The following is a 57,202-nucleotide window of genomic DNA, read 5'->3' on the forward strand; positions in this document are numbered from 1 at the left end:
GTGAGTTCCTGGCCGGAGTGTCAGCGTGCACGCGCGGAGCAGACGATGCAGCTCGAGGAGCTGGTCCCACGGCGCAACCGAGAACCGAATGGCACTGCGCGAACCCGACAGCGGGCCGACGCACAGATCGAACGGCTCGACGCTGGAGAGTTTTTCTCGTGTAATACCGATGATCTCAGCGAGATCATCGGTCGAGACTTCGTCCGTACTTCCGATTCCCATCAGTGTGATGTGCAGTCCATCTGGCGGCACTAGGTCGATATCGTCTGTCGGCAACGCGGATTGGCACGCTCGCGCTAGTGCGGATAGTGCCGGATCATCGAACGTTAGATACCAGTAGAACCCAGCCCGGCCCGGTGGCCACGCCTTGAGTGTCCAGTGGTCCTCGAGCTGAACGAGTTGCTGGAACGCCGACCAGTCGTTACCTCGAATCGCTGGGGCTTCGGAAGTGGACCCCGGGGGCAGTAGAGGAAACGGACGTTTCGACGTGGCGTTCATTGTTGGCGAGTGTACGGCTCATCGTGGACCGGCGCGCCCGGTAACGATCCGCCGAACTCGACGCCGTTCGCGCGGCTTTGAGGGGCGTCCGAGACAGAAACCGACGAGAGCCCAATCCGGAAGGGACCGGATCGGGCTCTCAGCTGAAGTTACGCACTCAGTCCGGGATCAATGTCCACGTCCCGCAGCGCCATCGCCAGCATCCTCGACCTCGTGCCCGTAAGACGTTGATGCGGAACTTGAATACACGTGGGTGAAGTTGTTCGTACCGGGCGCCAGATACCTATTGCGCATGGAGAACATTTTCCAGCCGCCGCCGGAACTGAAATCCATCAGGTGCCTGCGTCCGAAAAGGGGGGCTAGCCACAGACTGTCGTCGGTCCAGTAGTCGATGCTGGTGGTACCGGGTTCCAATATGTACAGGTTCCGATAAGCCCCGGAGGCGTACCGGAGGATAGCGATGCTGAAGAGGTAATCGTTGTAGATCCTGGCCGACGTCCCACGGGCACCGTCTGGTCGATCGGGCTCCTCCCCACCCATCTCCGAGAACGGAATGAACAGGTCCTCACCTTCCATGTCGATCTCAGCCACTTGCGCCTCCCACGGTTGTGTGTGCTCGAACAAGGAATCAGCGGCGCGATGAACCGTCACGGGTAAGGGACCGGCTTCGGTTTCAGACCAGCGCAGGTCGGCGTGGTGATTGTTGAGAGTAGTACGCGGCTTCGTATTCGGCCGGGGTCAGGTAGTCCAGCCGGGAGTGTAGACGGGCGTTGTTGTACCAGTCGGCCCATCCATGAGCGCGAATTCGACCTCGGTGAGGGCCTTGAACGGGCCGTGCCGGTTGACGACCTCGGTCTTGAACAAGTGGGCCGTCCCCGATGAATAAGACCACTCGGTATTAGAGTCCTGTTTGGCCTGGTGAGGGCCCGAGAAGGGACACTGAGGGACATGGCAGGACGCAAGCGGCACTCCGCGGAGGACATCGTGCGGAAGCTGCGCCGTGCTGACGAGTTGACCGCCGCCGGTAAGACCGGCGAGGAGGTTGCCGCGGAGATCGGGGTGTCGACGGCGACGTTGTACAACTGGCGCCGCCAGTACGGCGGTGTGGACACCGACGCGGCGAAAGAGCTCAAGGAGCTGCGAGAGCAGAATGCCCGCCTGAAGCGGCTGCTCGCGGATGCCGAGCTGGAGAAGGACGCGCTGCGGGAGATCGCTCGGGGAAAATTCTGAGCCCAGCAGCCAAGCGCCGCGCTGTGGACATGCTTCGCACTATGAAGAGCGTGTCGGAACGGTTCGCGTGCAAGGTCGTTGGGCTGAATCGGTCGACCTATCGGCGGCTGCCGGTCAAGGACACCCCGACCGATCCGGATGCCGGTTTGCGTGCGTGGCTGCGCTTCGTACGCGGTCAAACATCAGGGGCACGGGTTCCGCCGTGCCTGGGCCGTCCTGCGGTTCGACGAGGGCGCAGGCGTCAACATCAAGAAGGTCCACCGTCTTTGGCGCGAGGAGGGCCTGCAGGTCCGCGAACACCATCCCCGCAAAAGGGCCGGGGTTTCCTCGGTCCCGCTGGTCGAGGCTGATGCACCGAAGGTGGTGTGGGCGTTGGATTTCCAGTTCGACTCGACGGTCGATGGTCGGGCGGTGAAGATCGCTTCGATGATCGACGAGCACACCCGCGAATCCCTGCTTCACGTGGTGGAACGGTCGATCACCGCCGACAGGCTGGTCGCCGAGCTGGAGAAGGTGTTCGCCGAGGCCGGCGGCCCGCCGAGGGTGCTGCGGATGGATAACGATTTCCCATGCCCTGCAACGCTTTTACGCCGACAGGGTCGGGATCTCCTACATTCCTCCGGGCACGCCCTGGAACAACGGCTTCGTCGAATCGTTCAACCGGCGGCTGCGGACCGAGTGCCTCAACCGCAACCACTGGACCACCTTGCTCGAAGCCCGGGTGGTGATAGGCGATTTCAAGGTCGACCACAATCGGCGGCACCGGCATTCGGCGCTGCGCTACCTGACGCCGGCCGAGTACGCTGCGGCCTGCACCCACACCCACCATCCGGTGGCCTGCGGGACCAACTGAACACGGTACGAAATCACCTGGCTCTATTCCCGGGTGGTCTCGTCATCGGGGACCGCTCAGCTGCATCGAATCGAAGCTGCCGTTGTGAGTCGGTGTCAGCTAACCGAACTGTCCAGCTCGTCTGATAGAAGGTGTGTCATCAGACTGGGGTGGGAGCGGAGACGCGATACCTGTCATAGATCGTCGCTACCTTCCTCGGGTTGGGTGGGCTCGATGACCGTCGGACCGTTGAGAGAACGCGTTCGTTCCTTCAAGATCCGAGCGCTGAACTCGCACCAGCTGAGTGTTTCCTGCTCAAAGGCTTTGCCCCGCAAGCCGACGAGATATGGCCCGATCCGCGGTGTACTCGCTAAGTATGTTTCCTCGTCTAGTTCGTCGCGCGCGCGTCGCAGACGTTGGTCGAAACGTTCGATCTTTGCCCTTGCTTCGGCCGCCCGTTCTTCGATCTGCGCGACCAGCGATGTAGTACCCGCGACGTCGGCCGCTTGTACCTTCACGAGTAGGTCGTCGCGGATGTATGACGGCTTGCCGCGAGCGGTGATGAACTCAGTTAACTCAAGAATCCCCGCGCTAGTAGGCGCGTAGACGCGCTTGTTGGGTCTGCCTTGTTGGGGCACCTCACGGCCTGCTACCAGACCTTCGGCTTCCAGCTTGGACAGCTCCGTATACAGCTGAGGTGGCTGGGCGTGCCAATAGTTCGACACCGTGATGTCGAAGAGCTTTGCCAGCTGATACCCCGAGATCTCACCGTCGAGTAACGCCGCCAGCACCGCATGACGCAAAGCCATAGTCCTGCCTCCCTTCGACTGGACCGACCACCCTATTAGTTCTATTGTTACATAGTTCTATCTATACTGGTCACCGTTCCCTGGGAGCCAAATGTCGCCCACCATTGCCCCGCCCCATCCATTCGATACAGCGACTGCCCTCATTGCCAGTGGGACAGGTACGCGTTTGGGTAGAACAACTGCGGAGTACGCCAACATGGTCGGGCCCTTCGGGGGTATCACCGCTGCGACGTTGCTGCGGGCCGCGCTAGAGCATCCCGATCGGATCGGTGAACCGGTCTCCTTCACTGTGAACTTCGCCGGGCCGATCACCGACGGGCAGTTTGAGGTCGAGACCACTCCGGTGCGCACCAGCCGCAGCACGCAACACTGGACTCTGGCTTTGCGGCAAGGCGGCCTGACAAATGCCACGGCGACGGCGGTCTTCGGTGTTCGAAGGCCGAGTTGGGCAGACGATGAACTGGTCGCTCCGGCCGTGCAACCTGCAGAATCCGTGGCCCCGCAGGAGCTTCCGGACGGCATCGGGTGGTTTCGCAGCTACGAGATGAGATTCGTCGAAGGCGGCATAGACGGCATGATGGCCAGCAGCGGTCAGGCGGACTCGAAGACCAGCCATTGGGTGCGTGACCAGCCCCGCCGCCCGCTGGACTATCCGGCCCTCACTGCGCTTGCCGACACATTCCTACCAAGGGTCATGCTGCGGCTGGGGCGGATCGTACCCGCTGGCACAGTCTCGATGACAGTGAACTTTCATGCCGACGCTGATCTGATTGCCAAGCAGGGAGATCGGCCCGTGCTCGGCGTTGCTCGCGGCCACCGGTTCGTCGGGGGATTTTTCGACCAATCTGCCGAACTATGGGGAGTCGGGGGTTCACTCCTGGCAACCAGCCATCAAATGGTGTATTTCAAAGCCTGATCGCTGGATGTGATACGGCCTCCAGGTCGTATCTGCCGCGATAATGAGAATCGATCGGCTCCAACACCGGGCCCGATCGTCTGTCACCGCTGCTGTGGCGACTGTGATCTGGGATGAACACCGGGTCCCGACTAGCAAGCGGCGGGACCTGCTGGGGTTACTGCCGCTACTGCAAGAGTGCGTCGGCGGCGACCTCACCAGCAACCTGACCGGATAGCGTTGAGCCGCGCCAGCTTGGTGGTGAAGACCCGGCCAAACAAGTATGAGCCCGGTTCACAACCTCAGCGCCGTTTCGGTCAAACAGGACACCCGGCCGATCTCAGTGGGGACTACCTGGACTGAGGAAGACAACGACCGCGCGCGTCGACCAACCTCCGCCTACGACGAGGTGCGGTCGTCGGTGGCGTGTTCGGCTGCCATGTTCCCGGGCCCGATTCGTCAAACCGCTTGTCGTGCTGAGGGATTGGATGTAGTGGCCGGTCAGGCGGGGATGGGTGCCGGGAGGCGGGACAGGGCCGCTAATGCGGCGGTGGTTGCTTCGGGAGTGGCGGGGAGGAGGGGGAGGCGGACGGTGGGGGTGGGGATGCGGCCTTGGGCGGCCAGGGCCGACTTGATGACTACTGGGTTGGGTTCGGAGAAGAGGGCTGCGGAAAGGGGAATCAGGCGGTGGGTGAGGGTGCGGGCCTCTTGGGTGGGGCCGTTGCGCCAGAGGTGGATCAGGGAGGCGAAGGCCGAGGTTGCCAGGTGGGCGGTGGCGAGGATGGCGCCGGCAGCGCCGAGGGCCAGGAGTGGTGCGGCGTGCAGGTCGTCACCGGCTAGGACGGTGACGTCGGGTGGGAGGGCGGCCATAAAAGTCGTTGTGGTGTCGTCGATGCCGCCGACGGCGTGTTTGAAGCCGAGGATATTCGGGATGCGGGCGAGTTCGTGGAGAGTGTCGGGGCCGAGGGAGCGACCGGTGCGTTGCGGGATGTTGTAGACGATGAGGGGAAACGGGCTGGTGGCGGCCAGATGGCGGAAGTGGGCGAGCACGCCCGCTTCGGACGGCCGGGTGTAGTAGGGGACAACGGTCAGTGCGGCGGTGACGGTGGGGCCGAGGGCGGAGAGCGCTTCGGCCGAAGCCGCGGTGGAGTTCGTGCCCGCACCGGCGATCAAGGGGGCGTTGCGTTCCCGGCAGACAGTGCCGCAGATATCGAGGACGCGCTGGCGTTCGTCCGGGGTAAGGGTGGCGGTTTCGGCGGTTGTCCCGAGGGCGACGATGCCGGTTGCACCGTCGTCGAGTACCTCATGGGCCAGTGCCGCCAGTGCGTCGGCGGCCAGCTCGCCGTCGGCGGCGAACGGCGTGATCAGGGGGACGAAGAGACCGGTGAGCGTCATGGTTTCAACACTGACCGCTCGCATACTTCAGGTCTAGTTCACATTTCTTCCGTCGAGCATAAGCTGAACTGATGCTCGATGTTCGAAAGTTGCGCCTGCTGCGCGAACTGGCCCATCGCACGACGATCGCGGCGGTCGCGGAGGCAATGAGCTATACGCCGTCGGCGGTCTCCCAGCAGTTGACCGCACTGGAGCGGGAAGCGGGTGTGCCGCTGCTCGAACGAACCGGGCGACGCGTCACTCTGACACCCGCCGCACTCACCCTGGTCGAACACGCCGAGACAATCCTCGCGGCACTCGAACAGGCCACCGCCGACCTCGCCGCCTCCCGTGCCACACTCACCGGAACGCTGCGCATCGGCGCTTTCCCGACCGCGGTCGCCACGATCCTCGCTCCGGCGTCGGTCGCACTGAGCCGCGAGCATCCGCGACTCGAATTGCTTGTGACAGAACTGGATCCGGCCACTGTCCCGGATGCGCTGCGCACGGATACGCTCGACGTCGCGCTCGTCCAGGAGTACGACTACGTGCCCGCCGAACCCGATCCCGCCCTCGACACCGAGCCGCTCCTCGAGGAGACCATCTATCTGGCCGCCCCGACCACCGCACCGCTGGAAGACCACCACGATGCCTCCTGGATCGCCGGCACCCCCGGTACGCTCTGCCACACCATGACAATTCGGGCCTGCCAGGCAGCCGGATTCACCCCGCGGGTCCGTCATCACGTGGATGATTTCAGCACCGTCCTCGCCTTGGTCGCGGCCGGCCAAGGCGTCGCCCTCGTCCCCGAACTCGGCGCACTCACCCCACCGCCGAACGTGGCGCTCACGGCCCTGCCCACCAGACGCAAAACCCACTTGGCCTACCGGCGCGGCACCGGTCGACACCCAGCCGTCGCGGCGGCCCGCGCCGCCCTACGCGCCTCCGCCGCAACGATTTCCGATAAACTCGACAAGTAACCAAGATCAGGTGGACCCATGGCGGCATCGCCCGCGTCGGCCCACCGCCTCTTGATAACTCAGGCGACCGACTTACGCAGCGCCGCCAATTCGTCCCCACGCGGATCACTCACCACACCCGACTCCGGACTGTCGAAGATCTGTACCAGCCGCGATTTCTCCTCGAAGCGTGCCCACCCGGGATCACCGGACTCGGCGAAAGCCACCCACGCCGAATGGATTTCATCGGCGAGTGGTTGCGGTGGGTTGGGGCCGGTCAGGGTGTGCGCGCCCGCGAGTGCGTCGAAGACGAACGGCACCTCCAAGACGTGACAGGCGCCGAGCCCCTCGATGCCGGATGACCACGCGAACTCATAGGCGTAGCTCGGCGCGCCCGCAGCGGCGATGGACTGCGCGATCCGCAGGGTGTCCGAGCGGAAGGCCCGATCGGTAATGATGGCGGCGAAGACATCCGCCGCCGTGGCACCCGGACGATTGGCGCTGTAGGTGTCTCCGAGCGCGGGATCGAGTCCGTACCGGGTGAGCGCGAAAGGCAGTGTCTCCGTGGTGATTCCGGTGGCGAGACCGGTCGGAAACGTGAAGAAACGGAATTCCTCAGCGGTGCATCCGGCAATGAGGGGTACCGCCCGATCAGGTTGTGTGGCAAGCACTTTGACCGGTTGTCCTTCGACCACATCACCATCGATGACCGGAAGCAGACTCATGATCCCCATCCCGTTGGCGATGATGGACGATCCCCACCGCGCCGGGTCCGGATCACTCATCAGCGCGAGCGCGAGGGTATCCTGCGCCGCGCGCAGCTTATCGAGACCGAGCTCGCCGAAATCCGTCGCGGTCGGGCTGATGCCGAGACTCGTGGCCAATTCTCCGGCGAGTTTGCGCGCATCCTCGACAGCCACCGCGGCGGATCCATTGGCGCTCTGCATGATCGCCTGCTGGAACAACCCGCGCGACAGTGGTGAAGCCATCAGGGTCGCCACACTCATTCCGCCTGCCGACTCACCGAATACCGTGACCCGGTTCGGATCTCCGCCGAAGGCCGCGATGTTCTCCTGCACCCAGCGCAGCGCGAAGAGCTGATCGTGCAATCCCCGGTTGAGCGGCGCGTCCGGCACGGCCGCGAAGCCGGAAATTCCGAGTCGGTAATTGATCGAAACCAGCACGACCCCGTCGCGCGCAAACGCGGCACCGTCGTAGATCGCCCTGGCATTGGAGCCTCGGGTGAATGCGCCGCCATGAATCCACACCATGACCGGCAGACCGGAACCACCCGGGTCCCGTGTCCATACGTTGACATTCAGATATTCGTCGCCCGGAATCCCGTCACTGCCGATCAGCGCGTGGATCGGCGGGGGATAGGGGGTCTGTACGCAGGTAGCGCCGTGGGTGAGCGCGTCACGGACCCCTAGCCAGTCCGGCACCCGGGTCGGCAGTTGGAAGCGCGCTGGTCCGATCGGCGCCGCCGCGTACGGCACTCCGAGAAATGCGCTGACCCCGGCGGTCGTCCGGCCGCGGATCTTGCCGCCGGTGACGGAAACAATCGGTTCCATGTGGCCTCCTTCGCTCGACTCGATTCTCTACGCACCGCTAGGTGCCGGACCACAGTTTCGAGCACCTCGCAGAACTCGGGCATAGCCGCGGATTCGCGAATACCGTCATCGGCACGATGCAAGACGTATGCAAGGCGACGCAAGCCCGCCGCAATCACCGATCGGCAGAGTCGAGTTCATGAACGAGACATTCGATGTGGTCGTCGCCGGTGCCGGACCGGTCGGACTGATGCTGGCCTGCGAACTTCGCCTCGGCGGTGCCGAGGTACTGGTGGTCGAGCGGCTGACCGAACCCGATATGACCATCAAGGCCGGTGCGATCAATGTGCCGACCGCGCAGGCGTTCTACCGTCGCGGCATGCTGCCCGAACTGCTCGAACAGCAGAATGCGACCGTACAGCGCATTCGCGCGGCGGGCATGGCACCGAATGCCGCAGGCCAGCGCCTGCCGATCGCCGGTCATTTCGCGGGAATCATGCTCCGTGCGGGCGAGATCGACTTCGACGACCCGGTTTTCGCCGATCTCGGCCCTGGCGCCGAGGCGGTGCTGGTGGTCCAACAGGCCATCGAGGCGATCCTGGCTCGGCGCGCCGCCGAACTCGGGATCGAGGTCCGGCGCGGTGTGGCGTTGACCGAATTCGACGATGACGGAACCGCTGTCACCGTCCACTTCGGCGACCGCACCGTCCGCGCGGATTGGCTCGTCGGCTGTGACGGCGGCCGCAGCACCGTCCGTAAGCTGGCCGGATTCGATTTCCCGGGGCTGGACCCGGAGATCACCGGCCATCAGGCCGTTGTCGAAATGACCGGCGCGGAGGGTTTGCGGCCGGGTTGGAACACCACCGAGACCGGGATCTATGCCAGTGGCCCGACGCCGGGCCGGATCCTGACCGTGGAACTCGACGGCCCGCCCGCCGACCGGACAACGCCGGTCACCGCGGCCGAATTGCAGGCCAGCCTGCGCGCGGTATCGGGTGTGCCGGTCGAGATTACCGCCGTGCATTCGGCAACGCGGTTCACCGATAACACCCGCCAGGTCACCGACTATCGCAAGGGTCGGGTGCTGCTGGCCGGCGACGCGGCCCATGTGCATTCACCGTTCGGCGGTCAGGGCCTCAATCTGGGCATCGGCGATGCGGTCAACCTCGGCTGGAAATTGGCCGCCGTGGTGCGCGGCGATGTGAGCGAAACCCTGCTCGATACCTACACCGCCGAACGTCATCCGGTCGGCGCATGGGTGCTGGACTGGACCCGCGCACAAGTCGCCCTGATGCGACTCGACCAGCGCAGCAAGGCATTACGCGCGGTGATGATCGATCTGCTCGCCACCCGCGATGGCGCCACCGCGATCTCCAAGAGGATTTCCGGTGTGCTGCACCGCTACGACCTCGGTGGTCGTCACGATCTGATCGGCGCGGTCGCACCGGATATCGAGCTGTCCGACGGCAGTCGCGTCGGCATGCACTGCGCCGATGGTCGTGCAATCCTCTTGGATCTGGCCGATTCCGCGGAGCTGCGGACGATCGCGCGGCCGTGGTCGGATCTGGTGCATATCGTTACCGCGAAACCCGTTGCACCACGCGAGCTTTCCGCCATGCTGATCCGGCCGGACGGTTACGTGGCCTGGGCCGCGGATTCCGGTCAGCGTGATGGACTCGACGAGGCGCTGCGACGCTGGTTCGGTCACAAATCCTGAACGGCTGCCGCCAGCCCGGCCGGAATAACCGGGCTGGCACACCTTCAGACCACTTGCCGATGCACCGTGACGACCGGAATTACCCGAGATGTCTTCGCTTGATACTCACCGAATCCCGGCATGATCTCGACCATCCGCGCATACAGTTCATCACGTTCGGCACCGGTCACCACCTCGGCCTTCGCCGGATAGCTCCCGGTACCGAGCTCCACGGTGCATTCCGGATTCGCGCGCAGATTGTGGTACCAGGCCGGATGCTTATCGGCGCCGCCGTTCGAGGCGACGAGCACGATGCGTTCGCCGTCGGGGAGGTAGACCAGCGGGTTGGTGACCTGGCGGCCGGATTTGGCGCCCGTCGTCGTGATCAGCACCATCGGCGCACCCTCGAACATGCCGCCGACCTTGCCCGCATTGGCGCGGAACTCGTTGATTACCTGCGCGTTGAAGTCGTTCACTGCACTCCCATCGCTTGTTTTCCGCACCAACCCGCAGATCGAGCCGGAAATTCCGGCCCGAGCCTTGCCGGACCAGCCGGCAACGGCTGTCGGGGGCGGATCCGGTACTCGAATGGGTCAGCGGAACCGCACTGCCTCCAGTGCGCGACGCACTCGCCGGCGCCGGCTGGCAGGAGTTCACCGCACAGCTGGCGCCGCTCTTACGCGCGGCCTCGGCGCCACCTGGCTGCCGTTGCGAAGGGTCTTCGCTGTGGCACACAAGACCGGCTGAACCTTCAGGCAGTGCCCGGCGCGACGAACATGAAACTCTTCTCCTCGATGCGCTGCTTGATCCGCCAGCGGCCATCGACGCGGGCGAAGATGTCGTGATACCAGAGCCCGCACAGCATCAGACTCTGCTGACCTTCGCCGGTCGAGACCAGCATCGGGTTGTGGCACATGGTGCGCCCGGTGGCGCTGTCCCCGTCGACCGTGATCGACGAATTGCTGATCAGATGTTGGAACGCAGGGAAGTTCGGCATCACGGTGGCGAGGAACTTCTTGGTGGATTCGAGATCACCGGCCGCGCCACCCATGGCCGAATAGTCGATATACGCATCCGCGGTGAAAATCTCGTCGAGCAGATCCCACTGATGGGTGTCGACCGCATGGGAGTACCGGACCATGAGGTCCTCGATCTCCAGGCGGTCGGAAATCTCCTGCAGGGACAGCATGGTGCCTCCGAATTGCCGACACATCGTTCCGGCGGTGCGCGGAACTGTGGTCAGGGTAGCGGTTGGCCGCGCACGGATGCGGCAAACGGTATATCAGTGATGCACGGCATCACGCACCCATCCGTCCGCGTGCTGTAGCAGTGCGCGGGCCTTCGGTGCGTCGACTCCGGCCAGGCGCATGACGATGGCGGTTTTCACGTGGCCGTCCGCCGCGTCCAGCAATGCCGCGGCGGTGGCCGGATCGGCTCCGGTCGCCTCAGCGATGATGCGGCGTGCGCGGTCGACGAGTTTGGCATTGGTGGGCCGCACATCCACCATCAGATTTCCGTAGACCTTGCCCGCCCGCACCATGGCGGCGGTGGAGAGCATATTGCACACCATCTTCTGTGCGGTGCCCGCCTTCAACCGGGTGGAGCCGGTCAAAATCTCAGGGCCCGTATCGATTTCGATGCCGACATCGGCGAATGTGCTGGCTTCCGCATTGCGGTTGCAGGAAATAGCGACCGTCGCGGCACCGATCGAGCGGCCATGTCGCAGCGCACCGATGGCATAGGGGGTTCGGCCACTGGCGGCGAGGGCGACGACCACATCGTCGCTGGTGAGCGCGATGGCGAACAGATCGGCGGCGGCCAGCGCTGGGTCGTCCTCGGCACCTTCGACGGCCCGCAGGAAGGCATCGGGTCCGCCCGCGATTATGCCGAGGACTTCGCCGGGGTCGGTGCCGAAGGTCGGCGGACATTCGACCGCGTCGAGCACACCGAGTCGGCCGCTGGTGCCGGCTCCGACGTAGACCAGTCGACCGCCACGCCGCCGTGCCGCGACGATCAGCTCGACCGCCCGCGATATCTCCGGAATCGCCTGCGCCACAGCGGAAGCCACGCCGGTGTCTTCCGCGTTCATGGTGCGCAGCAGCTCATCGATCGGCATCGAATCCAGCGCGGTGGTGCGTGGATTCGACGCTTCGGTGGTCAGCGAACCGATTTCGGTCACCGCGACACCGGGTACTTCATTCGGCCTCCTTGGTTCGACGATCGGCTACCACCTCATAGGTGCGCCGCAGGGCCCTGGCCGCCGACGGCGTGCGTTGCAGGACGCCGACATATAGTGCATCGACGATGAGGAGCTGACTCATCCGACTCGCCATTGCTGCGGAACGGAATCCGTCCTCGCGTCCCGCCACGAGCACCGTATGCGCGGCGGCATTCGCGAGTCCGGATCGCGCCCCGGCCGTCACGGCGACCGTGGTCACGCCCGCGTCGGCGGCCCGGAGCACGGCTTCGACGACCGCCACGGTTTCACCCGAATGCGAGAACGCGACGGTGACATCACCGGCCTGGAGCAGGCTGGCCTGGACCACCGCGTCATCCTCGGATGTGCATGCGCCGCACCACATTCCGATGCGGGTGAGCTTCTGCGCCATATCCATCGCGACGAGTCCGGAGGCGCCGATGCCGACCAAGTGCACTCGCCGCGCGCCAACCAGTGCGTCCACGACCGCCTCCATGGTCGCCGGATCGGCGAGTTCGGCGGTCGCCATCATGCCCTCGGTTTCGAAGGCGGTGAGTTTGTGCAGCACCTTCGAGAGCGCGTCGTCGGCACCGATATCGGTGGCGAATACCGGCGCGCCATCCTCGCCGCCGACCGCGGCCATGGCGAGTCGCAGCTGCGGATAACCTTCGTAGCCGAGGGTTTTCGCCAGCCGCACTACCGCGGAGGTGCTGGTCGCCGACCGCTCGGCGAGTTGGCTCACCGTGAGCTGTGCGGCGGCGGCTGGATCGTCCCGTATCACCTGTGCGACGCGCAGTGCGGTCGGGGTGAGTCGTGGCAGCGCGGCCAGTAGGCGAGTGCGTACGTCTTCGGACTCGGGCATGGTTCAACCCGCCAGCGTGAGTTGTCGGGGCATAGTGGTCGGCGCATCGGGCAGCGCGAAACCGGCTGCACCCGGGGTGATGGAACCGAGTATCGCCGCGCGACTCGCTCCGGTGCAGGCGGGATGGCTGCCCGCGAGGCCGTGTGCGGTCAGGAAGCCGAGCACGGCGAAAGCGGTCGCCTCTTTCGCTGCCGACGGTAGGCCGAGTTCGTCGGATGTGCGCAATCTCGTGGGGCCCAGATATGCGCCGAGCATTGCCATCAGGGTGGGATTGTGTGTTCCGCCGCCCGATGCGATGACCTCGGTCGGGCGCATCGGTGCGAGGGCGTCGGCGATGGTACGTGCGGTCAGCGCGGTCACAGTGGCGACAATATCGTCGGCGGCGGGTGTCCGGCCGTCCAACACACGCTCGAGGTAGCTGCGATTGAACAGCTCCTTCCCGGTCGTCTTGGGTGCCGGTGCGCGGTAATAGTCCTCCGCGAGAAGGGTTTCCAACATATCGGCGTCGATCTTCCCGCGGGCGGCCCGTTCTCCGGAGCGGTCGAAACGCTCGGCGCCGCCGGTGCACAATTCGACGGCCGCATCGATGAGGGCGTTGCCGGGGCCGGTATCGAAGGCGACCGGCCGGTCGCCGGTGACCGTGACATTCGCGATCCCGCCGATATTCAGCGCTGCCGCGCGTTCGCGATGTCCCGCCAGCCACAACAGGTCGAACAGTCCCACGAGGGGTGCGCCCTGCCCGCCCGCGGCGATATCACGCGAACGAAAGTCGCTGACGACCGGCAATCCGGTGCGTTCGGCGATCCATGCGGGCTGTCCCAACTGCAGCGTGCCTTTCACCGCTCCGTCCTGTACCCAGTGGTAGACGGTCTGTCCGTGTGAGGCAACGAGATCGGCTGCGCCACTGAAGAACTCACGCTGTGCGGCAGCTGCGGCATCGGCGAAGGCTTGGCCGATTGCGGCATCCAGACGGCACACGGTCGCCATATCTATGGCACCGGGCGGCAAGGCGGCGATGAGTTCGGACCGTAGTTCATCGGGATAGGCCCGACTGAGCTGTCCGACGAGTCGCACCTGAATCGTGTCGTCCCGCAATACAATATCCGCGCCGACAGCATCGATCGCATCGTGCGAGGTCCCCGACATCAACCCGATGACGCGCACTATGCCACCGCCGCAACATGTTCCGGCTCATCCGACGCTGGCGCCGGATGGAACAGGCTGGCGATGCCACCGACGATCAGCGTGACAAGCACGCCGATCGGCACCAACCACTGTGCCGCTATACCCTTTTCGACGACCTTCCCCGCCACGGTTACATCGATCTTGATCACTCGCACCACGAATGTCATCACGATCACCGTGACAATGAAGGCAACGATCGCGTCGAACTGGTTGGCGCGCGCGACCAGTCGCCCGAGCAGGAACGCACCGAGCAGTGCACCGTAGGTGTACCCCGCGATGGTGAGCGCCGTCAGGTACACATTGCCCGTCGTCGCGCTGAAACCCATGGCGAACAGCGCCATCAGCACCGCCCACACCAGTGTCATCACCCGCGCCAGCCGCAGCAGCGTGTGATCGGCCAGCGTGCGTCGGGAGAAGCTGCGGATGATGTCGGCGACCGTCGAATTGGCCATAGAATTCAGCGCCGCGGACAGTGAACCCATTGCTGCGCCGAGGATTCCGGCGACCAGTAACCCGGAGATCACTACTGGCAGTCCATGCAGAATGAAGTTGGGGTACAGGCTGTCCGCGCTGGCCAATCCGAGTTCCTTGGCCGACTTGCCGCCGTTGTAGGACCACAGCAGCGCACCGACCAGGGAGAACGCGGCGAATTGGATGGCCACGAAGATACCCGAACCGATTATCGCCTTCTGACTGTCGCGTAGCGACCGCGTCGCCAGAATGCGCTGCACGATCAGCTGATCCGAGCCGTGCGAGGCCATCGCGAAGATCGCGCCACCGATAATCGCGGTCGGGAGGGCAAAGGTGCTGGTGAGAATGTGCGCGAGACCGAAATCGGTATCGAAGACGCGGAACTTGCCCGCATGCAACGCATCCGACCATCCGGCGGCGCCGACATGGCCGGTGAGCACGCAGATCGCGATAAGCGCACCGGTGAGGTAGAGGCCCATCTGCAGCGCGTCGGTCCAGATCACCGCCTTGATGCCGCCCAGGTACGTGTACACGACGGTGATCAGCGTCAGTACCACGATGATCGCGTCGTAGCCGAAGTCGAGCCCGAATTCGCTGAGTAGCAACTTGATCGGAATGGCGGAGGCGAACAATCGCACGCCCTCGGCGAGCAGCCGGGTGAATACGAAGGTCACCGCGGCCACGCCCTGCAGATAGCGACCGAAGCGCAACTCGAGGTACTGATATGCGCTGACGAACCCGCCGCGCTTGTAGAGCGGTATCAGCACGATCGCGACGACCGTGCGTCCGATGATGTAACCGATGGCCAACTCGACATTTCCGAAGGCCTGATCGGTGTACGCTCCGCCCGGAATCGAGATCACGGTGAGCACACTGGTTTCGGTGGCCACCACCGAGAAACATACCGTCCACCAGGGCATTCGGCCCTCACCAACGAAGTAGTCGCTGCTGGACTTCTGTTTTCCGGACAGCCGCAGGCCGATCCACGCGACGGTGACGAGATAGATGACGATGACGGCGAGATTGAGTGCGTTCAACGCAGCTCCCGGGTGACGCGACGGACTGAGAGTGCAACTAAGTGTCACGGGTCATTAAGAGTCTGTCAATAAGTGTCAGAAATTCGGATGACCAGTGCTTCGAGTGCGGTCGCCTGGTCGACGGCGAGCAGCGCCGCACCGTCGATCGGATCGCCGAGCGGATCGCGGCGGTCGATCGCGTGCCCGATCCGACGGTCGAGTGGGTCCAGCAAGGGTGCACCGAGCTTGGCTAGACCGCCGGTGATCGCATAGGGGACCGGTGGGCGGATACCGGATCGTTCGATCGCTGCGAGGACGGTGCGGGCCAGTGCGCGTGCGGCGGCTGTCATGATCGCGGCCGCGGTATCGTCGACGGCTGCGGCAACGACGGGCGCGAAGCCGGCGGCGACCAGGGCCGGGTTATCCTGCTCGCCAAGGTATTTCGGCAGCGCATCCAGGTCGACGCCATAGTGTTCGCGGACCTTATCGACCAGGATGGTGCGTGGACCCCGGCCGTCGTGGGCACGGAGCGCGGCGCGCAGACCTTCCAGGCCGATCCAGCCGCCGCTGCCCTCATCGCCGAGTTGCGGTCCCCAACCGTCGACTCGGGTGAACCGGCCGGCGGCGTCGACCGCGGTCGCGACAGCCCCGGTTCCGATCGCCAGCACGACTCCGGGCGAACCACCCAGTGCGCCGGCGTGTGCGGTGACGGCATCGGACGTCACGGCGACCGCGGTTGCGCCGGGGACCTCGGTCAGCCGCCGGGCGAGTGCAGCGGCCGCGTCCGGTGCCGATGCGGCACCCGCCGCGCCCACGGAGAGCGTGAACGTTGTTGGTAGCGCGGCGATCTGATCGGTCACGACGCGGATCGCACGCTCCGCCGCAGTGACACCCGTGGCGTGCGCGAGCCCCGGTGCACCCGGTGCTTCCGCATAGCCCACCTGGTTTCCATCCATGCGCAGCGAACCGCGACAGCCGGTCTTGCCGAGATCGATCGCGAGGATATGGTTGGTCATGGGAACATCTTTACCGGTCGGTAGACTGGATTCATGGACGTTCCGTCAAAGCTATTGCCATGACCGAGCGTAAACCCCTCGGTGTCACCTTCGAATCGTGGATCGACAAACAGGTCCGCGAAGCCACCGAACGCGGCGAATTCGAGAACCTCCGTGGCGCGGGCAAACCGATCCCGAACTCCGTCGACGACGAGAACTGGTGGTTGACGAGTTACCTGCGCCGCGAGGGCGTGCGTGGTGACGGCCTACTGCCCCCGTCGCTGGTATTGCGCCGCGATATCGAGGAACTTCCGGAAACGGTGCGGGATATGACCTCCGAACGCGAGGTTCGTAAAACGATATCGGAGCTGAACGAGCGCATAGTCGACTGGTTGCGAATGCCGCACGGGCCGTATGTTCCGGTCGGGCCGGTGAATACCGAGGCGATTGTCATACAATGGCACGCCGACCGTGCCGCCACGCGTCGAGTTGGGCAGCCGAAAGCGACTGAGCCCAGCAATCAGCCCGCACCAACCAAACTCCGTTGGTGGCAACGGATTGTCCGTCGAATTCCGGGCTGACGCAATGGGTCCCGGTCCGAGAATCGGTTCCGATGGTAATGCGGAGGTTCGGTGCGACTGAATGCGAAGGTGGCGCGAGAACGGTTCCTGGCAGAACCGGTAGCCCGACTGGCCAGCACATCAACCGACCTGCGTCCGCATATCGTGCCGATCGTTTTCGCGGTCGCCGGCGATACCATCTACACCGCCGTCGATGCCAAGCCGAAGACGACAACCGCCTTGCGCCGCCTGGCGAATATCGCCGCGAACCCCGCTGTGGCCGTGCTCGCCGACCGCTACAGCGACGACTGGACGCACCTGTGGTGGGCCAGGGCCGACGGCAGCGCGCGAATCGCCGACGGCGCCGAAGCTCAGCAGGCCCTGGACCTGCTGACCGCGCGCTTTCCGATATACCGCACCCAGCCGCCGCCGGGGCCCGTGCTCGCTATCGACGTCACCCGCTGGTCGGGATGGTCCGCGAGCTGACCCATGATTACCGAACGCGCGGTGTGGATCTCGCCGAATATCGGCTGCACCGATGGTGTGGATCGTGAAATCATTTGATCACCAGTCGAAAGGGGACACAGATGGGGCAGTTGGCGGGCAGGGTAGCGGTGATCACCGGCGGCGCTCGCGGTCAAGGGCGTTCGCATGCGCTGACTTTGGCCGCCGAGGGTGCCGATATCGTGCTGTGCGATATCACCGAGTCGATCGGCAGCGTGCCGTATCCGCTGAGTTCCGAAGACGATCTCGTCGAGACCGTCGAGCTCGTCGAGGAGACCGGGCGGCGTTGCGTCGCGGTGCAGGCGGATGTGCGCAGCCGCGCAGCGATGGACGGGCTCGCCGAACGGGCCATCGCCGAGTTCGGCCGGATCGACATCCTGCTCGCCAACGCGGGTATCGCCTCCGGCGCGGCCATCGCCGAGATGGACGAGCAGATGTGGCAGGACATGATCGATGTCAACCTCACCGGTGTCTTCCACAGTTTCCGCGCCGTGCTGCCGCATATGATCGAACGCCGGTGGGGCAGAATCGTTGCCACCTCGTCCATCGTCGGACGCTTGGGGGCGGCGAACTCCGGTCACTACGCGGCGGCGAAATGGGGCGTCATCGGTTTGGTCAAATCGCTGGCGCACGAAGTAATTCCGCACGGCGTCACCGTCAATGCGGTGCTACCGGCCGGTGTGCGCACCGATATGATCATGAATCCGGCAATGTATTCGGCCATGGTTCCCGATATCGAAAATCCCACCCTCGAGGATGTGGAGGCGATGTTCGCCGCCGGTCCGCCGAATGGCGATCTCATTGCGCCACACGAGGTTTCCCAAGCCATCCTGCTTCTCGTCGGCGAATCCGGGCGACACTTCAACGGCGAGGCCATCACCATCTCCGGCGGTATGAGCGCGGGCACCACCTGAGGCTGGAACCCGCCCTGAGGGATCGCCAGTACAAACGGTGCGACGACGACGAGCATCCCGATGCCACCACGCTGTTTCCGCACTGCTGCCCCGACTCCGCCGAAGTACTCATCCACCTACTCATCCGGCTCCCGCCACCGGTAAAGGGATGAGCCCCCTCGGCGCAGGATGGGGTCAAAGGGGGGCGTCAGGTCGCGGCACAAACGATGGTTTATGCGTGGGCAGGCCATGCGGCGCGTACGAACATCCGATGAACCGGCACTCGGACTGCGTAGGATCACCGGCATGCGACTATCCACACGTAACCAACTCGATGGAACAGTCGTCTCGGTCACCCGCGGCGAAGCGATGGCCGTCGTCCGCGTCCGGCTGACCGGCGGCGACGAAATCACCTCCTCCATCACCCGCGCCGCGGCCGACGACCTGCAACTCAGCGACGGTTCCCGGGTCACGGTCCTCATCAAATCAACCGAAGTCACCCTCGGCGTCGACTAGGGTCTGTGTCGAAGTGAGCTGAGGGGTGGCACCGTGGTGCCATCCCTGCAACTTGTTGGTGAAACCGATGCTCAATAGGCGCGGTTGGAACCGTTGCTGCCCCGCAACAAGAAGGCGGGCCGCCCGCCCCCGCAATGGACGAAACGCCAGATCATCGACGGGATCCGATGGCGGACCCGGGTCGGTTGCCCGTGGCGCTCGGCCCACTGCATATCTCACCGGACAAGCCCAAGCCGAGCGGCACTACAACCGTGATGTCGACCGTATCGTTGAGATCACCGGTCGGCCCGTCGAGTGGATTGTGTCGCTGGGCGCTGCGGGCTGGTCAGTCGGGGAGAGAGTTGGGGTCGCGTTGGCAGGTGAGGTCGGCATCGGGGAGGGTGCCGTCACGAAAGTAGGTGTTGACGATGTCGTTCGCGCAGTGGCTCAGGTCGGAGCCGAGGACGCCGTGAACGCGGGTGTCCGCCAGTGTGACCATTCGTGACGCTGTCAGGTCCTGGTGCAGCCCGAGGCCTTGCTGGTAGGCGGTGCGGGTGTCGCGGGTTGCCTGCAGGATCAGGGCTGGCGTCGAGTTGTGCACGGCGGTGGGAGGCTCGATCGGGTCCGGCCAAAACGCGCAGGCGGTGACGTTGTTGGCGAACGCGCCGAACACCGGTTGGGCCGCCCGGACGCTTTCGATGTTGCGGCGATACCAGCCCAGATCTCGGGGTGCAGCCTTGTCGCCACACAGGACTGCCGCCAGGCCCGAGGCATCCATCGGAACGGGACCGCTGATCTTGGCTTTCAACTGCTCCATGTCGACGGGCAGCCCGGACACCGCGTCGGCTACGACCCGTACGACCTCGGCGAGGTTGGTGTTCCTCCGCGGAGTCGACAACAGCGCGAGCAGCATCATCGGCACGGTGTGTTCATCGATGAGATAGCCGTTGCCGATCACCGGATGCGTGGCGGAACGTCGGATCATGTCCTCGACAAAGGCTCGGACCTGCGGTCCGCTGCTACCGAAGTGGTATTCGGCGTCGTGGCGGGCGGCCCAGATCGCCCAGTCGTCGAGCCCAGCCTCGTTGACGGCACCCATGTCCTGGTATGTGCCGATCCAGTAGCGGTCCGGGTCGATGGCGCTGTCCAGCACGATCCGGTCACTGCGCTGCGGGAACATCTGCGTATACACGGCGCCGAGGTAGGTGCCGTAGGAGAGGCCGTAATAGTTGAGTTCGCGTTCACCGAATACGCCGCGGATGACATCCATGTCTCGGGCGGTATTGCGGGTGGTGATGGACCGAGCCTTCTCGGGATCGGGTGCTATGCAGGAAGCCGCGAGCGCGGCGGCCAGGGTGGCGTCGCGCGCGTAGCCGAAGGCGTCGAAGCCAGCCGAGAACAACATGGTGGGAAGCGGCAGCGCACAACTCATTCGGTCCGATCGGCCGATACCACGTGGGTCCATGCCGATCTGGTCGTACTGGGCACGGACATCCGGTGTGAACCGATCCCGGAGTCCCGCCATCATGCTCAGGCCCGGACCGCCGGGACCACCGGGGTTGGACAGCATGATCCCGCGCCTTCGGGCCGGGTCGGCGGCCGGGATACGCGAGATCGCTACGGTCAGCGTGCGTGCGTCCGGTCGGTTGTAGTCGAGCGGTACGACAACACCCGCGCACTGGGCTCCCGCATTGTCGAGCACCGCGTCGTTACACGGCTTCCAGTCCAGCTGCTGGTGATAGAACGACTCCAACCCATCCGGGATGTCATCGACCGGATCGGCGCTTGCCGGTCCCAGGGGCAATGTGGCGAATGCGGCTGCCGATATGACCCACAGTACGAGCCATCGAACCCAACGTATCGGCATCGCATCTCCTGCCCGAGACCTCCGTGTCCCTGATTCCGTCGCACTGCCATTTCCGGGGTCTCGACCCAGCACCATACAGACGTTTGCTGAAACCGGCTCGGCGAAGTCCTGATTTACAGAATCGTTACCCATATTTGCCCCGGTCAGATCGGGGTTGCGCCTCCAACATCAGGTTTTGTGGCGCGAGCCGATGTGCACAAATCACAGACTGGCTGCGATAGCTACGTATGCCAATCAATTGCCCGCTATATCGCGAACAGACATCCTCGCATCAGCTCGGTCCAGCGAGCCATTTCCTCCTTGCTGGGCGGCCGCAATAGTTGTTGAAAACTTTACAGCTGTGAATATGAAATCGTTATGCTACCGTGATTCAAACCCTCAGTGGTGTGACCGGTTGATGCAGGCCCGGAGTGCCTGCGCGTCGGATAGTTGGACGCGGGAGGCGTGATGGAATCCGGGCATCTGTTGTCGACGTATCGGAAAAATGCTTGCCGCACAGCGTGTTCGGCGACCGATGCGTCTGGTCTGCCGGTCGACGGCGCGACCTGGCAACCAGAGAGGTGGTGGCGGATCGGCCGACACTGGCTCGTGACCCTCACCCTCGCCATGTTCATGCTGCCGGCAGCATTGACGATGCCGGTCGCGCAAGCCGCAGAGCCGCCCCCTGGTGATGATCCCTTCTATGCCGCACCCGCCGATCTCGCGTCACATCCCAACGGCGCGGTGCTCGGGACGCGGACGATCCCAGTGCTCGGTCTGCCGATACCGGTGGCGGCGTGGCAATTACGGTATCGCACAACCGATTCCGAAGAGCATCCGCAGCTGGACGTGACCACGGTGCTGGTGCCGCCGGTGCCATGGAGCGGGCCGCGGCCGGTGTTGTCGTACCAGGTACCCGAGAACAGTCTCGACACCCGGTGCGCGCCGTCGGTCACGCTGCGCGGCGGATCCGACACCGATATGACGAGAATCATGCAGGATGCGCCGTTCATCGGAGAGGCACTGCGGCGGGGATGGGCCGTCGTGGTCAGCGATTACGAAGGGCCGCAGTCCCGGCTCTTCGACGGTGTGACGTCCGGGCGTGGAGTCCTGGACGGAATTCGGGCCGCACGGTCGTTCCCGCCAGCCGGCATCGATGCCGCGAGCCCGATCGGCGCCTTTGGATACTCGAGCGGAGCCTTCGCCACGCTGTGGGCCACGCAGTTGCGTCGGGAATATGCACCAGACGTGCGATTCGTCGGCACCAGCGCCGGCGGAATCCCCACCGATATCCCGACGATGGCACAACTCGCCGACGGCGCCGAAGGGGCGATACTGATCCTGCTCGGGCTGGCCCGCAATGAACCTGCCTCTCGGCTGGCCGACTTGCTGAACGACGAGGGTCGCCGCGCGCTGCGCGCCGCAGGCACCTCCTCCTGCGGTGCGGATATGGCTCAGAAATACTCCGACATCCACGTCGACGACTTCGCCACGGTCCCGAACCTGCTGGCGCATCCCGCTTTCCGCAACGCCGCCAGGCCCAATGAACTCGGCCGCACCACCCCCGACACCCCGCTGTACCTGTACCACAGCGTCACCGACGAGAAGATCCCCGTCGCCGGCTACACCGCCCTCGTCGATACCTACTGCGCTCAGGGCGCCACCCTCACCGCGATCCACTCGCTGTTCCCGACCCACATCGGAGCCGCCGCAGGCGAGGCCCTCGGCGGCCTGAACTTCCTCGCCGACCGCTTCGCCGGCACCCCACAATCCCCGGGGTGCGTGGTGCGATAAAGCGCCAGCCCACCAGTGCAATGCACCCGCATCTTGTACCAGGCCGGTTTCGTCGCCGGACCGCTGGTCGGAATCACTTTGACAGCGTTCGACTTCAGCGTCACCGGCGGTGCCGCCACGGTGGTGTGCGCGATCGCGACGGTCGCGTACTACGCGGGATTTGAACCTGCGGCCTCTGGGTTTCGAACCGACGAGGCCCCGGCGGGCAGTGCCACGACCTCTCTCCGAGTCGCGCCTTAGCCCGTCAGTTTTGTGGGCGGGCGATATTGAGTGGGCAGTCGGTGGCGTGGAGGACAGTTCGGCTGACCGAGCCGAGCAGGAGATCAGGACCGGTGCGCAAGGTAGTCGCGTTCGGTTTGAGCGAGGTGATCCGCCCAGGCCCGCGCACGCTCCAGTTCGCCCGCGGTGAGCGGACCGAGAATACCGTCGACGAGGAAGTCGGTCGGTGCGTCGATCAGCTCATAGCCCAAGCGCCGCAACCGTTTTCCGGCACCGCGGGCGGCCGATCCGGGAAGCCAGGACGGTTTCGCGGCCTTGGTTGCGAAGGCCGCGGCCCGGGAGCCCGGTGGCACCGGTAGCGCCGCATCCAGCCATTCCCGCATGCCGATATCGACCGAGACCGGCGCCTCCGTCCGGGCCGCCGCGTCGCGGCGCGTGCGTGCTCGGCTCATACCGAGGGCGTGGGTCGGAGCGCCGACCACGAGCAGATCCACGGCCGGCTCGGGACGCTGGGCGGCTGCCGCCACGTCCAACACCTCGACCTCGCCGTATGCACTCAGTTCCGCCGCGACGGCCTTGGCGATCGCGGCGGTGTTGCCGAACATCGACTCGTAGACGATCCGGACCCGCATGGTGGTCTCCTCCGCTGGGAACGTTCTCGACCCCGACGCTACGACCGGACAGTGCCCCCGCACAGTGCCGAACCGACGCTTGCCGAGGGACCTTCGGACACCCGATCTCGGTATCGGTCAGCGATCATTCCGGGGCACCGCGCCTACGCCGCCCAGCGAATACCGTAACGATCGATTCGGGAGCACACCGTGGTCTGTCGTCGTACTGTCTGATTACGGAAGGTGTAGATCAGCGAATATCCGGACATCGCGTCCGAGAGGAGCATGACCGCCACACGTCGAATCGCATGATCGAGCCCGTCTCCACGGTTCGCCGGAGCTGGGCATGCCCATCCACACGACAGCCGCACCGATCGACGTTGGCACGTGTACCAGGCATGAGATCCGGAGTCCGGACAACAGGATGAATGGCAAACGAACGCTTTCGCTACCGGAGGTGGATGATGGCCAGGAAGTTCGAGGGGGAGGTTGCGCTCGATATCCGTGATTCGGTGCCCGACTGGGGGCCTTATGTGGAACCGACAGCGCCGCGCGGCGCGCCGAATGTGCTGTATCTGGTGTGGGACGACATCGGGATCGGAACCTGGGATTGTTACGGCGGTCTGGTCGAGATGCCGAATATGAAGCGCATCGCCGATAGTGGTGTGCAGTTCACGCAGTTCCACACGACCGCCCTGTGTTCACCCACTCGTGCCGCCCTGATGACCGGTCGGAATGCGACCTCGGTCGGCATGGCGACCATCGAGGAGTTCACCGACGGGTTCCCGAGTATGTGTGGTCGCATACCGGCCGAAACCGCCTTGTGCTCGGAGGTACTCGCCGAACGCGGGTGGAATACGTACGCGGTAGGCAAATGGCATATGACACCACTGGAAGAGGAAAATCTGGCGGCGTCCAAGCGGCATTGGCCGCTGGGGCGCGGGTTCGAGCGGTTCTACGGTTTCCTGGGCGGCGAGGCGGACCAGTGGTATCCGAATCTGGTGTACGACAATCACCCGATCTCGCAGCCGTACGCACCGGAAGACGGATATCACCTGTCGAAGGATCTGGCCGACAAGGCGATCGAGTTCATCCGCGACTCGAAGGTGGTCGCTCCCGACAAGCCATGGTTCACCTACTTGTGCCCGGGATGCGGGCATGCGCCGCACCACGTGCCACAGGAATGGGCCGACAAGTATCGCGGCCGGTTCGACATGGGCTATGAGAAGTATCGCGAGATCGTGCTGGAGAACCAGAAGCGCATGGGTCTGATGCCGGAGAACACCGAGCTGTCGCCCATAAACCCGTATGTGAATGTCACCAGTGCCGACGGCAAGCCGTGGCCGATGCTGGACACGGTGCGAGCGTGGGATTCGCTGTCGGAGGACGAGAAGCGGCTGTTCCGGCGGCAGGCGGAGGTGTTCGCCGGATTCCTCTCCTACACCGACGCACAGATCGGCCGACTGCTGGACTATCTCGAAGAAAGCGGCCAACTGGACAACACCATTATCGTCACCTTCTCCGACAACGGTGCCAGCGGCGAGGGTGGTCCGAACGGTACCCCTAACGAGATGAAGTTCTTCAACGGCTACGTCGACACGATCGAGGACAGTCTGGCCAAGATCGACGAGCTGGGTTCACCGACCACCTACAACCACTACAGCGTCGGGTGGGCGATGGCGTTCAATACCCCGTACAAGCTGTACAAACGGTATGCCTCGCACGAAGGCGGTATCGCCGACCCGTGCCTGATGTCGTGGCCCGCCGGGATAGCGGCCCGCGGCGAGGTGCGCCACCAGTACATCAACGTCTGCGATATCACTCCGACCGTCTACGACCTGCTCGGCATCACACCCCCGGAGACGGTGAAGAACGTGGCGCAGCGCCCCTTGGAAGGGGTTAATTTCCGGGCCCTGTTCGATGACGCGAATGCGGAGGTCGGCAAGCACACGCAGTTCTATTCGATGCTCGGCACGCGCGGGATCTGGCATCGCGGGTGGTTCGCCGACACCATTCACGCGGCATGTCCGTCCGGTTGGGGGCATTTCGACCAGGACCGCTGGGAACTGTTCCATATCGAGCAGGACCGCAGCCAGGTGCACGACCTCGCCGAAGTGCACCCCGAGAAACTGGAAGAGCTGAAGGCGCTGTGGTTCTCGGAAGCCGAGAAATACAACGGCTTGCCGCTCAACGATCTCGACTTCATCTCCGCCATGACCCGCTACCGCCCGACGTACGGTGCGAAGCGCGATAATGCTGTCTACTATCCGGGCATCGCCGAAGTGGGACCCGGTGCGGCACTGGAGATTCAGGGACGGTCGTTCGCGCTGCTCGCGGAGACGACGATCGACAGCGCCGATGCCGAGGGTGTGTTGTTCGCCCACGGCGGCCGGCTCGGCGGACACACTCTCTACGTCAAGGACGGCCACCTGTACTACACGTACAACTTCCTCGGCGAGGAAGAGCAGACCATCGTCTCCGATCGCACGGTACCGCTGGGCGACCACATCCTCGGGATCCGGTACGAACGTCGCGGCACCCGCCCCGACAATTTCACACCCACCGGCGAGGCCGTCCTGTACATCGATGAGGACCCGGTCGGCTCACTGGAGGATATGCAGACCCAGCCCACCATATTCTCCGGCGTAGGGGAGGGCATCCGGGTCGGCCGGGACGGCGGTCAGTCGGTTTCCGCGCGCTACCGCGCACCGTTCCCGTTCACCGGGGGATCCGTGCGCCAGGTCATCGCGGATGTGAGCGGCAAGCCCTACCAGGATCTGGAAATGGCGGCGGCTGCGGCATTTTCGCGGGATTGAGGCGGCGATCAGTGGCTACCGCAATCGGTCGCGATATCCGGCGAGGCATGGTCCGGATATCCGGCGGCAGCTTCGCGATGGGATCCGAGGACTTCTTCCCCGAGGAGCGGCCGGTGCACCGGGTGCGGGTCGATTCGTTCTGGATCGACGCGCACCCGGTGACCAATGCCGCCTTCCGACGCTTCGCGAAGCAGACCGGATACGTCACGGTCGCCGAACGCACGCCCACGGCCGAGGACTATCCGGACGCGGAACCGGAAGACCTGATTCCGGGTGCACTCGTGTTCCGGCCCACCAGCGGACCGGTGCCATTGGACAACTGGCGCCGCTGGTGGCGGTATGTGCCCGGCGCGTGCTGGCGCCACCCGCGCGGGCCCGGTAGCGCACTCGACGGGCTCGACCGCCACCCGGTCACCCAGATCGCCTACGAAGACGCGGCGGCGTACGCGGCCTGGGTCGGCAAACAGCTGCCGACCGAGGCCGAATGGGAGTTTGCCGCCCGCGGCGGATTGGATGGAGCCGCCTATGCCTGGGGCGACGTGTTCGAACCGACCGGCCGACGCATGGCCAACATCTGGGTCGGTGCGTTTCCATGGCAATTCCACCCCGGTCGAGGTCAGACCGGGACACCTGGCACCACAGCGGTCGGCACCTATGCACCGAACGGTTACGGTCTGCACGACATGACCGGCAACGTGTGGGAGTGGACCGTCGACCACTTCCGCCCGCAGCACCCGACGCCGACCTGTTGTACCCCGCACAACCCGTACGTAGGAACACCCGAATCAACAGCGCCGCAACGCTTCCCAAGCCATGTCGTCAAGGGCGGCTCATATCTCTGCGCGGCGTGCTACTGCCTTCGGTACCGTCCCGCGGCCCGACAAGGTCAAACCGAGGACACCGCTACCTGCCATCTCGGCTTCCGGTGCGTCGTGCGCGACGCAATTCCGTGAAGTCCGAACCCGACCTGCCTGACAAGCGATTCGCCCCTGCTGTGCGTGCACCTATTCGTCCGCGGTCCAGCTCGCCGGATTGCTGCACAACAGCCTGTTCAGCTGGTCATGGGCCGACCCGCGCGCCGCCGTCGTCATCGCCGCGGTAGCGGTGAAGGAGGGCATCAATGCTCAGCGCGGCGAGACCTGCTGTGCCACAAATCAATTCAGCGCACACGCCGCCGACCACCCCCTCCTTTATGACTGCGGATGCTGCTAGGGCAAGCTTTCGATCGGGGATCGAACCATGACGGTCGCCGGTTCAGCCGCTGTAGGGCACGATAGGATGACCCCGCTGAACTCCTGATGCGCCCGAAAGGCGTGATCCGATCCGGAGTTCGACCTGCACCGCCTCCCGACAGCTGGTATGACTCTTCCCGGAGGTCCGCCAAGTACGGCCCAACAGCAAGTAACCGACGCCGAGCGTTCGCACAGTGTCGGGCTGTTATTCGGTTCACGCCGTTAGGTTTACGGACATCCTCAGCACCCAGTGATATCAGCCAGTGATCTATCGATAGGACCAACGCGTGACACTGACCGAAACCGAGCCGCTCATCGAGCCCAACCAGGTAGCGGACCGGGGCAGCGATTACGCCAGGCTTTCTCGCCGAGTGCGACAAGCGGGACTGCTGAACAGGCGGCTGCGCTACTACGGCTGGCGAATCGCGATCACCGGGGCCGGGCTGGCCGCCGGCTGGACGGCGTTCGCTCTCCTCGGCGACTCGTGGTGGCAGTTGGGCACCGCGGTCTTACTGGCCGTGATGTTCGCTCAGTTCGCGTTCCTGGGCCACGACGCCGGGCATCAGCAGATCTTTCGTACCCGGCAGGCCAACCGTCTGTTCGGCATGATCTGCGGGAATCTTTGTATCGGGGTGAGCATCGGCTGGTGGGTCGGCAATCACAATCGACACCACGCGAACCCCAATACCGAGGGCGCTGACCCCGACATCATGGGAGTGCTGGCACATTCCGGTGTGCGAGCGCGGGCCGGCCGTGGGCTCCGGCGGCTGATATTCCGTTACCAGGCATGGCTGTTCTTCCCGATGCTGTTCCTCGAAGCGGGTAGCCTGCACACCGCCAGTGTTCGAGCCGTGGCACGGCGGGCGACGCCGTACTGGGCCCGGGAGGCCGCGCTGCTCGGCGTCCACGCGGCCTTGTATCTGTCGGCGGTGTTCCTCGTGCTGTCCCCGGTCAAAGCCATTGCCTTTCTCGTGGTGCAGCAAGGTCTGTTCGGGTTCTATATGGGCTGCACCTTCGCACCCAACCACAAGGGGATGGCCGTACTGCCGAACCCCGGTTCCACCGACTTCCTGCGCCGTCAAGTGCTCACATCCCGAAATGTCCACGGCGGCTGGCTGACCGATGCTGCCCTCGGCGGCCTCAACTATCAGATCGAGCATCACTTGTTCCCATCCATGCCCCGGCCCAATCTGCGCCGAGCCCAGCCGCTGGTCGCCGAATTCTGCGCTGAAATCGGTGTTCCCTATTGCCAGACAAGCCTTCTCGGCTCATACACCCAAGCGCTGCGTCACCTGCACACCGTCGGTCGGCTCGCCCATCCGGTTGCGGACTGACCACATGGTCCGGCTTGTAGAGCCATCTACTGGACATCGAAACCGACCCTCGCCCGCTTCGATCAACAGAAACGACGAGCCGTTGCCCGACGCTGCCTGAGGCGAAGGAAGGCTCCGACCGAACATCCGAGAGCTGGCGATATATCAGCACTCGAACGGGTTCAGCGTTTGTGCCATTCGATGACCGCGGCGACGATCTCGTCGGCGGCGTCTTCCTGGATGTAGTGGCCGGCGCCGCTGAGTAGGACGGTTCGATGGTCTGCGAACTGTTGCTCCCAGCGGCGACGTTCCGGGGTGCGGAATGCGACGTCCTCCGTGCCCCACACCAGCAATGCCGGGCGGTCGCGCAATACCGCCAGTCCGCGTTCGACTTCAGCGAGAAACGCTCTGCTGCCGAGGATTTCACGAGGGAATACGTGTACCGGCTGACGCGATTCCGGTGTCGGAAACGGACCGCGGTAGGCATTCATCACTGCTTCGGACAGCTTCTTGCGGCGGACACCCGCGGGGATGATCCGCTCCACGAAGAAGTTGCGACGCAGGATCAGCCAGCCGCCGATCGGGCCGCCCAAGAACCGTGAAAATGCCTGGGTGCCCGGATCAGATTTCGGCCAAGCCCAGGTATTTCCGATGACGAACGCGGCAAATCGGTCGGGGTGCCGCGTGGCGATCGCGAATCCGATCGGGCCACCCCAATCCTGCACCAGCAGTGTCGCAGCACGCAGGTCGAGCCGGACGATCAGTTGCTCGACCACATGGGCATGCTCGGCGGGTGTGAATCCGTACCCGGGAGCCGCCTGTGAGAGCCCGAAGCCGGGATAGTCGACGGCGATACAGCGGAACCGATCTCGCAATCCGATGATCACGTCCCGGTAGAGGAACGACCACGTCGGATTGCCGTGTAGCAGGATCAGCGGCGGACCACTGCCCTCGTCCAGATAATGCACCCGCGAACCGTCGATCTCTTCGAAATGATCTGCGAACGGGTACAGGTCCGTAGGGATCCAGGCCGGCCTGGAAGGTGTACCTGCGTTGTATTCCATCGCGCACCATCTCCTTCCTACAGTGGTTGGCTCAACCAGAATGCGCCCCGGGGTTTGTCTACTTACGGCTAGCGTGACCAGCATCTTCGGCATTGCGACGGTTCCACACACCAAGGTCACCGCGCCGCGGACACACCGAACCGCACTGACGATCGTGTTGGCGATCAATGACGAGTGTCGCTGTCCTGTGCGCTGCCGTCTGATGATCGCACACCGCATGGCCCGCACCCGGCGATGAACCGGTCGGCGAACTGCGGTTCGGCGGGCCGCAACCCATCCACCTCGTGCATGCTCGGGTCGGGCGGCGGCAGACCGGCCGGCCTCGTCATGGCGCTGCACGGCGGCGGTGGCACCGGTCGGGTGGGGCGGCAGTTGTTGCGCCGCTGCCGGATTCGGATCCCGGCATGAGTCATCGGTGTGCCGACCCCGGGCGTATTCAGGTGGCCACGCCGCCGTCGGTATCTGCATTTTTGCAGACCACACCTGCGCATTTCTCTCTTGTCTGAATAGAAGTGCAACAGCAATACTCGCCGGGCGAGCCAGTGCGGTGCGTCACATGCACCGCACAGCTTCGTGCGAGAGAAAGATGAGGAACGCACCAATGACGTCCACCAGTGCGGAGACCGGCGCCGAAAAGGGTGAGGCAACCAGCCCGGAAAAAGGGCTTGCGCGGGTCGCGCAGTCCCTCGCCAGGTGGACGCAGAATTGGTTCCCGGATGCCTACGTCGTTGCGCTGGCAGGCGTATTGATCGTGGCCGTTGCCGCACTGGCCAATGGCTCGTCGCCGCGAATAGTCGTGAACGCGTTCGGCGACGGGTTCTGGGATCTGACCGCCTTCACTCTTCAGATGGCAATGGTGGTTCTCACCGGATACGTCATCGCCACATCGCCGCCTGTCGCTCGGCTGATCGACCGCCTGGCCATCGTGCCGCAAAGCGCCAGCGGTGCGGTGAGTTTCGTTGCGTTCCTTTCCATGTCGATATCGTTTCTGAACTGGGGGCTCAGTCTGGTTTTCGGCGGTCTACTCGCGCGTGCGATCGCCCGTCGGACCGACCTGCGTGTGGACTATCGCGCGCTGGGTGCGGCGGCGTTCATGGGGTTGGGCGCCGTTTGGGCGCTGGGCATTTCCTCATCGGCCGCGCAGCTGCAGGCCACCGCCGCCTCGTTGCCGCCAGCACTGTTGAGAATTACCGGAGTCCTCGACTTCGGGCACACGATCTTCACGTGGCAGTCCCTGCTCATGTGCGCCATCATCATGGCGCTCACCGTGGTGATCGCGCACTTCTCTGCGCCGAAGGACGCGGCGATCAAGACCGCTCACGACTTGGACGTCGATCTGGATGATCAGCCCGCGGAAGTGCCTCCACGCTCCCGTCCAGGAGAATGGCTCGAGTACAGCCGCATCCTGCCGATCCTGGCCATCCTGATGACGGCGGGCTGGTTGATCTCCCAGCTCACCAGCAAACCGGTGCTCACCGTTGTCAGCAGCCTGAATGGCTATCTGCTCGTCTTCCTCATGTTGGGCTTGGTGTTGCACGGGACCCCGCGCAAGTTCTTACAAGCGGTCTCCCTCGCCGTGCCCGCGACGGCCGGCATTCTCGTCCAATTCCCGCTGTATGCCGCCATGGCTGCGATCCTCACCAAGGCAAAGGGGCGGGGCGGTCTCAGCATCTCCGAACACCTCGCGGAGTTCTTCACCAATATCGGCGGCGGTGGAAGTTTCGCCATCGTCATCGCCCTCTACACCGTCGTGCTGGGCGTCTTCGTCCCGTCCGGGGGTGGAAAATGGCTGGTCGAGGCCCCCTACGTCATGCAGGCGTCGACCGAGGTCCACATGAACCTCGGCTGGACGGTCCAGATCTACAACGTGGCCGAGGCACTGCCGAATCTCATCAACCCGTTCTTCATGCTGCCGCTGCTGGCAGTGCTCCGGCTGCGGGCGCGCGACCTCGTCGGATTCACGTTCCTGCAGTTCCTATTCCACTTGCCGGTGGTATTGCTGCTCGTGTGGTTGCTCGGCATGACGTTCGAATACGTCCCCCCGATCTTGCCCGCCACCCCGTGACCGCACCGAGCACGCCCGGCGACCATCGATGCCACAAGTACTTGTGTGCCACAACGTATTTCCGCGTGGTGGCAGAGCATCGTGCGGCCTACCGGTCGCCCATGAGGCGGCTCCGTTCGGCATCGACTCCGGCGGGATCCATCGCGCCCGCTCCGGATCGGCATCCATCCGACGAAACTACCTGTGTTACACCGCGACCGGGGGCGTGTTGGAGGTAGCCGGTGGGTGTACGAAGCCCCTGAAATTTTCGCTGGAGAGGTTGTAGGTGTTCTGGCGTACGGCATCGCCGGAGTTGCCTTCGATGACGGTGATGGTGTTGCCGTTGCGGGCCACTACTACCCCGATGTGGTGGACCGCCGGCAGCTGCTCTGTTAGACGCGCAGCAGGATGTAAGCGGCGGCCCCCGAGCCGATGATGGCGCCGCCGTAACAGGCCGGGATGATCAGCGCACTGAACCGCTCGAGCCGCAAGCCGTGCTGCAGCATGTACCGGAAGCGGTGTGCCCAATGGAACAGAGCCAGCACGCAGAGTCCGAAAAGGACCAGCCGGGTGACCGGATGACGCAATACCGAGAGCAGGTATGCGTGGTCCGGCGCGGGAAGCCAGCCCAGCGGGAAGGCGAGGCCGAACAGGAACAGCAGCACCGGTATGAGCAGCGCGGCGGCCATCCCGCCGACGCTGAACAGCAACCACGCGAACGGTTCCAGCGACTTCCGCTTCGTCATCGCAGCACCACCCACAGCGTGATCGCCGTCAGTAGAGCCCACAGGAGGTAGTTCAGCCCGAGGATCACCGCCGGTGCTATACGACGGTGCCGTACCCGTACCACCATCGCCTTGGGCGCCAGGTCGAACCAGGTGACCGTGTGCAGCAGCACGAAGATTAGGGCGATCGTGTTCAGCGCGAGCACCCCCGGGTTGGCGCTCCAGCTCAGAAACCGCTGGTACTCCTCGTTTCCGGAACCGACCGCATGGACCAGAAGCAGGAGATAGACCACGAACCAGGCGACGAATACGCTGCTGAGTTCGCGCAGGACGAAGATCAGGTACGAGCGGCGGTGCATCCACCAGAATGTGGAAACCGGCCTTCGATACAACCGGGGTGTGGTGGTCATTGTGCCCGCCAAGGCATGAGGAAATCCCGCAGCGATTGCGTGGCCTCGGTCAGCTTGTAGCGTTGGATCGCGCCCGCTGGGTCGACGCCCTTGGGACAGGCGGTGGTGCAGTCGCCGACATAGGTGCAGGACCATACTCCCTCTGCGGAGGCGAGCACGTCTCGCCGATCTGCGGCTCCCTCATCGCGCGAGTCGAGGTTGTAGCGTTGGGCCAGCGCAATCGCCGCCGGACCGAGGAACTCGGGCTCGAGCGCGAATACCGGACACGCCGAGTAGCAGAGCATGCAATTGATGCACATGCTGAACTTCTTGTAGTCATCCATTTCGGCTGGTGTTTGCAGGTACTCGCCGTCATCAAGGGGCCGTTGCTCCGCCCTGATCAGCCATGGCTCGACCGCGGTCAGCTTGTGCATGAAGTCGCTGATCTCGATGACGAGATCCCGGATCACCGGGAAGTTGCGCAATGGCTCGACCCGCACCGGCCCTGGCGTGTAGTCGGTCAGGAAGGTGGCACAGCTCAGTTTCGGCTCGCCATTGACAGTCATGCCGCAGCTACCGCAGATCCCCATTCGGCACGACCACCGGTACGACACTGTTCCGTCGAGGTAGTCCTTGATGTAGTTGAGGCCGTCGAGCACCGTCCATTCCTTGTGCAACGGAACCTCGTACGACTGCAGTGCCGGTTCGTCATCCAGATCCGGTCGGTAGCGCGCGACCTGCAGGGTTATCCGGTCCGCCATCGCCATCACCTCCCATATACGCGTTCGCCCGGAGGCCAGCGAGTAATCGTCACCGGGAGGTACGAGACGCGGCTCGAACCGTCCGGCTGCCGATGGATCACCGAATGGGCCAGGAACCGCTGGTCGTTCCGGGCGGGAAAATCGGTCCGTTGGTGCGCGCCCCGGGATTCCTCCCGGGCCAGCGCGCAGGTGGCGATGCATTCCGCCACATCGAGCATGCACGACAGCTCCAGCATCGCCACCAGTTCGGTGTTGAAAGCCCGACCGTGGTCGTCGAGGCGAGCGCTGCCGAACCGATCACGAAGCTCGCGCAGCTTGTCGGCGCCCTCGGTGAGGGAGTCGCCGTCCCGGTAGATCCCGGCACTGGTTTCCAGCGTCTGTTGCATCTCGGTGCGGATGTTGGCGATGCGTTCGGATCCCTCGGTATGTCGCGTGAGGTCCCGTTCCAGCCGGTCCTGTTCGACGCGTCCGCGCGCCAGGACCGTCGACGGCTGGCCGGGCGTGGCCGAACTCGCGTACTCGGCGGCGGCACGACCGGCTCGTGCACCGAACACCAGCAGCTCCGGCAGGGAATTCGACCCGAGCCGGTTGGCGCCGTTGATACTCACGCAAGCGACCTCTCCGACGGCGTACAAGCCCTCCAGGGGTGTCGCGCCGTCGATGTCGGTGTGGATGCCGCCCATCATGTAATGGACGACGGGGCGTACCGGGATCAGCTCCCGGACCGGGTCGATGTTCTGGTACTTCGAGCACAACTCGCGCACGAATGGCAGTTTCGTGTCGATGAGATCCGCGCCGAGATGGCGTAGGTCGAGGTGGACGACGTGTCCGTACGGTGTGCCGATGGTCCGGCCCTTGTCGAGTTCGTGCACGAAGGCCTGTGACAGCCGGTCGCGTGGTCCGAGCTCCATACTTCGCATCACCGGCACCGGTGCTGGCGTCCCGAGGTCGTAGTCCTGCAAGTAGCGGTAACCGTCTTTGTTGAGCAGCCAGCCGCCTTCCGCGCGCGCTGCCTCGGTGATCAAGATGCCCGTGAACGGAAGGCCGGTCGGGTGGTACTGGACGAACTCCATGTCCTTGAGCGGTGCGCCTGCCCGGTAGGCCAACGCCATCCCGTCGCCGGTGTTGATATTGGCGTTGGTGGTGAACGGGTAAACCCGGCCACAGCCACCGGTGCACACGATGACAGCGCTGGCGAGAATGGTTTCGACGCGTCCGGTGGCCAATTCGATAGCCACGATGCCGCCCACCTTGCCGTCGTCGACAAGCAATGTTGTGGCGAACCACTCGTCGTACCTGACGATGTCTCGGTACGACAGTGCGGTCTGGAACAGGGTGTGCAGCATGTGGAAACCAGTCTTGTCGGCTGCGAACCAGGTGCGATTGTTCGTCATGCCGCCGAAGGCACGTACCGCGATGTGCCCGTCCGGTCGGCGGCTCCATGGGCAGCCCCAATGCTCCAGTTGCAGCAGCTCCCGCGGTGCTTCCGCGACGAAGGCCTCGACGGCGTCTTGGTCACAGAGCCAATCGCTGCCGGAGACCGTGTCGTACGCATGGTCGTCGAGGCTGTCGCCGGCACCGGCGACCGCGGCCGCGCCGCCCTCGGCGGAGACGGTGTGGCTGCGCATCGGATAGACCTTGGAAACGATCGCGATACTCAACCGCGGGTTGTGTTCCGCGATGGCGATGGCCGCGCGCAGGCCCGCGCCGCCTCCGCCGACGATCACGACATCGTGCGAAGCGGTCGCAGTGGCACCAGGCATCGGTCGTCAGGCCTCGAAGTCGGCGCTGTGCTCGTCCATCAGGACCTTGCCGTCATGGCGGACGATTTTGATCCGAACGCTGCCGTCGTGGAATTCGTGCCGAATCCGGCGGCAACCACAGTCGTAACGCAGATCGTCGATGACCAGGCCCGCTTCGTCATCTTCGCGGTGGCGAGCCCCGCCCCGCATCTTCCCGCATGGGGCGCGTTCGGTGCTGAACTGCTCAGTGATGCTCAGCATCTCCACCTCCCGGCGAACCGGTGGCACACCTTACTGATCGGTTAGACACATCAGAGTACGCGCATTACGCCCAGGTCGCAGGAGGAGTTCCGGGTCTGGCGGACGCGACTGAGGCTTCGCTGTGGCGTTCATGAAGGATGCCCGAAGGTAGCCATTCGCGGCCATCGCGTACGTCTGAGACGGCGCCCAGAAGTCTTCGATCTCAGTCACCACAGCTACGCGGTGGTCCGAAATCCCTACGTGCCAAGCGAATACCGTAATGCGGTTGTCGATGCGGATGATGTCTGTCCGGAATGTGCCATCGTTCGGGAGTAGCAAATGTGACCCACGGTACTGACCTGCGGAGGGTACGACCGGACGAAGGCGCCGTTCACTCGATACTGTGCGCGGCCGCCGCCAAACGTCGATTCGTCACGCGCAGTTGCTGTTCCGTGCTGTTCATGAGGTCGTCGACTTGCTCTGCCGTCAACCGTCCGCACGGCTGTCCCCAGTGGAGCGCGATATCGTCCCCCGGCGCCACGTCCGGGAGCGCGGCGTAGCCGTCGGTCCACACCGGGATGGTTCGTCGCATCGTCTCCGACAGCGATAGCCGTGCGCCGTCCCAGCGCAACCGGCGGGTCCCGATGGTGAGGTCGTCGCGGTGGCGATCCAGTACGGTCGCGGCGGTGATGCGGCAGTTGTCGAGGATTTCCAAGGGTTGGTCGCCGCCGGTGGCAGCCAGCACCCTGGTCCACGGGTAGACACCGAAGACGTGGAAGCTATGGTTCGCAGCCGCCTCCGGAGCGAGGTCGGGCCCCAGATGGGACCAGTACACACCCGCGACCGGGGCGATGAGTCGCAGCAGCTCGGCGAGGAATTCGGGGCCGTCGAGGTCGGCGCCGATGCCCCCACCCAACCAATAGGACGCCACCAGTCGCTCATCGAGCGGGTCGGTGACGCCGGTCAGGCGCGACATGGCCCGCAGGTAGGGCCATGCGCCGGAGAACCCGCGCGCCAGGACCCGCACTTGTTCGCCATCGCGTTCACGCAGGGCCGCGGCGTGCTCGGGCCCGCAGTAGCCGAGGTGGTTGGGCGCGTACGCGTAGCGCGCGAACATCTCCACACCGTCCATCAGGTCCGCTCCTCCGATAGCGTTGCGCTCCAGCGACTTTCGATGCCGCCGTAATGCCAGATCGCGAGTGCGGCGACCCAGGTGAACGCGAACATGCCGACGATGATGAAGCCCATGGTGGCGAGGTCGAGGCCGCCGATCCAGGCGAGCACCCCGCTGGTGACATCGAGCTTCTCGGTCAGGATGGAGATCAGCTCCTGGACGCCGATCAGCAAGGTCACCGCGACCGAGAGCCCGGTGACCACCATGTTGTAGTAGATCTTGCGGATCGGTCCGGCGAAGGCCCAGCCATAGGCATAGTTCATGAACGAACCATCCAGCGCGTCGAACAGCAACATGCCCGCCGAGAACAGCACGGGCAGAACAAGAATCGCGTACCAGGGCAGCCCGGTGGCGGCCGCGCCACCAGCGATCACCAGCAGACCCACCTCGGTGACGGTATCGAAACCCAGGCCGAACAGCAGCCCTACCGGATACATCTGCCACGGTTTGCGCACCACGCGCATGACCGGCGCCAGGACCCGGTTGAGCACGCCGCGGGTGTCCAGTACGCGCTCGAGTTGCGCTTCGCTGTAGCCGCCACGCCGTATCGCACGGAAGACCTGCCAGATCCCGATCAGCGCGACCAGGTTCAGCAGACCGATGAGGATCAGGAAAGTGCCCGAGACCGACGTGCCGAACACCCCGGTCCACCGCTGCAACCGCGAGTCCTCGTCTTCCAGGTTCCGCGCCAGCGCGGTAACCCCGAGGGCCAGCAGCGCGACGAGCACGAAGACCACGGTGGAGTGCCCCAGGGAGAACCAGAAGCCGACCGTGAGCGGTTTCTGCTTGTCCGCCACGAGTTTTCGGGTGGTGTTGTCGATCGCCGCGATATGGTCGGCGTCGAAGGCGTGCCTCATACCCAGTGTGTAGGCAGTGACGCCGAGCCCGGTGCCGAATATCGCGCCGTCCACCGTGTACTCGTCGGGCACGACCAGCAACAGCAGCGTCCCCCATCCGACGATGTGGAGTATGACGATCGTTGCCGCCATACCGACGATGCTGCGCCGCTGCCCGCCGTCGAATCCGGTCCAGGCAGCTCGCAGCCTCGCGGTGGCTGTTGCCATCCCCACGGTCCCATCTCACTCGTCGGCGGACCACCGCCGTGTTCAACAGATTCGCGGTAGCTGTTCTCCAGCGGGTAGGTCGACGACGCGGGTACCGCCGAGGGCGGTACGGGCCACCACCATTCCTGGATGTTCGGCAACGCAGTGACCAACGATTGCCGAGCGGGCGCCGAGCGGATGCGCACGCATGGCCTCGAGGACGCGCTCGGCGTCCTCGGGGGGTACGAACGCGACGAGTTTGCCTTCGTTGGCGACATACAGCGGGTCGAGACCGAGCAACCCGCAGGCATCGCGCACGCCGTCGGGCACCGGGATTGCCCGTTCGTCGAGCTCGACGCCGATGCTCGCGGCGCGGGCGATCTCGTTGAGGGAGGCGGCCATTCCGCCGCGCGTGGGATCGCGCAGCTCGTGCACGTCCGAGCCGGTGGCGAGCATGGCCGCGACCAATCCGTGCAATGGCGCGGTATCGCTGCACAGCGTCGTACCGAACTCGAGTCCTTCCCGGCAGCTCAGTACCGCGATGCCGTGCAGTCCGATCTCACCGCTGACCAGCACGATATCGCCGGGCTTCGCCCGCTGGGGTCGGATATCGACGCCTTCTGGAACCAGTCCGATGCCCGTGGTGTTGATGAAGATGCCATCGCCGTGCCCGGCGTCGACGACCTTGGTGTCGCCGGTGACGAGCCGGACTCCGGCGGCGAGCGCGGCGGTGCCGAGGGCCTCGGCGATGCGGGCGATCTCGGCCAGCGCGGTGCCCTCTTCGAGGATGAACGCGGTCGACAGCGCAACCGGCCGGGCACCGGCCATTGCCAGATCGTTCACGGTGCCGTTCACGGCGAGGTCACCGATCGAGCCGCCGGGGAAAACCAGCGGCTTGACCACGAACGAGTCGGTGGAGAACGCCAGCCGCACATCGCCGAGGGGGAGTACCGCCGAATCGCCGAGTTCGGTGTCGGCGGCCGCGCCGAACGCGGGCAGGAAGAGGTGCTCGATCAGCTCACCCGACATCGCGCCGCCGCCGCCGTGTCCCATCACGATATTGGGCGCGTCGCGCAGCGGCATGGGGCAGACCCAACCGTCGATGTCGAGTGGGGGCGACGCGGCTGCCCCACCGCCGTCGGTCTCAGGCATGGGCGACCTCCGCGGGAAGATCGAGACGCCGGTACAGGTAGTACGCGGCGCAGGCGCCTTCGGAGGAAACCATTGTGGCGCCCAACGGGTTTCGCGGGGTGCACTTGGTGCCGAACGCGGCGCACTCGTGCGGTTTGATCAAGCCTTGGAGCACCTCACCGGACCGACATACCGAAGATTCTTCGGTATGCAGATCGCCGACGGAGAAGCGTTGTTCGGCGTCGTAGTCGCGGTATCGCGGCGACAGTCGCCAGCCGCTGCTGGGGATCACGCCGATGCCGCGCCAGGCCCGGTCGGTGACCTCGAAGACGTCCTCGAGCATCGCCTTGGCCGCCGGATTACCGGCTGCCGCTACCGCGCGGGGGTAGGCGTTCTCGACCTCGTGGCGTCCTTGCTCGAGCTGGAGCACGGTGCGCCGGATGCCTTCGAGGATGTCCAGCGGTTCGAATCCGGTGACCACCATCGGAACCCGGTATTTCTCGGACAGCGGCGGATATTCGCCGGTGCCCATCACCGTGCAGACGTGCCCGGCAGCGAGGAATCCCTGGACTCGGCAGCTGGGCGACTCCATGATCGCCGCGATGGCCGGCGGAACGAGCACGTGGGAGACCAGCAGCGAGAAATTCTCGATGCCGAGTCGTTGGGCCTGGTACACCGTCATGGCGTTGGCGGGTGCGGTGGTCTCGAATCCGATGCCGAAGAACACCACCTGGCGATCCGGGTTGTTCTTGGCCAGTTCCAGCGCGTCCAGTGGCGAGTAGACCACCCGCACATCGCCGCCTTCGCTCTTCACCCGGAACAGATCGTTGTGGCTGCCGGGTACCCGCAGCATGTCACCGAAGGAACAGAAGATCACCCCCGGCCGTGCGGCGATCTCCAGGGCCTTGTCGATCACCTCCAGCGGGGTGACGCACACGGGGCAACCAGGCCCGTGGATCATCTCGATCTGATCGGGCAACAGCTGGTCGATACCGTGGCGGATGATCGAATGTGTCTGTCCGCCACACACTTCCATGATCGACCAGCGCTTGCTGGTGGTGGCGCGGATGCGGTCGAGTAGATGCCGCGCCAGCTCTGGATTGCTGAATTCGTCCAGGTATTTCATGACTTCGCCTCCTGGTCGTCGACGGTCGCTCCCGCCGCGGATGCGTCGGAATTGCTCGCCCCGGGCTGAGGGGCATCGGGGTTGTCGACACCGGCCTGTTTCGCCGCGAGCGCGAAGCCGTCGCCGAACTCCTCCTTCAGTACGCCGAGATGTTCGAACTCGTCCAGCGTCCGCAATGCGGATTCTTCATCCAGGCGTTGGATCGCGAACCCGACGTGCACCACAACGTAATCACCGACCGCCACGTCCGGGATGTATTGCAGACATACGTCTTTGTGCACGCCGCCGAAGTCGACCTCCGACATCAGCGTGCCATCGCGTTCGTGGACGCTGAGCACTTTTCCGGGAACCGCAAGACACATCGCTCGTCTCCTTCACTCACACCGCGCCGACTACCAGGAGCTGACCGAACGCGATCCCGCCGTCGTTCGGTGGCAGTCTGCGATGACTGATGACGCGGAATCCGTCGCGTCGCAGCAAACGGGTGCAACTCGACAGCAACAGCGCGTTCTGGAACACACCGCCCGACAGCGCGATCACCGACCCCGGCGCGGCGAATCGCCGTGCTGCGTCGTGCACGAGGTCGGCGACGGCGGCGTGGAATCGGGCGCCGATGACCGCGGGCGGTACGCCGCGCGCGGCGTCGGCGACGACATCGGCGAGCACCGGTGCGGGGTTGACCCGGGCCGGATCGCCGTCGTGCCAAGCGAATTGGTACCGACCCGCCGCACCGCCCGCTCCGCGAGCCAGACCTTCGAGTTCGATCGCGGCCTGCGCCTCATAGTCTACGACGTGCCGTACCCCGGCCAGGGAGGCGACCGCGTCGAACAACCTGCCCATGCTCGAGGTCGGCGCGCAGCCGAGGCCGGTGCCGAATTGGTGCTCGAGCACGGCCCGCTCGGTTGCCGGGCAGGCGTCGACCGATGCGATGCCGGGGGACCAGTCGATGCCCGCGGCACGCAGATGCGACAGTGCCATCCGGTAGGGCTTGCGGACGCTGAGGTCGCCGCCCGCCAAGGGCACATAGGACAGGTGCGCCATGCGTCGATAGCCCTTGTATCCGGCCATGAGCACCTCGCCGCCCCAGATCGCGCCGTCGGGTCCGTACCCGGTGCCGTCGAAGGCGATACCGAGAACCGTCTCGTTCGCATCGATCCCGTGCTCGCCCAACACCGCGGCCAGATGCGCGTGATGGTGTTGCACGGTGTGCACCGGTCGGTCGGCCGCGTGCGCATGCGCCCACGCGGTCGAACGGTAGCCGGGGTGCGCATCGGCAGCGAGCTGGGCAGGGTGTACACAGGTGAGTTCCTCCAGGTGGGATCGCGCGGTGTCGAATGCCTGCAAAGTGGCCAGATCGTCCATATCGCCGATGTGTTGACTGAGCCAGGCGTAGCGTCCGTCGGCGACGGCGCAGGTGTTTTTCAGGTCGGCGCCGACCGCCAGGGTCGGCGGAACCGGGATGGGCAGCGCCAGCGGCAGCGGAGCGTAGCCGCGGGAGCGGCGCACCGGCAGTTCGGCGTCGTCCACGACACGCACCACCGAGTCGTCGCACGGGACGAGGATGCGCCGGTTGTGGCCGAGCCAGGCGTCGGCGAGCCCGGCCAGCCGGGTGCGGGCGTCGGCGTCGTCGTAACAGATCGGCTCGCCGCCGAGATTGCCGGAAGTCATCACCAGCACGTCGGGGCCCGGTGGGTCGCCGGGCAGGCCGAACAACAGCAGATGCAAGGGCGTGTAGGCCAGCATGACGCCGAGGTCGGGGTTGCCGGGAGCGACCGCGTCCGCGACGGGCCGTTCACCGCGCGGCAGCAAGACGATCGGCCGCTGCGGACCGCTCAGCAGGGCCGCGGCGGTGGGATCGATGGTCACGATCCGCGCCGCGGTGTCCAGGTCGGCGACCATGACGGCGAACGGCTTGTTGCCACGGCGCTTGCGGCGACGCAATTCGGCCACGGCCGTTTCGTTGTCGGCGTCACAGGCGAGGTGGTAGCCGCCGATGCCCTTGACTGCGAGAACGCCTCCGGCGCACAGCAATTCGCGCGCCGCGACGAGCGGCTGCGCCGGATCGCCGGGCCCGGTGTAGGACAGGGTGGGCCCGCAGTCCGGACAGGCGATGGGCTGGGCGTGGAACCGCCGATCGGCGGGGTCGGCGTATTCGCGGGCGCAGCGCGGGCACATGGCGAAATCGGCCATGGACGTGCGCTCGCGGTCGTAGGGCAGCCTGGCGATGATGGTGAATCGCGGTCCGCAGTTGGTGCAATTGACGAAGGGGTGGCGGTAGCGGCGGTCGGCGGGGTCGCGCAGTTCGCGTGCGCAGTCCACACAGATCGCCACGTCGGGGGAGGCCAGGGTGCGTCCCGCGCCGCCGTGCCGGGTGTCCCCGATCAGGAATCCGGTTCCGCCGCGGATATCGACCGCGGTCTGCTCGACCGAGGCGACGACGGCCAGCGGCGGCGGGGATTCGTGCAGCCGGCGAAGGAACTCCCGCACCGATGCCGCAGTGCCCTCGATCTCGATGACCACGCCGTCGGTGTCGTTGGCGACGCTGCCGGTCAGCGCGAGCTCGACGGCGGTGGTGTAGACGAACGGCCGGAATCCCACGCCTTGCACCACGCCGCGCACGAGCAGGCGGCGGCGAACGCGGTCGGCGCTCATGACTGCGCCTCGCTGACGCTCGGCTCCGTCATGACCGCCGAGGCGGCTGTGTTCATCAGTCGCTCGCTACGCTCACTCATGACTCCGCCTCGCTCACGGCTGTTCTCCGCTGCCGAGCAGACGCAGCCCGGCCATCGCCCGCTCCGCGCCGTCGGCGTCGGTCTTCTCCACGGCGAATCCCATGTGGATGATCACCCAATCACCCGGCACGGCGGGATGATCCTCGTCGAGCAGACCGATATTGACCTTGCGCTGCTCGCCGGAAACCTCGACCACGGCGATCTGCCCGTGATAACCGTCCGGGATTTCCACGACCCGCCCCGGGATGCCAAGGCACATGATCAGACCTCCTGTCCGGCGCGCAATTGCGCCGCGATGCGCGCGACCTCCGCTGCCGCAGGGTCGACGGCCGCGGCGACAGCAGCGCTGAGACCGATCCCCTCGGCCACCGAGTCGGCCTGGCAGCCGACGACGACGGTCGGCGGCACGACACCGCCGAGCGCACGCACCGCGGCGAAGACGGCCTCGGGATTCATCGCGTGCGCGTCCACGGCCGTCGTCGCACCCGAGTCGGGATCGGCGCGCAGGATCTGCACGCGGCCGGGTTCGCCGGTGTTCGGCAGGGCGTCCACCAGCACCACTGCATCCCACCCGTCGAGCAGGTCGTAGGCCAGGTGCAACCCGCGGATGCCGTAGTCGACGATCCGCGGGTTCTCCTCCGATGCCGTGGGTAGCCGACGGATCACCTCGGGGCCGAATCCATCGTCGCCGAGGAAGATATTGCCGATCCCGGCAACGAGCACACGGGCGCTCATCTCACATGTGGCGAATCTTCAGATAACGCCGGAGGTCGGGGATCGACCGTACGCCGACATACACGCCGACCACGACAATGACTGCCACCACCGCGGTGGCGACCACACCGACTGCTTCCATGACCGTATTCCTTTCACTCGTCGCCATTGACAATCGGTTCGAGCTCGTCGGGTGCGAAATACAGGTAGCGCCCATACCATTCGTGCAGATCGGCCGCCGGATCGTCATCGATAACCACACCGACGTGTGTTTCACCGTCGACGTCGGCGTGCACCGAGGTGACGCGCGCCGACCTGCCCTCGTAGAACAGGTCGTGCGCGTCGGCGCGCCGAGCTGGGCGCAGCCGAACCCGGCTACCCTTCCGTACCAGCACCCCGGCGATCGGGACCGCATCGGACTCCGGGCGCACCGCGCCGTCGGCGTCGGGATCCCACCAGCTCATGCCCTCGGGCACCTCGGGCACCAGGCGCGCCGCGGGCTCACGCCACAGTCCGTGCAGATCGTGCATGGCGTCCGGGGTCATGCCATCGCAGCGGTCGATGATCTCGGCCGCTCGCGGGTCGGTGGCGCGGGCCCGTTCCTTCTCGTCGTCGGTCATCGTCATTACACGCAGGGTGAGGATTTCGTCGATCTCGGTGGAGTCGAACAGCTGGCCCGCGCTCTGCTCCGCGATTTCGGGGTGGTCGTAGAGGATGATCGGCGATACCAAGACGATGCCGTTATCGCCGGGCGGACCGGCCAACACCGGGAAACAGCGGTGCTGGGTGCAGTGCTCGACGGCCGTCTCGGCGCCGGGTTCCGGGTCGAGGAGTGAGACGAACTCACCGCCACCGAGTTCGGCGATCACGTGGGCGCCGAGCATGGAGCGGGTGGTGGCGTCGTCCGAGCTGGTGGCCGCGCTGCCGTTGTTGCGCAGCCGAATTCCGACGCGCCCGTATTCACCCTCGGGGGCGACGGTCAGTTCGAGTGTGCCCTCGATCGGTGATCGGGTGCGCACGACAACCCCCGCCGTCGATCCCGGAATCGGTTCGACAGCCTGCCAGCCCGGTACTTCGATGGGCATGGTCATATCCGCTAACGGAGATGGCCCGCAGGGAATTTCGCACTCGGCCGCCTCGTCCCAGCTTACCCATCGGCGCCCGTCGACGATCAGTTCGGCGCGCGCGGCCCCGTCCAGTTCGATCGTTCGCCGCTGCAACTGCAGGAACCGCGCGGTGAGCGTGATCCGCGTGGCCGGGGACGCGCGGACGAGGCATTCGGCGGCCAGCGAGTCGTCCTCACCGAATCCGGCCGCGGCAGCGCCGTGCGGGCCCAGCACACCGAACTGCCAGCGGGACTGGTTCTTTCGGGCGTCCGACCGGTAGGGGTACAGCAGATACCCCTCGTACAGCACGGCGTCGGCAACGGCGCGCGCACGGGTCATGGCGGCGTTCACGGCGCGGACTCCTCGGTGAGGAGTTTGGCGACAGCGTCGTCGAATCCGAGCAGCCCGTGCGAAGACTTGTAGGCCGCCAGCGCTTCGACATTCTCCCGGCGCAATCGCACCCAGCCGCAGTTCGGATAGTGGATGTCCATGAGATCGCGCCATACGGCGACCGGCATGTCGAATTGGTCCTCGCGGTCCCATGGCACGTGCTGAACCGCGAAACCTGTTTCCCCCCTGATGAATACGGTTCCGCTGAACAGGAAGATCAGCGGCACGGTGCCTTCGCGCAGGGCGTGCAGGTACTTCGAGCCGGTGACCTCGAAATCGTAGGTACACGGCATCGGCAATTCCACCTCGGCGGCGCCGGAGAAGCCGGGCACCATGGTGGCGCAGTGCATCCAGGTGAACGACTTCTGTGTTTGCTGCCAACGTTCGCGCGGGCCGAAAAGGTCGACCAGCCCCGCGCCTTCGGCGTCCGAGTAGCTGCGCCGGAAGGGTTCGATGCGCACTTGGGCGCGCAGCGCGATCGCGTGCACCGGCTCCTCGGCCAGCGCGGCGATGCCGATGCGCGCCGACAGGTTCGGGGCGACCGCGTAGGGTTCCGGCCGCACCTCGAGCACCGCGAAGGTCATCGCATAGGCCGGGCTCATGACGCCACCGGCCGGGCCCGAGCCGACATCGTGGTGAAGAATTCCGCGATGAAGTTCCTGGCTTCGTTGCCGCCGTCGAAGCCGCGCCACAGCATCCGCATCCGTCCGACGAACTCGTAGCAGGCATCGATCGGCAGCAGCAGCACCACGCCGGGGCCGCCGCGCTCCGGCATCCGGATGAGCAGCGCCTCGACATCAGGTGCGAGCCGGTCGAGTTCGGGATGGCGGTCCAGGATCGCCCGCCAATCTCGCAGCGGCAGTTCGGATTCGGTGGCTCCGGCCGGTCCCGGATAGAATGCGACAGTGCGCTCGAGCGCCGAATTGACGAAGAAGAACGCCAGCCCGACCGGGATGTCGAGGGTATCCCATTCACCCTGACCGATCACACAGTCCGGGAACGAGACGTAGTGGTCGGGCACCGCCCGGTAGCGCAGCTCGGCGTGCTGATCGGTGAACAACAGATAGCAGAGTGCGCACACGCACATCAGTTGCCTGCCTTCGACATCCACCACATGGCGATGCTGCGCACCGACCGGTTCGGCGCACATTTCGCACCGCTCGCCGGCCGCCGCGGGCGGGGTGGGGGCAGTCGCGATACGGCGCAGCGCGCGCAGGCCCTGGTTCATCCTCGGACCTCCGCGGGCACCGCCACCGAAATCTCACCGGATCGCACCAGCACCGGGAATGGCTCCAGATGTCCTTCGCCGTCCAGCCGCGCTCCGGCGTGCACCACGTCGAAATGGGCCTGGCACCCCGGACAACGCAGCACCGCCGAGCCTGCCGGGGCCCCCATCCTGCGGTGCAGGGCGGCCCCGGCCATCGAACGCCCACAGGCCGCGCAGTGGTCGCGATAGACGAATAGGTCCGCGCCGACCCTGCAGGCCAGCACCGGTACACCGCCCACTGTGAACCCGCCGACCTCGCCGGCCGCCAAGTCCGCGAGCTCCGGGACCGAGATCCAGCTGCCCGCGGGTGGATCGCCGGTGTGCACCCGGGCGAACAGCGCCTCGGCCGGTATCACCCCCGGCTGCTGCGCGGCCGCGGCGGCGACCACCTCGATCGCATCGATTTCCGGTGCGGCCGCCCGTACCGCGTCCTCCACCGCCAGTTCCAGCGTTACCGACGACGAAGGGCATGTGCGGCAGCTACCCGACAGCTCGAGCCGCACGACACCGTCGGCGACATCGATGAGCACCACATCGCCGCCGTGCGAGCCGAGGTACGGGCGGACGCTGTCGAGCGCCGCGGCCACCCTCGTTCGCACATCGTGCGGGTGCAGTCCGTGCACCAGCAGCAGGCTCGCGACCAGATCGTCGCGGGTGAGCTCCTCGATCGTCGGGTCATCGAGCACGGCCACGATCCGGCCGAGTGCCGCGCCATAGAGGTCGACAACCTCACGCACGAGCCGCTCGGCGCGCTCACGCGCTACCGGGCCGGCTGCCGAACAGGCATCCAGCAGGGTGTCGATCCGATCACCCGCGCCCCGCCACTGGTTGTCGTCGGTCGGTCCGGCTCGCTGCCGCGGGCCACCATCCACGCTGCGCCTCCCGTCGTCGGCCCGACCTGTCATTCCGCGGTGAGTGTCTGTGTGGGGGAATGCAACTTGTCCAGGGTTACGCCGTTGCCCAGATACATGTGCACACCGCAGGGCAGGCACGGATCGAAGCTGCGCACCGTGCGCATAATGTCGATGCCCTTGAAGTGCTCACGATCGTTCTCCTCGAAGATCGGCTGCCCCTGTACCGCATCCTCGTAGGGCCCCGGCGTACCGAACGAGTCACGCGGACTGGCATTCCACGGCGTCGGCGGATACGGGTGGTAGTTGGCAATCTTGCCGTCCCGGATGACCATGTGGTGCGACAGCACACCGCGCACCGCCTCGGTGAAACCACAGCCGATACCCTCGTCGGGCACCTCGAAGTGTTCCCAGGTCTTGGTGTTGCCCGCCCGGATCTCATCGAGCGCCTGCTCGGCGAAGTGCACCGCGCACGCCGCCGCGTAGGCCTGGAAGTAGGTCCGAGCCCGGTTGCGCTCGATCGTGTTGCTGCCGTGCTTCGGAATCTTCCACTCCAAGGTGACCGGGCCCTTCAGCGCGGTCTTGGGTAGGTTGATCTGCACGCTGGATCCGGTGGATTTGACGTAACCGATGTCCACCAGCCCGGCCAGCGCCGTCGTCCACAGGCGGGCGAGCGGTCCACCGCCGGTGTCGAGTGCGAGATGGTCCTTGCCATCGAACCAGCGGGGGGACATCACCCAGCTGTATTTGTCGTCCAAATCGCGCTTCTGCGGTTTGGGGTTGGAGTGCTGATTCCACGGATGACGCCGGTCGATCGGATTGCCGAGGGGATCGGTTGTGACGAACATTTCCTGATCGGTCCAGTCCTCGTAATACGAACTGCCCAAAAGGATCCGGATGCCGAGATTGATATCGACCAGCGAGGTGGTGAGCAGCTTCCCGTCCACAATGACGCCGGGGCTGACGAACATCCGCCGACCCCACTGCTCCATGTCCTTGTAGTCGAAGTTGCACACCGCGGGATCCTGGAACGATCCCCAGCAGCCGAGCAGTGTGCGGCGCAGACCCACGCGCTCGTAGCCAGGCAGCGCCTCGTAGAAGAAGTCGAACAGGTCGTCGTGCATCGGCACGACCTTCTTCATGAACTCCACATAACGCATGAGCCGCGACATGTAGTCGGTCATCAGCTGAATCGTCGCGACCGTGCCGACCCCACCGGGGTACAGCGTCGAGGGGTGCACGTGTCTGCCCTCCATGAGGGAGAACATTTCGCGCGTGTACCGACTGACCTGCAGCGCCTCCCGATAGAACTCACCGCTGAACGGATTGAGCGCCCGCATGATATCGGCGACGGTGCGATAGCCGTGCTCACCGGCGTGCGGCGCCTCGGTGCGCTCGGCGCGTTCGAGCACGCCCGGATTGGTCTCGGCGACCATCTTCTCGCAGAAGTCCACCCCGACCAGGTTCTCCTGGAAAATATTGTGGTCGAACATGTACTCGGCGGCCTCGCCGAGGTTGACGATCCACTCGGCGACGGGCGGTGGTTTGACCCCGTAGGCCATATTTTGGCAGTAACACGAACAGGTCGCGTGGTTGTCACCGCAGATGCCGCAGATGCGGCTGGTGATGAAGTGCGCGTCGCGCGGGTCCTTGCCCCTCATGAAAATCGAATAGCCGCGGAAGATCGATGAGGTGCTGTGGCATTCGACCACCTCGCGACCCGAAAAGTCGATCTTGGTGTAGATGCCCAGGCTGCCGACGATCCGGGTGATCGGATCCCAGGCCATCTCTACCAAGGCGTCAGGTTGGATCTTGCGAAGCGACGGATCGGGAATGATCTCTGTCATCGAAATATCTCCCTACCAGGTGCGTATCGCGCCGGATTCGAGCTTCCCGCCCTTGTGCCGCCAGCGCGGTTCCTTGTCGACAGTGCGGCCGGTGATGTTGCGGAGACTGCGGATCACCGACCCGTACAGCCCGGAAGCGGTCGAGGAGATCTTGCCGCCCGGTGGTTCGTCCATGAACGGCATGAATTTGTCCGGGAATCCCGGCATCGTGCAGCCTATGCAGATGCCGCCCACATTCGGGCACCCACCCACGCCATTGACCCAGCCGCGCTTGGGCACGTTGCACTTGACGACCGGACCCCAACAGCCCAGCTTCACAATGCATTTCGGCGATCCGTATTCTTCGGCGAAATCGCCCTGCTCGTAGTAGCCCGCCCGGTCACAACCTTCATGCACGGTGGCGCCGAACAACCACTTGGGCCGCAGCGCATCGTCGAGCGGGATCATCGGCGCCTGGCCGGTGGCCAGGTAGAGCAGGTAGGTCAGGGTTTCGGACAGATTGTCGGGCTGGATCGGGCAACCGGGCACGCAGACGATCGGAATGCCCGCCTTGCTCTTCCAATCCCAGCCGAGATAGTCCGGGACACCCATCGCGCCGGTCGGGTTTCCCGCCATGGCGTGGATACCGCCATAAGTCGCGCAGGTGCCGGCGGCGACCACCGCGATCGCCTTGGGCGCCAGCCGATCGAGCCATTCGCTCGTCGTCATCGGCTGACCGGTCGCAGGATTGTTGCCGAAGCCGCACCAGTATCCCTCTTCGTGCAGCTGCTCATTGGGGATCGACCCCTCGACGACCAGCACGAACGGATCGAGTTCGCCCCGATCTCCCTTGAAGAACCACTCCAGGAAATCGTCCGCGCCGCCGGTCGGACCGCATTCGAAATCGATGAGCGGCCAATGCACAGCGATCTTCGGTAAACCGGGGAGTGCTCCGAGTGCGATCTCTTCGATGCTCGGCTGGGTGGCGGCGGTGAGGGCCACCGAATCGCCGTCACAGCTGAGTCCCGCATTGATCCAGAGGACGTGGATAAGCGTGTCTTCGGCTTTTACTGCTTCCTGAGTTGGCATTGGACTGCCACCTTCCGCAGCGGGGGCACGCGGATATCTCTCCGGTCAGCTACCGCGACATGTCCGCGTGTGACTCTGATCACATGAGTCTAGGTCTGAGAGTCGACGGCTTTCAAGGCATCGATATGCCGGCAGTTAGCCGGGCGGTGAGCCAGTCGTACCAGTGCGCCAGTCCATCGCCGCTGGTCGCCGATACCGGCAGGATCGTTACGCCGGGATTCACCGACCGCGCGTACTCCATGCATCGCCCCAGATCGAAGTCGACATAGGGCAGCAGATCGGTTTTGTTGATCAGCACCAGCTCCGCCGCGGCAAACATGTGCGGGTATTTCAACGGCTTATCGGTCCCCTCGGTGACCGAGACGATCACGACCTTGCCCGCCTCGCCGAGATCGAATAATGCCGGACAGACCAGATTGCCCACATTCTCCACGAACAGCAGGCTGCCCGGCACCGTTTCCAGCGCGTCGAGCGCGCGCCGCATCATGTCCGCGTCGAGATGGCAGCCCGCACCGGTATTCACCTGTACGACTTTGCATCCGGTTGCCTCGATGCGCCGCGCGTCCAGCATGGTGGCCTGATCGCCCTCGATGACGGCCACCGGAACCGATTCGAGCTCGCGGATGGTTCGCTCGATCAGGGTCGTTTTCCCGGCACCGGGAGAACTGGTCATATTCAGTGCCAGGATCCCGCGTTCACGCAATCGCGCACGGTTCGCCGCGGCGAACTCGTCGTTCTTGGCGAGCACCTTCTGTTCGAGGGTGAGCGTGGTCACAGCGTGTTCGTGGGGGTGTTCGTGTTCATGCTCGGGACCATGCTCATGGTGGCCATGATCATGTGGGTGATCGTGGTCCTGGTAGCCGACGGTGATCACAGCGACCCCGTCGCTCTCGCATCCGCAGGTTGCGCACATCGCTCACTCACCTCCATCGATACGATTCGAAGTTCCCGCCCCGCAGTAACCTCGACATCGGCGCTGCCGCAACGGCACAGCACGATGAGGTCGGGCAGGAGGAATTCCGCCCCACAGTTCCGGCAACGCGCCGCCCCATCGACAATGCGCAGGTCCAGCCGCGCTCCCTGGGCGATCGTTCCCTCGGTGGCAAGCTCGAAACAGAACTGCATGGACTCGGGCACTACGGCGCACAGCGCGCCGACCTCGACCGTCACGGTATGCACCGCGCGCCCGCGCGCGTGCTCACCGACGGCGTCGACAAGGTACTGGGTTATCGCCATTTCATGCATCCCGACCTCGCCTTTCGACAAGCCCTGGGATGGATCCTACCCGCGGGCGAACTCACCTCGGTAAGGATTTGCCACCTCGCACCCGTCGATCACAACGCGTAATCGCAAAGTCACCGGCCGGCCGAGGTGTGCCTGCTACGGCGGGCCCTGATCCGCCAGATCGGCGTCGGTTTCCGGTTCTGTGCACGCGCTGTCATCTTGTCGGCTGTGTCGGATGCCTCGCCATCCCAGTGGGAATTGGACGCGGCCTACCCGGATATCGTCGATGAGGTGCTCGTAGCCGTCACGGACCTCGCTGAGATGGACCCACGCCGAGTGTCGAAGCTCCTCGCAGTCGGCGTGCAGCACCGTCCACCAGGCCTCGGCGTAGGTCTTTGCGACATGACTGATCACCTCACCGAAGGTGTGGGTGTGGCGGCGGGCGCACCGGCTGTGGCGGACGTAGGACGCAGCCCAATAGTTGATCTTGTCGACGACCTTTGCGATATCCGCATGCAGGGCTGCCTCGGTGACATCGGATGGGTGCCGCCGAGGATTCACAACCGCCGAAATCAGCGTTGCGTGCAGATCGCCCAGTTCTCTCGCCCACGCGATCTGCGGGAGCGGCGCCGCGAGGTGCCCGGCGATCGCGGCCAATAGTTGATCCGGCGACAGCAGAGAGGCCGCATCCATACCCTGTACCTTGCGCGCCGCTACACCAGCATCCATGGGGGGATCACATGTCCTGGTGTTCACAGCGCGCAAGACCGCCATCTGCGGCCGGTGCTGACGCAGTGGTCGTCGCCTCGGTCGATGCGCATCGAGATGGTGCCGCTGTCAGAGCGGCTGGTCATGCGTAGTGCCGGAGGCTCATTGTTCGATGACGGCCTCGGCTGAATAAGTGTGCGATTCATGGCGGTTGGTCGACTATTTCGAGATGAACGGTTGATACGGGGAGCGCGCGGCGGCGACTCGGCGCATAATGCTAATACTGACTGTGCACTCAGTCAACAACGGGTTGTGGCAGTCAGTCGATGCTAAAGTGTCCGGAAATTTGGGCGAGGAGGGGCGGGATCGTGAGTGGGCGTGCGACGGGACCAGGCAAGTCGGGCGCGATTCTCGATATCTTCACGCGCCATGTCGCCGAGAAGGGCTACGACGGAACCAGCTTCAGCGATGTCGCAAGTGAGTTGGGCATCTCTCAAGGCTTGATCGTGCACCATTACGGCACGAAGGCGCGGTTGTTGGAAGCCCTGCACATCTCCTACATGCGCCGCCGGATCGATGAGGCAGAACGCATCATGTCGGAGTTCGCAACGCCGACCGAGCAGCTCGCCGGGCTGTTGCATGCGGCCGTGCTCTACCAGGTGCATGATCGAAATCGGACCGTCGCATTCCAGCGCGAGGTCGCACGGCTCGCGCAGGAGGATGAGAATTCCGAGGGGCGCAAGCTGCGCAGGGATTACATAGGAATCCTGCACGGCGTGCTCGATGCGGGCATTGCGTCCGGTGAGTTCCGGCCTGTCGATATCAGTATCCGGAGCCTGCTCATCTTCGGTGCCGCACAATGGGCGTGGACGTGGTTCGAGCCGGAAGGGCGTAGCTCGGCCGAGCAGGTCGGTGCTGAACTGGTAGATCTCACTCTTGGATCCCTGTTGCTGGATCGGACATCGCTGCCGCGCCTCAGCGATCCCGACGGCCGACTTGTCGCAGCGGTAATCACGATCATCACCGCCCCGGGCGCGCCGAAATCGGAGCAATGACCGTGCTCCGGGAGATTCATCGATCTGTCGGTGCTGCCAGGCAGTCCGCGATCTGCCTCAGGGACGAAGTGAGCGCACCTCGAGTACCTCGTCGAGTGGTCGTCGGGGTGTCGGGGCCGGTTCGCTGTCCTCGGGCGTGATGCCGATGCGGATCACGACCTGGGGTACGTCCGGGTTGGGAATCAGGTCGGCGATTGCCGAACGGCTGGCGACAAGTTCGGTGATATGGGTGAGTGCGCAGGTGGCCAGGCCACGGGCGGTGCATTCGAGCAGCACCTCCGACAGCGCCTCACCGGTCCGCAGCCACTGTACCGGCGTCTCACCGAGGGTGCTGAGCACTATCAGTCGGGACTGGTCCTCGAGCTGCCCGCGACGCAGCGAATACGGCGCGGGCGGAAAGTCGCGGCCGACATCTACCCTCGCCGCCTCGGCATCCGATGCCAACGCCGCCGCGGGGACACCCTCCTTGACATCTGAATGTCCACTCCACCAATGCAATTCGGTCTGGTACGGCATATCATAGCGACGCAACGCGGTGGCGTGGTCGGTGGCAGCGGCGACCCGGGGTCGATCGCTTTCGGCGACCTCGTCGACGGCCACATGATGTGGTCTCGCCAGCTCGCGAATGGCGTCGAGTGCATCGATCCAGCCGGGCGGAGCCAGCATCGGTAACCGGTCGGTGCGGCGTTCGCGAATGGCGCGGATCCGGGCGGCCGTCGTGTTCAGCGCGCCAGGCCACGGGCGGAATTCGAGCGTGGCCAAATGCTCCGGCAGATTCGGATCGGGTATCCGGATGACATCGGCGAACCAGCCCATCGACAGGAAGGCCAGGCGGGCATGGTCGAGTACGGCACCGCAGCTGATCGTCAATTGCCTGCCGAGGGGATCGGCGGAACGCAGCAGTCGGTCGGTATCGCTGAACAGATGCAATCGTTCGCCGTCGAACACCCAGCGCCACGGCTGGGTATTGTGCACCGAGGGGGCACGACAGGCGAGCATCAGTGCCATTCGTACAGTCCGCAGCTCGGGAGTGCCAGCACGATCGCTTGCGTTCATTCCTCGAGTCTCGCCCTCGCCCCCGTACCCCACCACGGCCAGTGCGCACCCATTCGAGGGCCAATTGTCACCGCATCCCCGGTCGCCGAGCGCACCGCCGACGACCAGATTCGCCACATGATTTCTATGGACGATGTGCGGCGCGGGAGTGTCGGAATTTTTGTGGGCAGAACGGTGAATTGTCCTGCTAGTTTCCGGTTATCCGCTCACCGTAGAACAGGGCGAGCGTGTTGAGTATATCCTTCCATCCACTGATCCTTCCAGTGATATTCTGCTGGTTTTTCAGCGGGTTTCGTATAACGAGGTAGAGCACTTTTAGTGCGGCTTGCTCGTTGGGGAAATGTCCGCGCCGCCGGGTCGCTTGCCGGAACCTGGCGTTCAGGCTTTCGATCGCGTTCGTGGTGTACACCAGTTTCCGGATCGGTGCCGGGAACCTGAGGAACGGCGTGAATTGTTCCCAGCTGTTGCGCCAAACGGCGATCATCGCCGGATATTTGGGTTCCCATTCGTCAGCGAACTCGGCGAAAAGGTATTCGGCGGCCTCGACCGTGGGCGCGGTGTAGATCGCGCGCAGTTCGGTGGTGATCCGGCTCCAGTATTTTCGTGAGGAGTATTTGAGGCTCGCGCGCACGAGATGGACAACGCATTGCTGGACATCGGCCAGTGGCCAGGTGTCGTTGATCGCCTCGGGGAGTCCTTTGAGCCCGTCGCAGCAGACGATCATGACATCGGCGACCCCGCGATTACGCAGCTCGCCCAGGACACCGGCCCAATGCTTGGCCCCTTCACCGCCGGCGCCGACCCACAACCCCAGCACCTCCCGTTCCCCAGCCAGGGTGACACCGACCGCCACGTAGATCGGCCGATTCACCACCCGCCCGTCCCGAATCTTCACGAAAAGAGCATCGATCAGCACGACCGGATACACACGTTCCAGCGGCCGCGACTGCCATTCATTCATTTCCTCGATCACCCTATCGGTGATCTTCGAAATCAACTCCCGCGATACCTCCACATCATAGATCTCCGACAGATGCTTCCGAATTTCCCCGGTTGTCAACCCTTTCGCATACAGAGAGATGATCGACTCATCGAAACCCTCCACCCGCCGGGAATGCTTCGGAACCATCCGCGGCTCGAATTCCGAGTTCCGATCCCGCGGCACATCGATCCGTACCGATCCGATATCGGTATGCACCGTCTTCTTCGACCGCCCGTTGCGATGGTTCCCGTCTCCACGGACCGGACTGTCACCCTTGGAATAGCCGAGATGCTCGTCCATTTCGGCGTTCAACGCCGTTTCCAGAACGGTTTTCGTGATCTGGGACAACAAACCACCCGGCCCGGCCAGCGACACCCCTTCTTTCCGCGCCTTATCGATCAATTCCTGGGCGATCCGGACATCCAGACCGTCCGCTGCCGACAGCCCCCCGGCCGCCAGCGTCGACTCCTCCGACACAATGATCCCTTCCGCTGAGACACGCTGCCCCAGCCTCTCCGATCACCGCCCCGCCCACAAGATCTCAGACAGTCCCTGCGGCGCTGGATCTGGTGCCGAATGAGGCAATCGAGGCCGTCGCATTTCTCGCACGGTATGGAGAAGGTGAGAATATTGCGCTTCGAGGGACAAACGCGACCATGCATTGGCCCCCGAATGTGCCTGATCGACTGGCAGTCTGCCTATTGGTGCTTCATCGTCAGGATATCGGTGAGTGGACGGCGGGGGGTTGGTGGGAGGTCGGGTTCGTCGTCGGGGGTGGTGCCGACGCGGATGACTACCTGGGGGATCCCGGAATGAGGGAGCATGCTCGCGATGACCTTTCGGGCCGAGGGCGTTTCGGTGATGTGGGTCATCGGGCAATTCGCCAGCCCAGCGGTCGTGCATTCGAGCAGCACAGCGGAGAGTGCTTCACCGGTGTGCAGCCACGCAGTGACGGATTCGCGGGGCGAGCTCAGCACCAGCAGGCGCGCGTGGTCCTCGAGGGTGCCGCGGCGAGCCGAATGTGGTGTGGATGGGAAGGTGCGGTTGATGCCGACGCGGGCGAATTCGGCATCGGAGACCAGGGATTCGCGGGGGACACCTTCCGTGTCGCCGGAATGTCCGGTCCACCAATGCAATTCGGCCTGGTACTCCATGTCGTACCGGCGGACCGCGGTGGCGTGTTCGGAGACCACGGTGAGCTTCGCGTGCGCACTGTCGTCGAGGAGATCCAGTTCGAGGTCGTGTGGTGTCACCAGCATGCGCCCGGTGTGCAGGAGTTGCGATAAGCCGGCGGGGGCGAGCAGGGGCAGTCGGTCGGTGCGCCGCTGATCTATGGCGCGGGCTCGGGCGAGCACGCCGATCGGCGGTTCGGGCCACGGCCGGAATTCGATAACCGCCAGGTAGTCGGTGCGGCTTGTGTCGGGCAGGCGGGTGGTGTCGGTGTGCCAGCCCTTGGCGGCGAACACGGTACGCACATGATGCAACATCGCGCCACAGCTGATCACGAGTTGCCGCCCCAGCGGGTCCGCCGAGGTCATGAGTCGGTCGTTGTCGCGGTACAGGTGCAGCCGGAGGCCGTCGAATACCCAGCGCCACGGTTGAGAGTTGTGCAGTGATGGCGCTCGGCTGGCCATGCGCACGGCCGCCAGCACCGTCGGATGGTCCGGCACGGAACGTACGGGGGAGGGGCTGGTATCGGTCATATTTCCGAGTCTCGCCGCGCGCTGTGCCGGTCGATATGGGCCTTGCGCCTGTTCTCGAGGGTCCATGGTCACCCGCGGTCGACGCGGGCGTTCGGTCACGATGTCGCGCTCGTGGCCCAGCTGAAAACTGTCGTTGGTGGATCAATCCTGCCGTTCGCGGCTGGATGACCCACTACGGGCGGTTCTGCCGGTCCGAACTCAACGGACT

The 57,202-nt window shown here is 64.9% G+C and carries 55 protein-coding genes and 3 pseudogenes (1 of these 58 cut by a window edge); 17 read left to right on the plus strand and 41 right to left on the minus strand.

The features are described 5' to 3' along the window. The 3 genes from AB0J29_RS18565 to AB0J29_RS18575 form a co-directional block, all read right to left on the minus strand. Positions 1-498, minus strand: the 5' portion of a protein-coding gene (locus AB0J29_RS18565) for a 2'-5' RNA ligase family protein (protein ID WP_364787133.1). The gene continues 210 nt to the left of window position 1, outside the view; the window shows 498 of its 708 coding nt (coding positions 1-498); its start codon is at positions 496-498; the stop codon falls past the left edge of the window. A 168-nt stretch (positions 499-666) separates the two neighbouring features. Continuing rightward, a complete protein-coding gene (locus tag AB0J29_RS18570) occupies positions 667-1,089 on the minus strand; it encodes a hypothetical protein (RefSeq protein WP_364787136.1) in 423 nt (140 codons plus the stop codon). Positions 1,090-1,171: 82 nt separating this feature from the next. After that, the gene (locus AB0J29_RS18575; RefSeq protein ID WP_364787139.1) at positions 1,172-1,390 is read right to left on the minus strand and encodes an IS3 family transposase; all 219 of its coding nucleotides are present in this window, start codon (positions 1,388-1,390) and stop codon (positions 1,172-1,174) included. Between the two features lie 56 nt (positions 1,391-1,446). Between AB0J29_RS18575 and AB0J29_RS18580 the strand changes: the two are divergent. Beyond that, positions 1,447-2,581, plus strand: a pseudogene (locus AB0J29_RS18580) (IS3 family transposase). A gap of 173 nt (positions 2,582-2,754) precedes the next feature. On the opposite strand, the gene AB0J29_RS18585 reads toward AB0J29_RS18580, so the two are convergent. Continuing rightward, positions 2,755-3,369, minus strand: a complete 615-nt coding sequence (locus tag AB0J29_RS18585) for a PadR family transcriptional regulator (protein ID WP_364787142.1) — start codon at positions 3,367-3,369, stop codon at positions 2,755-2,757. A gap of 91 nt (positions 3,370-3,460) precedes the next feature. On the opposite strand from AB0J29_RS18585, the gene AB0J29_RS18590 reads away from it, so the two are divergent. Then, positions 3,461-4,285: a thioesterase family protein gene (locus AB0J29_RS18590; RefSeq protein ID WP_364787145.1), complete on the plus strand. Its 825-nt coding sequence runs from the start codon at positions 3,461-3,463 to the stop codon at positions 4,283-4,285. Positions 4,286-4,765: 480 nt separating this feature from the next. Here AB0J29_RS18590 and dapA read toward each other — a convergent pair whose 3' ends face one another. Continuing rightward, the gene (dapA, locus tag AB0J29_RS18595) at positions 4,766-5,659 is read right to left on the minus strand and encodes a 4-hydroxy-tetrahydrodipicolinate synthase (RefSeq protein ID WP_364787148.1); all 894 of its coding nucleotides are present in this window, start codon (positions 5,657-5,659) and stop codon (positions 4,766-4,768) included. 71 nt (positions 5,660-5,730) lie between these two features. Between dapA and AB0J29_RS18600 the strand changes: the two genes are divergently transcribed. Then, positions 5,731-6,618: a LysR family transcriptional regulator gene (locus tag AB0J29_RS18600; protein WP_364787151.1), complete on the plus strand. Its 888-nt coding sequence runs from the start codon at positions 5,731-5,733 to the stop codon at positions 6,616-6,618. Between the two features lie 59 nt (positions 6,619-6,677). Here AB0J29_RS18600 and AB0J29_RS18605 read toward each other — a convergent pair whose 3' ends face one another. Then, positions 6,678-8,168 (minus strand): carboxylesterase family protein, encoded by a 1,491-nt coding sequence (locus AB0J29_RS18605; RefSeq protein ID WP_364787154.1) that lies wholly within the window; start codon positions 8,166-8,168, stop codon positions 6,678-6,680. A gap of 178 nt (positions 8,169-8,346) precedes the next feature. On the opposite strand from AB0J29_RS18605, the gene AB0J29_RS18610 reads away from it, so the two are divergent. Continuing rightward, positions 8,347-9,864, plus strand: coding sequence for an FAD-dependent monooxygenase (locus AB0J29_RS18610; RefSeq protein WP_364787157.1), 1,518 nt, complete (start codon positions 8,347-8,349; stop codon positions 9,862-9,864). Between the two features lie 44 nt (positions 9,865-9,908). Here the strand turns inward: AB0J29_RS18610 and AB0J29_RS18615 are convergent, their stop codons facing one another. After that, positions 9,909-10,319, minus strand: a complete 411-nt coding sequence (locus tag AB0J29_RS18615; protein ID WP_364787160.1) for a nitroreductase family deazaflavin-dependent oxidoreductase — start codon at positions 10,317-10,319, stop codon at positions 9,909-9,911. Positions 10,320-10,405: 86 nt separating this feature from the next. Here AB0J29_RS18615 and AB0J29_RS18620 point away from each other — a divergent pair. Further along, positions 10,406-10,590 (plus strand): annotated as a pseudogene (locus AB0J29_RS18620) (trans-aconitate 2-methyltransferase); the annotation flags it as partial. A 4-nt stretch (positions 10,591-10,594) separates the two neighbouring features. Here AB0J29_RS18620 and AB0J29_RS18625 read toward each other — a convergent pair. From AB0J29_RS18625 to AB0J29_RS18650, 6 genes are all read right to left on the minus strand, one after another. Next, on the minus strand, positions 10,595-11,032 hold the full coding sequence (locus AB0J29_RS18625; protein WP_364787163.1) for a nuclear transport factor 2 family protein: 438 nt from the start codon (positions 11,030-11,032) through the stop codon (positions 10,595-10,597). Positions 11,033-11,125: 93 nt separating this feature from the next. Continuing rightward, entirely contained in the window at positions 11,126-12,022 is an 897-nt protein-coding gene (gene murQ / locus AB0J29_RS18630; protein WP_364787166.1) for an N-acetylmuramic acid 6-phosphate etherase, read from the minus strand. A 16-nt stretch (positions 12,023-12,038) separates the two neighbouring features. After that, positions 12,039-12,902 carry a MurR/RpiR family transcriptional regulator gene (locus AB0J29_RS18635; RefSeq protein WP_364787169.1) on the minus strand — a complete coding sequence of 288 codons (864 nt, stop codon included), beginning with the start codon at positions 12,900-12,902 and terminating at the stop codon, positions 12,039-12,041. Between the two features lie 3 nt (positions 12,903-12,905). Beyond that, positions 12,906-14,066 carry an anhydro-N-acetylmuramic acid kinase gene (locus AB0J29_RS18640; RefSeq protein WP_364787172.1) on the minus strand — a complete coding sequence of 387 codons (1,161 nt, stop codon included), beginning with the start codon at positions 14,064-14,066 and terminating at the stop codon, positions 12,906-12,908. Continuing rightward, positions 14,066-15,595 carry a sodium:solute symporter gene (locus tag AB0J29_RS18645; protein WP_364787175.1) on the minus strand — a complete coding sequence of 510 codons (1,530 nt, stop codon included), beginning with the start codon at positions 15,593-15,595 and terminating at the stop codon, positions 14,066-14,068. The genes AB0J29_RS18640 and AB0J29_RS18645 overlap by 1 nt, the downstream gene beginning before the upstream one ends. A gap of 65 nt (positions 15,596-15,660) precedes the next feature. After that, positions 15,661-16,590, minus strand: a complete 930-nt coding sequence (locus tag AB0J29_RS18650; RefSeq protein ID WP_364787178.1) for a BadF/BadG/BcrA/BcrD ATPase family protein — start codon at positions 16,588-16,590, stop codon at positions 15,661-15,663. 59 nt (positions 16,591-16,649) lie between these two features. Here AB0J29_RS18650 and AB0J29_RS18655 point away from each other — a divergent pair, with 59 nt between their 5' ends. The 5 genes from AB0J29_RS18655 to AB0J29_RS18675 all read left to right on the plus strand — a co-directional run bounded on the left by AB0J29_RS18655 (position 16,650) and on the right by AB0J29_RS18675 (position 19,297). Beyond that, positions 16,650-17,150 carry a DUF1992 domain-containing protein gene (locus AB0J29_RS18655; protein WP_364787181.1) on the plus strand — a complete coding sequence of 167 codons (501 nt, stop codon included), beginning with the start codon at positions 16,650-16,652 and terminating at the stop codon, positions 17,148-17,150. Positions 17,151-17,207: 57 nt separating this feature from the next. Next, positions 17,208-17,615 carry a TIGR03668 family PPOX class F420-dependent oxidoreductase gene (locus AB0J29_RS18660; protein WP_364787307.1) on the plus strand — a complete coding sequence of 136 codons (408 nt, stop codon included), beginning with the start codon at positions 17,208-17,210 and terminating at the stop codon, positions 17,613-17,615. Positions 17,616-17,716: 101 nt separating this feature from the next. Then, on the plus strand, positions 17,717-18,547 hold the full coding sequence (locus AB0J29_RS18665) for a mycofactocin-coupled SDR family oxidoreductase (RefSeq protein WP_364787184.1): 831 nt from the start codon (positions 17,717-17,719) through the stop codon (positions 18,545-18,547). A gap of 285 nt (positions 18,548-18,832) precedes the next feature. Then, on the plus strand, positions 18,833-19,042 hold the full coding sequence (locus tag AB0J29_RS18670; RefSeq protein ID WP_364787187.1) for a TOBE domain-containing protein: 210 nt from the start codon (positions 18,833-18,835) through the stop codon (positions 19,040-19,042). A gap of 84 nt (positions 19,043-19,126) precedes the next feature. Next, positions 19,127-19,297: a transposase gene (locus tag AB0J29_RS18675; RefSeq protein WP_364787190.1), complete on the plus strand. Its 171-nt coding sequence runs from the start codon at positions 19,127-19,129 to the stop codon at positions 19,295-19,297. Positions 19,298-19,367: 70 nt separating this feature from the next. Here AB0J29_RS18675 and AB0J29_RS18680 read toward each other — a convergent pair whose 3' ends face one another. Continuing rightward, complete coding sequence (locus AB0J29_RS18680; protein WP_364787193.1) at positions 19,368-20,888, minus strand: alpha/beta fold hydrolase; 1,521 nt, start codon at positions 20,886-20,888, stop codon at positions 19,368-19,370. Between the two features lie 588 nt (positions 20,889-21,476). Between AB0J29_RS18680 and AB0J29_RS18685 the strand changes: the two genes are divergently transcribed. Next, complete coding sequence (locus AB0J29_RS18685) at positions 21,477-22,661, plus strand: lipase family protein (RefSeq protein ID WP_364787196.1); 1,185 nt, start codon at positions 21,477-21,479, stop codon at positions 22,659-22,661. Between the two features lie 323 nt (positions 22,662-22,984). On the opposite strand, the gene AB0J29_RS18690 is transcribed toward AB0J29_RS18685, so the two are convergent. After that, positions 22,985-23,512 carry a flavodoxin domain-containing protein gene (locus tag AB0J29_RS18690; RefSeq protein WP_364787199.1) on the minus strand — a complete coding sequence of 176 codons (528 nt, stop codon included), beginning with the start codon at positions 23,510-23,512 and terminating at the stop codon, positions 22,985-22,987. A 443-nt stretch (positions 23,513-23,955) separates the two neighbouring features. Here AB0J29_RS18690 and AB0J29_RS18695 point away from each other — a divergent pair, with 443 nt between their 5' ends. From AB0J29_RS18695 to AB0J29_RS18710, 4 genes and pseudogenes are all read left to right on the plus strand, one after another. Then, on the plus strand, positions 23,956-26,307 hold the full coding sequence (locus AB0J29_RS18695; protein ID WP_364787309.1) for an arylsulfatase: 2,352 nt from the start codon (positions 23,956-23,958) through the stop codon (positions 26,305-26,307). 47 nt (positions 26,308-26,354) lie between these two features. Then, positions 26,355-27,260, plus strand: a complete 906-nt coding sequence (locus AB0J29_RS18700; protein WP_364787312.1) for a formylglycine-generating enzyme family protein — start codon at positions 26,355-26,357, stop codon at positions 27,258-27,260. 46 nt (positions 27,261-27,306) lie between these two features. Then, positions 27,307-27,519: pseudogene (locus AB0J29_RS18705) on the plus strand (hypothetical protein); the annotation flags it as partial. 307 nt (positions 27,520-27,826) lie between these two features. Next, on the plus strand, positions 27,827-28,873 hold the full coding sequence (locus tag AB0J29_RS18710; RefSeq protein ID WP_364787202.1) for an acyl-CoA desaturase: 1,047 nt from the start codon (positions 27,827-27,829) through the stop codon (positions 28,871-28,873). A 161-nt stretch (positions 28,874-29,034) separates the two neighbouring features. On the opposite strand, the gene AB0J29_RS18715 is transcribed toward AB0J29_RS18710, so the two are convergent. Then, positions 29,035-29,916, minus strand: coding sequence for an alpha/beta fold hydrolase (locus AB0J29_RS18715; RefSeq protein ID WP_364787205.1), 882 nt, complete (start codon positions 29,914-29,916; stop codon positions 29,035-29,037). A 601-nt stretch (positions 29,917-30,517) separates the two neighbouring features. Between AB0J29_RS18715 and AB0J29_RS18720 the strand changes: the two genes are divergently transcribed. Next, positions 30,518-31,981 carry a TIGR00366 family protein gene (locus tag AB0J29_RS18720; protein ID WP_364787208.1) on the plus strand — a complete coding sequence of 488 codons (1,464 nt, stop codon included), beginning with the start codon at positions 30,518-30,520 and terminating at the stop codon, positions 31,979-31,981. 371 nt (positions 31,982-32,352) lie between these two features. On the opposite strand, the gene AB0J29_RS18725 is transcribed toward AB0J29_RS18720, so the two are convergent. The 22 genes from AB0J29_RS18725 to AB0J29_RS18830 form a co-directional block, all read right to left on the minus strand. Further along, positions 32,353-32,706 (minus strand): fumarate reductase subunit D, encoded by a 354-nt coding sequence (locus tag AB0J29_RS18725; RefSeq protein WP_364787211.1) that lies wholly within the window; start codon positions 32,704-32,706, stop codon positions 32,353-32,355. After that, positions 32,703-33,095 (minus strand): fumarate reductase subunit C, encoded by a 393-nt coding sequence (locus AB0J29_RS18730; RefSeq protein WP_364787214.1) that lies wholly within the window; start codon positions 33,093-33,095, stop codon positions 32,703-32,705. Before AB0J29_RS18730 ends, AB0J29_RS18725 begins: the two co-directional genes overlap by 4 nt. Beyond that, positions 33,092-33,835: a succinate dehydrogenase/fumarate reductase iron-sulfur subunit gene (locus AB0J29_RS18735; RefSeq protein WP_364787217.1), complete on the minus strand. Its 744-nt coding sequence runs from the start codon at positions 33,833-33,835 to the stop codon at positions 33,092-33,094. Before AB0J29_RS18735 ends, AB0J29_RS18730 begins: the two co-directional genes overlap by 4 nt. Before the next feature lie 5 nt (positions 33,836-33,840). After that, positions 33,841-35,598, minus strand: a complete 1,758-nt coding sequence (gene frdA / locus AB0J29_RS18740) for a fumarate reductase (quinol) flavoprotein subunit (RefSeq protein ID WP_364787220.1) — start codon at positions 35,596-35,598, stop codon at positions 33,841-33,843. 6 nt (positions 35,599-35,604) lie between these two features. Further along, complete coding sequence (locus AB0J29_RS18745) at positions 35,605-35,838, minus strand: hypothetical protein (RefSeq protein WP_364787223.1); 234 nt, start codon at positions 35,836-35,838, stop codon at positions 35,605-35,607. 370 nt (positions 35,839-36,208) lie between these two features. Then, the gene (locus AB0J29_RS18750) at positions 36,209-36,949 is read right to left on the minus strand and encodes a DUF6390 family protein (protein WP_364787226.1); all 741 of its coding nucleotides are present in this window, start codon (positions 36,947-36,949) and stop codon (positions 36,209-36,211) included. Continuing rightward, complete coding sequence (locus AB0J29_RS18755; protein ID WP_364787229.1) at positions 36,949-38,055, minus strand: HoxN/HupN/NixA family nickel/cobalt transporter; 1,107 nt, start codon at positions 38,053-38,055, stop codon at positions 36,949-36,951. Before AB0J29_RS18755 ends, AB0J29_RS18750 begins: the two co-directional genes overlap by 1 nt. A 42-nt stretch (positions 38,056-38,097) precedes the next feature. Beyond that, entirely contained in the window at positions 38,098-39,186 is a 1,089-nt protein-coding gene (gene hypE, locus AB0J29_RS18760) for a hydrogenase expression/formation protein HypE (RefSeq protein ID WP_364787232.1), read from the minus strand. Continuing rightward, positions 39,179-40,291 (minus strand): hydrogenase formation protein HypD, encoded by a 1,113-nt coding sequence (gene hypD / locus AB0J29_RS18765; protein WP_364787235.1) that lies wholly within the window; start codon positions 40,289-40,291, stop codon positions 39,179-39,181. Before hypD ends, hypE begins: the two co-directional genes overlap by 8 nt. Next, entirely contained in the window at positions 40,288-40,653 is a 366-nt protein-coding gene (locus AB0J29_RS18770) for a HypC/HybG/HupF family hydrogenase formation chaperone (protein ID WP_364787238.1), read from the minus strand. The genes hypD and AB0J29_RS18770 overlap by 4 nt, the downstream gene beginning before the upstream one ends. A 16-nt stretch (positions 40,654-40,669) precedes the next feature. Next, on the minus strand, positions 40,670-42,943 hold the full coding sequence (gene hypF / locus AB0J29_RS18775; protein WP_364787241.1) for a carbamoyltransferase HypF: 2,274 nt from the start codon (positions 42,941-42,943) through the stop codon (positions 40,670-40,672). A gap of 93 nt (positions 42,944-43,036) precedes the next feature. After that, the gene (locus AB0J29_RS18780; protein ID WP_364787244.1) at positions 43,037-43,282 is read right to left on the minus strand and encodes a HypC/HybG/HupF family hydrogenase formation chaperone; all 246 of its coding nucleotides are present in this window, start codon (positions 43,280-43,282) and stop codon (positions 43,037-43,039) included. A gap of 2 nt (positions 43,283-43,284) precedes the next feature. Further along, positions 43,285-43,758 carry a hydrogenase maturation protease gene (locus AB0J29_RS18785; protein ID WP_364787247.1) on the minus strand — a complete coding sequence of 158 codons (474 nt, stop codon included), beginning with the start codon at positions 43,756-43,758 and terminating at the stop codon, positions 43,285-43,287. Between the two features lie 134 nt (positions 43,759-43,892). Continuing rightward, a complete protein-coding gene (locus tag AB0J29_RS18790; protein WP_364787250.1) occupies positions 43,893-45,194 on the minus strand; it encodes a hypothetical protein in 1,302 nt (433 codons plus the stop codon). Further along, positions 45,191-45,835, minus strand: a complete 645-nt coding sequence (locus AB0J29_RS18795) for a DUF6084 family protein (protein ID WP_364787253.1) — start codon at positions 45,833-45,835, stop codon at positions 45,191-45,193. Before AB0J29_RS18795 ends, AB0J29_RS18790 begins: the two co-directional genes overlap by 4 nt. Then, positions 45,832-46,461 carry a DUF5947 family protein gene (locus AB0J29_RS18800; protein WP_364787256.1) on the minus strand — a complete coding sequence of 210 codons (630 nt, stop codon included), beginning with the start codon at positions 46,459-46,461 and terminating at the stop codon, positions 45,832-45,834. The genes AB0J29_RS18795 and AB0J29_RS18800 overlap by 4 nt, the downstream gene beginning before the upstream one ends. Continuing rightward, positions 46,458-47,372 (minus strand): NifU family protein, encoded by a 915-nt coding sequence (locus tag AB0J29_RS18805; protein WP_364787259.1) that lies wholly within the window; start codon positions 47,370-47,372, stop codon positions 46,458-46,460. The genes AB0J29_RS18800 and AB0J29_RS18805 overlap by 4 nt, the downstream gene beginning before the upstream one ends. A gap of 29 nt (positions 47,373-47,401) precedes the next feature. Further along, positions 47,402-49,198, minus strand: coding sequence for a nickel-dependent hydrogenase large subunit (locus AB0J29_RS18810; protein WP_364787262.1), 1,797 nt, complete (start codon positions 49,196-49,198; stop codon positions 47,402-47,404). A gap of 12 nt (positions 49,199-49,210) precedes the next feature. After that, positions 49,211-50,266 carry a hydrogenase expression protein HypE gene (locus AB0J29_RS18815; RefSeq protein ID WP_364787265.1) on the minus strand — a complete coding sequence of 352 codons (1,056 nt, stop codon included), beginning with the start codon at positions 50,264-50,266 and terminating at the stop codon, positions 49,211-49,213. Positions 50,267-50,378: 112 nt separating this feature from the next. After that, positions 50,379-51,179, minus strand: a complete 801-nt coding sequence (gene hypB, locus AB0J29_RS18820; RefSeq protein WP_364787268.1) for a hydrogenase nickel incorporation protein HypB — start codon at positions 51,177-51,179, stop codon at positions 50,379-50,381. Next, on the minus strand, positions 51,137-51,511 hold the full coding sequence (locus tag AB0J29_RS18825; protein WP_364787271.1) for a hydrogenase maturation nickel metallochaperone HypA: 375 nt from the start codon (positions 51,509-51,511) through the stop codon (positions 51,137-51,139). The genes hypB and AB0J29_RS18825 overlap by 43 nt, the downstream gene beginning before the upstream one ends. Positions 51,512-51,646: 135 nt before the next feature. Continuing rightward, a complete protein-coding gene (locus AB0J29_RS18830) occupies positions 51,647-52,219 on the minus strand; it encodes a hypothetical protein (RefSeq protein ID WP_364787274.1) in 573 nt (190 codons plus the stop codon). A gap of 347 nt (positions 52,220-52,566) precedes the next feature. On the opposite strand from AB0J29_RS18830, the gene AB0J29_RS18835 reads away from it, so the two are divergent. Next, the gene (locus AB0J29_RS18835) at positions 52,567-53,253 is read left to right on the plus strand and encodes a TetR/AcrR family transcriptional regulator (RefSeq protein ID WP_364787277.1); all 687 of its coding nucleotides are present in this window, start codon (positions 52,567-52,569) and stop codon (positions 53,251-53,253) included. 57 nt (positions 53,254-53,310) lie between these two features. Here AB0J29_RS18835 and AB0J29_RS18840 read toward each other — a convergent pair whose 3' ends face one another. From AB0J29_RS18840 to AB0J29_RS18850, 3 genes are all read right to left on the minus strand, one after another. Then, positions 53,311-54,309 carry a hypothetical protein gene (locus AB0J29_RS18840; RefSeq protein WP_364787280.1) on the minus strand — a complete coding sequence of 333 codons (999 nt, stop codon included), beginning with the start codon at positions 54,307-54,309 and terminating at the stop codon, positions 53,311-53,313. Between the two features lie 187 nt (positions 54,310-54,496). After that, entirely contained in the window at positions 54,497-55,768 is a 1,272-nt protein-coding gene (locus AB0J29_RS18845) for an IS256 family transposase (RefSeq protein WP_364787283.1), read from the minus strand. A gap of 221 nt (positions 55,769-55,989) precedes the next feature. Further along, positions 55,990-56,994, minus strand: coding sequence for a hypothetical protein (locus AB0J29_RS18850; protein WP_364787286.1), 1,005 nt, complete (start codon positions 56,992-56,994; stop codon positions 55,990-55,992). Positions 56,995-57,202: the final 208 nt, after the last annotated feature.

This window comes from Nocardia sp. NPDC049707 (genome assembly GCF_040674855.1).
GTDB lineage: Bacteria > Actinomycetota > Actinomycetes > Mycobacteriales > Mycobacteriaceae > Nocardia.

Coding starts and splice junctions, on each gene's coding strand:
- AB0J29_RS18585 (WP_364787142.1), bottom strand. CDS start 3,369: ATGGCTTTGCGTCATGCGGTGCTGGCGGCGTTACTCGACGGTGAGATC.
- AB0J29_RS18590 (WP_364787145.1), top strand. CDS start 3,461: ATGTCGCCCACCATTGCCCCGCCCCATCCATTCGATACAGCGACTGCC.
- dapA (WP_364787148.1), bottom strand. CDS start 5,659: ATGACGCTCACCGGTCTCTTCGTCCCCCTGATCACGCCGTTCGCCGCC.
- AB0J29_RS18600 (WP_364787151.1), top strand. CDS start 5,731: ATGCTCGATGTTCGAAAGTTGCGCCTGCTGCGCGAACTGGCCCATCGC.
- AB0J29_RS18605 (WP_364787154.1), bottom strand. CDS start 8,168: ATGGAACCGATTGTTTCCGTCACCGGCGGCAAGATCCGCGGCCGGACG.
- AB0J29_RS18610 (WP_364787157.1), top strand. CDS start 8,347: ATGAACGAGACATTCGATGTGGTCGTCGCCGGTGCCGGACCGGTCGGA.
- AB0J29_RS18625 (WP_364787163.1), bottom strand. CDS start 11,032: ATGCTGTCCCTGCAGGAGATTTCCGACCGCCTGGAGATCGAGGACCTC.
- AB0J29_RS18635 (WP_364787169.1), bottom strand. CDS start 12,902: ATGCCCGAGTCCGAAGACGTACGCACTCGCCTACTGGCCGCGCTGCCA.
- AB0J29_RS18650 (WP_364787178.1), bottom strand. CDS start 16,590: ATGACCAACCATATCCTCGCGATCGATCTCGGCAAGACCGGCTGTCGC.
- AB0J29_RS18655 (WP_364787181.1), top strand. CDS start 16,650: ATGACCGAGCGTAAACCCCTCGGTGTCACCTTCGAATCGTGGATCGAC.
- AB0J29_RS18665 (WP_364787184.1), top strand. CDS start 17,717: ATGGGGCAGTTGGCGGGCAGGGTAGCGGTGATCACCGGCGGCGCTCGC.
- AB0J29_RS18670 (WP_364787187.1), top strand. CDS start 18,833: ATGCGACTATCCACACGTAACCAACTCGATGGAACAGTCGTCTCGGTC.
- AB0J29_RS18680 (WP_364787193.1), bottom strand. CDS start 20,888: ATGCCGATACGTTGGGTTCGATGGCTCGTACTGTGGGTCATATCGGCA.
- AB0J29_RS18690 (WP_364787199.1), bottom strand. CDS start 23,512: ATGCGGGTCCGGATCGTCTACGAGTCGATGTTCGGCAACACCGCCGCG.
- AB0J29_RS18695 (WP_364787309.1), top strand. CDS start 23,956: ATGGCCAGGAAGTTCGAGGGGGAGGTTGCGCTCGATATCCGTGATTCG.
- AB0J29_RS18700 (WP_364787312.1), top strand. CDS start 26,355: ATGGTCCGGATATCCGGCGGCAGCTTCGCGATGGGATCCGAGGACTTC.
- AB0J29_RS18715 (WP_364787205.1), bottom strand. CDS start 29,916: ATGGAATACAACGCAGGTACACCTTCCAGGCCGGCCTGGATCCCTACG.
- AB0J29_RS18720 (WP_364787208.1), top strand. CDS start 30,518: ATGACGTCCACCAGTGCGGAGACCGGCGCCGAAAAGGGTGAGGCAACC.
- AB0J29_RS18725 (WP_364787211.1), bottom strand. CDS start 32,706: ATGACGAAGCGGAAGTCGCTGGAACCGTTCGCGTGGTTGCTGTTCAGC.
- AB0J29_RS18730 (WP_364787214.1), bottom strand. CDS start 33,095: ATGACCACCACACCCCGGTTGTATCGAAGGCCGGTTTCCACATTCTGG.
- AB0J29_RS18735 (WP_364787217.1), bottom strand. CDS start 33,835: ATGGCGGACCGGATAACCCTGCAGGTCGCGCGCTACCGACCGGATCTG.
- frdA (WP_364787220.1), bottom strand. CDS start 35,598: ATGCCTGGTGCCACTGCGACCGCTTCGCACGATGTCGTGATCGTCGGC.
- AB0J29_RS18745 (WP_364787223.1), bottom strand. CDS start 35,838: ATGCTGAGCATCACTGAGCAGTTCAGCACCGAACGCGCCCCATGCGGG.
- AB0J29_RS18750 (WP_364787226.1), bottom strand. CDS start 36,949: ATGGACGGTGTGGAGATGTTCGCGCGCTACGCGTACGCGCCCAACCAC.
- AB0J29_RS18755 (WP_364787229.1), bottom strand. CDS start 38,055: ATGGCAACAGCCACCGCGAGGCTGCGAGCTGCCTGGACCGGATTCGAC.
- hypE (WP_364787232.1), bottom strand. CDS start 39,186: ATGCCTGAGACCGACGGCGGTGGGGCAGCCGCGTCGCCCCCACTCGAC.
- hypD (WP_364787235.1), bottom strand. CDS start 40,291: ATGAAATACCTGGACGAATTCAGCAATCCAGAGCTGGCGCGGCATCTA.
- AB0J29_RS18770 (WP_364787238.1), bottom strand. CDS start 40,653: ATGTGTCTTGCGGTTCCCGGAAAAGTGCTCAGCGTCCACGAACGCGAT.
- hypF (WP_364787241.1), bottom strand. CDS start 42,943: ATGAGCGCCGACCGCGTTCGCCGCCGCCTGCTCGTGCGCGGCGTGGTG.
- AB0J29_RS18780 (WP_364787244.1), bottom strand. CDS start 43,282: ATGTGCCTTGGCATCCCGGGGCGGGTCGTGGAAATCCCGGACGGTTAT.
- AB0J29_RS18785 (WP_364787247.1), bottom strand. CDS start 43,758: ATGAGCGCCCGTGTGCTCGTTGCCGGGATCGGCAATATCTTCCTCGGC.
- AB0J29_RS18795 (WP_364787253.1), bottom strand. CDS start 45,835: ATGAGCCCGGCCTATGCGATGACCTTCGCGGTGCTCGAGGTGCGGCCG.
- AB0J29_RS18800 (WP_364787256.1), bottom strand. CDS start 46,461: ATGAACCAGGGCCTGCGCGCGCTGCGCCGTATCGCGACTGCCCCCACC.
- AB0J29_RS18810 (WP_364787262.1), bottom strand. CDS start 49,198: ATGACAGAGATCATTCCCGATCCGTCGCTTCGCAAGATCCAACCTGAC.
- AB0J29_RS18815 (WP_364787265.1), bottom strand. CDS start 50,266: ATGCCAACTCAGGAAGCAGTAAAAGCCGAAGACACGCTTATCCACGTC.
- hypB (WP_364787268.1), bottom strand. CDS start 51,179: ATGTGCGCAACCTGCGGATGCGAGAGCGACGGGGTCGCTGTGATCACC.
- AB0J29_RS18825 (WP_364787271.1), bottom strand. CDS start 51,511: ATGCATGAAATGGCGATAACCCAGTACCTTGTCGACGCCGTCGGTGAG.
- AB0J29_RS18830 (WP_364787274.1), bottom strand. CDS start 52,219: ATGGATGCTGGTGTAGCGGCGCGCAAGGTACAGGGTATGGATGCGGCC.
- AB0J29_RS18840 (WP_364787280.1), bottom strand. CDS start 54,309: ATGAACGCAAGCGATCGTGCTGGCACTCCCGAGCTGCGGACTGTACGA.
- AB0J29_RS18850 (WP_364787286.1), bottom strand. CDS start 56,994: ATGACCGATACCAGCCCCTCCCCCGTACGTTCCGTGCCGGACCATCCG.